This window comes from Streptomyces cinereoruber, from assembly GCF_009299385.1.
Taxonomy (GTDB): Bacteria; Actinomycetota; Actinomycetes; order Streptomycetales; family Streptomycetaceae; genus Streptomyces; species Streptomyces bikiniensis.
On record NZ_CP023693.1, the window covers coordinates 2788204 to 2844962 of the forward strand.

Sequence of the window (56759 nt, forward strand, 5' to 3'; positions counted from 1 at the left end):
GGGTACGGGGCGTAGCCGCGGGCCCGGCGGACGAACTGGAGCAGAGGCGCGTCGAGTTCGTCGTGGACGGAGAGCCGGACGACGGAGTCGTCCACGCGGATCTCGATGTCGCGGTCGTGGTAGAGGATGGTGTCCGCGATCTCGAAGAGCTGTTCCAGGGCCTCTTCGTTGCGGTACGCGATGGGGTAGCCGGAGATGTTGCCGCTGGTCATCACCAGGGCTTCCAGACCGGGTTCGTCCAGGAGCAGGTGGTGGTGGGGCGCCGACGGCAGCATGATCCCGAGGTTGGGGTTGCGGGGCGCGACCGACTCGGGCAGGGCGTCGGGCTGTTTGCGGGCGAGCAGGATGGGGCGGGCCGGGGAGCGCAGGACGTCGATCTCGTCCTCGGAGAGGACGGCGAGGCGCTGGGCGGTGGCCAGGTCGCGGACCATCACCGCGAAGGGCTTGGAGTCGCGGCGCTTGCGGCGGCGCAGCAGGGCGACGGCCTCGGGCTGGGTGGCGTCCACGGCGAGGTGGAAGCCGCCGACGCTCTTGACGGCGACGATCCCGCCGTCGGCGAGGACCTGGGCGGCGCCGCGCAGGGCGGTGTCGCCCTCGGTGGTGCGGCCCTCCCGGTCGGTGAGGAGGAGCCGGGGCCCGCAGTCGGGGCAGGCGTTGGGCTGGGCGTGGTAGCGCCGGTCGAGCGGGTCCTCGTACTCGGCCTTGCAGGCGGCGCACATGGTGAAGGAGGCCATGGTGGTGGCCGGCCGGTCGTAGGGCAGGTCCCGGATGATGGAGTAGCGCGGCCCGCAGTTGGTGCAGTTGATGAACGGGTAGCGGTGGCGCCGGTCGTTCGGGTCCCGCAGCTCGCCCTGGCAGTCGCCGCAGACGTGGGTGTCGGCGGGGAGCAGGGCGGTGCGGGCGCCGGAGTGTTCGCTGTGGACGATGGTGAAGGGGCCCGCGGGCACGCTGCCCGCGGGGAGCCCCCGGGTCACCACGACACCGTCGACGCGCGCGAGTTCGGGCGCGCGGTCCTTCAGGCCCGCGGCGAAGGCGGCCAGGGCGGCGTCCGGTCCGGACGCCTCCACGAGGACGCCCTCGGGGTCGTTGCGGACCCAGCCGGAGAGGCCCAGTTCGCGGGCCAGCTTGTAGACGAACGGCCGGTAGCCGACGCCCTGCACCACCCCGGTGACCCGCAGCCGCCACTCCTCGGTGCCCGGCGGGGAGGTCGCGGTGTCCGGCGGAGACGTCACGGTGCTCATGGTGATCCCCTCGCTTCCTGGTCGGGTCCTCAGCAGAGCCGGGGCAGTTCGGCCCCGAGGAGTTCTTCCAGCTGCGTCTCCCGGCCGTCGGCGTCCCGCAGCAGCACCAGGACCTCGGTGTCCTCGGAGATCTCGCCGATGGTCACGGCGTGCTCGCCGTACGGGAGGGAGCGCAGGGCCGCCAGGACGTCCGCCTCGGCGGCGGGGTCCACGAAGACGGCGAGGCAGCCCTCGTTGGCGCAGTGCAGCGGGTTGATGCCGAGCATGTCGGCCGCCATGGCGGTCTCGTGCTGGATCGGCAGGCTGGGGGTGTCGACCCGGATGGTGCGGCCGAGCTTCCCGGCGTACTCGTGGAGGACGGCGGTCAGTCCGCCGCGGGTGACGTCGCGCATGGAGCGGACGGCACCGGCCGGCACCCGGTCGAGGACCCCGTCGATGAGGTTGTTCAGCGGGGCGCAGTCGCTGTCCACGCGCTGCTCGAAGCCGAGGCCTTCGCGGATGGAGAGCAGGTGGACGGTGTGGTTGCCGATGGGGCCGCTGAGGATGACCTTGTCGCCGGGGCGCACGTCGGTCATGGAGAGCGGCTCGCGCTCGAAGACGCCGACGCCCGCGGTGTTGAGGTAGAGCTGGTCGGCCTCGCCCTTGCGGACCACCTTGGTGTCGCCGCCGACGATCTGCACGCCGGCCTCGCGGGCCGTCTCGCGGATCGACACGAGGACCTGCTTGAGGCGTTCGATCGGCAGGCCGGTCTCCAGGATCAGGCCCAGGGTGAGGTACTTGGGGCGGGATCCGGCCACGGCGAGGTCGTTGACCGTGCCGCAGACGGCGATCTTGCCGATGTCGCCGTTGCCGAAGAACGGCGGGTCGACGACGAAGGAGTCCGTCGTCATGGCGATGCGTCCGGTCTCGACCGGGAGGATCGCGCTGTCCTCCATGATGCCGACGTAGACGTCGCCGAGGGTGTCGGCGATGAGCTGGACCAGTTCCTGGCTCAGCTTCGCCCCGGTGCCGTGGTCGAGGAGGATCTCGTCACTGCTGCCGGCCGTGCTCGCGGTCATGGCTGCTCCTGGGTCGGGGAGGGTCGCGGTCACGGGGTCTTGATGTTCTTGCGGGGCAGGGCGCCCTCGGCGTCCAGGACGCTGATGACCTCGGCGGAGTCGGAGACGGTGGCGCAGTAGCCGTCCAGCCACTCCAGGGCGCGGTCCTTGTCCTCCTGGCGGGCGGAGACGACGCAGTCGGAGGGGACCCAGATGTTGTAGCCGCGGAAGAAGGCGTCGGCGGCGGTGGTCTGGACGCAGATCTGCGTCTGCATGCCGGTGATGAGGACGGTGTCGACGCCGAGGGCCTGGAGGCGCTCGTGCAGGTCCGTCTCGTAGAAGCCGGAGTCCTTGCTCTTCTCCATGACGACGTCCTCGGGGGCGAGGAAGTCCTCGATGACCTCGGCGCCGCGGGTGCCGCGCTGGACCGGGAGGTGCCCGTCGTAGCGCTCGGCGTTCGGGTCGTCGGGGTCGTTGACGAGCTGGAGGTGGAAGACGTGGTGGCCGCGGCGGCGGATCTCGTCCAGGAAGGCGGTGAAGTGCGGGGTGGCGGCGGCGACGGCCGCGACGCGCTCGGGGTTCTTCTCCACGAGCTCGTACTGGAGGTCGTTGGTGAGGACGGCGATCTTGGACATGGGTGTGCCCTTCGGTGAGGCCGTGCGGGTGTGTGGGCGCCGGGCGCGCGGAAGGGCGCGCCGGCGGGGTGCTCCGGACGTGCGGCGGCGCGCCGGGGGCCGGTCCGGGACGGCACGACGGGCCGTCCCGCGGCGCGCGCGGGTCCGGGAGCGGGGTGGAGACGTACGCGCCCGGGAACGCGGGGGCGTACGGGGAAAGGGGTGGTACGGGGAGAGGGGTCAGCCCGCGAGGGCGGCGCTCTCCTGCTGGGGCTCGTGCAGCCAGGTGCCGGTGGCCTCGAAGTGGGCCAGGACGTCGGCGATCCGCGCGTACAGGTAGTGGCCGGTGACGGCCTCGCGCCCGTCGAGGCGGGCGTAGTCGGGCAGCCGCCCGTACTCGCGGAAGCCGAGCCGCTCCCAGAGGCCGACGGGGCCGTCGCTGCGGACTTCGAGGGTGATGACCTCGCAGCCCATGGAGCGCGCCTTGTGCAGGGCCTCGGACCAGCCCTCCAGGAGGAACTGGCCCCGGCGGTCGGGGGCGATGACGCACCGTCGCATGTCGACGATGTGGCGGCGGGCCGGCAGCGGGGCCCGGGCGAGGGTCACCATGCCGACGATCCGGTCGTCCTCCTCGTCGCGGACCGCGAGGACGTCGATCGCTCCCTTGCGCAGGTCGGCGTCGAAGGCCCGCATCAGCGGCAGGCCCTTCTCCTGGCCGACGGGCTCGTAGAAGCCGAGGGTCTGCTCCTTGACCGCGACGGCGTCCATCAGCTCGATCATCTCGCGCATGTCCTTCTCGGACAGTTCGCGCGGCCATTCGTATCGCATGCGTCTTCCCGTGGGTGTGCCGGACGGTGGGCAGCCCGCAGGGACACCGGACACCGCCGCCCGCACCGCCCGGCGCCGCGGCGGGCGGCGCGGGGCGGGAGTGTGGGTACGCGGTGTCCGGTGCCGCCAGGGGGGTGTTCGGGTGCCGGAGGGGTCCGCGGCGCGTCCCGGGGCGTCGCCGCCTCCGGGGCCGCGGGCCCGGAACGTCAGACCGCGGCGGCCCGGGCCTGCAGGTTGGTCTGCACCGCTGCGGCGGGGGCGGCCTGCGTCAGCTGCGACGGGTCGGAGCCGAGGCCCAGGACCGTGGAGGCGTAGACCTCCACGAAGTACGAGACGAAGAGGGAGTTGATCTTCGTGAGGTGCTCCACGAAGCGCTCCTCGTCCTCCTCGGTCTTGATCACGCGCATGATCATGTTCCAGACCATGTCGACGTGGTCGTCGTCCTCGTCGAGCGCGAGGTGCGCGCGGGCGCCCTTGGTGTTGTTGGCGCCGACGTGCTGCTCCATGATGTCGAGCCAGTCGGGCTGGGTCTTGCCCGCGATGTACTCGAGGTAGAAGCCGCTGATCATCGAGGCGAGCGGGCCCTCGGTGGCGAGCGTGTAGTAGAAGTAGCCGTTCAGCAGCTCGGTGGCGAAGGTCGGACGGATCGCGTAGATCTCCTCGTCCGTCATGCCGACCTTGTGCAGGTCGCCGGCGAACATGCGGTCGTGGCGGCCCTCCTCGGCGCCGTACAGGCCCCATTCCTTGGAGAGCTGCGGGTCGCGGGTGGCCCAGTAGTTGGCGACCAGCGGGTCCACGGCGCGCTTGAGACCGATCCGGATCATGGTCTCCACGTTGTGGCGCTTGTAGAGGTCCATGTCGAAGCTGTTCGCGTCGAGCATGCCCTCCGCGCCCTTGCTCTTCTCGTAGAAGTCACGCTCGAACTTCAGGAGGAGCTCGTCCACGCGCTTGCGGAACTCGGGACGCTGGAGGCTGGAGTACGTGTTGTACGACTTGCTACGAGGCATGGTCATCCCCACCCGAGGTCGTTGATCACTTTGCTCTGGCCGGATCCGGCGAGGAATGCGCGCTCTTCCTGGGCACCGGTCCCCTGGACGAGAAGGAAGGACAGAGCCGCGGAAGCCGTGATGGCGAGAATGTTTCTCGCTGCACGTGCCATGGAAAACTCCTACCTTTCGGATGAGCGTTGAGGTCGTCAGCGCTTCGCCCATCCTCCGGCGGAAAGCCGTTTCTAGACCAGTCCCCTCTGGGATCATGTTGCTCCTGGCGGAAACATGACAGGGGGATACATTGAATGAAACCGGAAGAAGCGGTGCGATTAGCCCTCCACCGCTGCGTGAATCGGCGGATCGTTTGTACCGGTTCGCCTCGGAATCGCCCGGGTGCACGGTCGAGACCGCCGCGAAGGCGCTCGACATGGCGGCGCACGAGACCGAGGAAGCCGTCCGGGACCTGCGCGAACTGGGGCTCCTGAGCACCGGGAGCGCCGGCGGCGTCGGGCCGGAGCCACTGGTCCCGCATCCCGTGGACTTCGCCCGCGTGAAGGTCCTCAACCCGCTCCAGCGGGAGCTGAACCGCACCCAGGCGCTCGTCGACGAGCTCCGGAGCGGCCTGGACCAGCTGGAGTTGAGCACTCCGCGCGCGCAGCACGCCCACTGCTCGCTGGAGATCGTCCACGAGCTGTCCGACGTGCGCCGGCTGATCACCGGCTTCGCGGACGAGTGCTGCGACGAGGCGCTCTCCTCGCAGCCGGGCGGCGCCCGCGTGGAGGAGGTGCTCGCCGACAGTATGGACCGCACCACCAGGCTGCTCGGCCGGGGGGTCAGGATGCGGACGCTCTACCAGCACACCGCCCGCTTCAGCCCCGCGACCCTCTCGTACGTGGACCTGGTGACCCCCCTCGGGGCCCAGGTGCGGACCCTCGCGGGAGGTTTTCCGCGGTGCATCGTATTCGACCGGAAGGTCGGCATCCTGCCGCTCGTCGGCGACTCGAAAGGCGCCGTGATCGTACGGGACCCGCAGCTCGTCGCTTTCGTGGCGGAGGCCTTCGACCGGGTCTGGACGATCGCTTCCGACCTCTCGCCCGAGGAGCGCAGGTCCGACCGGGTCGCGGCCACGTCCGAAATCCAGCACGCCATCATCTCGCTTCTCACCCAAGGGGAATCCGACAAACGAATAGCCCAGGTCGTCGGAATTTCCCTGCGGAACTGCCAGCGGCACATCTCCCACATCATGAAAAGCATCGGTGCCCGTAACCGGCTGCACGCCGGCTACCTGCTCAGCAAGGAGCCGTTCAGCGGCCACTAGCCGGGCCGCCGGAGGGACTGCCGGACAGGTCGTCGGTCCGGCTGCCGGAGTGGGCGTCGGCCCGGCTGCCGGTCGGGACGTCGGCCCGGCTGCCGGTCGGGCCGCCGCCGGGCAGCCGGTCCCGGGGAGCCGTCTCCCGTTCCGCGGGCGTCGCCGCCGGCGGGGCGGGGGGCGGCGCGCCCCGCCACAGCGAGGTCAGCGCCACGCCGCCGACGAGCAGCGCCGCCGCGCACCAGCGCGCTCCGCTGATCCCCTCCCCCAGGAACAGGGCCGCCGCCGACATCCCGAAGACCGGGACGAGGAGCGAGAACGGCGCCACGGAGGAGGCCGGATAGCGGCGCAGCAGCCAGCCCCACGCGCCGAAGCCGAAGATGGTGACGGCCCAGGCGACGTAGGCGATGACGCCGAGGCCCGCCCAGTCGAGCCCGCGCAGCGCGGCGAGTCCCCGCTCGGGGCCCTCCACGAGGAGCGAGAGGACGAGCAGCGGCAGGACGGGCACGGTGCTGACCCAGACCATGAAGTTGAGCGCGTCGGGCGGGGAGGCCTTGCGGGTCAGGACGTTGGAGACGCCCCAGCAGACCGCCGCGCCGATCACCAGGAGGAAGCCCACCAGGGGGCCCGAGGTGCCCTCGTCGACCGCCGCGACCGCGATGCCCGCGAGGGCGATCGCCATGCCGGCCACCTTGACGCGGCCCGGCCGCTCCCCGAGGAGGGCGAAGGCGAACAGGGCCGTGAAGACCGCCTGGACCTGGAGGACCAGCGAGGAGAGCCCGGCCGGGGCCCCCAGGTCCATGCCGATGAAGAGCAGGCCGAACTTGGCCACGCCCAGGACGAGTCCGACGCCCACGATCCACTTCCAGGCCACCTTGGGGCGGCCGACGAGGAAGACGGCGGGCAGGGCGGCGGCGAGGAACCGGAGGGCCGAGAAGAGCAGCGGCGGGAAGTGGCCGAGGCCGATCTCGATGACGACGAAGTTGACTCCCCAGACGGCGGCGACCAGCGCTGCCAGGGCGATGTGTGCGGGGCGCATGGTCCGAGGATCCCCTCGGCGACCGTGTAGCACCAGCACGGATCGCTACATGGTTGGATGTAGCAGCGCTTCATCCGGCGCTTCGTCCCCGCTCCCCCGAGGCCTCCGAGGTGGTCACCGTGCTGGACATCGGCCGACTGCGGGCCCTGCACGCCGTCTCCGTCCACAAGACGGTGGGCGCCGCCGCCGAGGCCCTGGGCTACACCCCGTCCGCGGTCTCCCAGCAGATCACCAAGCTGGAGCGGGAGACCGGCACCACCCTGCTGGAACGGCAGGGCCGGGGCATCCGGCTCACCGACGAGGCCCACCAGCTGGCCGCCACCACGAGCCGGCTCCTCGCCCTGATGGAGGAGGCGGAGGTGCGCCTGGAAGAGCGGCGCGGGAAGCCCGCCGGACGGCTCGCGATCGGCTGCTTCCCGAGCGCGGCGCGCGGTCTGATGCCGCGGGCGCTCGCGGAGCTGACCCGGCGCCACCCCGATCTGGACGTCCGGCTCTCGGAGGTGGACACGCACCTGTCGGTGGACCTGGTGGCGCGGGGCGTGATCGACCTGGCGGTGGCGCACGACTGGGACATCGCACCGCTGCCGGCCCCGCCGGGGGTCGACCAGGCGGTGGTCGGCGACGACCTGTGCGACATCCTCGTCCCCCGGGAGCATCCGCTGGCGGCGCGGGAGTCGGTGCGACGGGAGGAGCTGGCGGGCGAGCGGTGGATCTCGCAGCCGCCGGGGTCGGTATGCCACGACTGGCTCGTCCGGACGCTGCGGGCGACCGGGTACGAGCCGCTGATCGTCCATCAGGCGGGCGAGAACCACACGCAGGTGGCCCTGGTGGCGGCCGGTCTGGGCATCGCCCTGGTCCCCCGCCTGGGGCGCGGGGCGCTGCCGCCGGAGGTGGCGCCGATCCGCCTGGACCCGATGCCGAAGCGGCGCCTGCACGCGATGTGGCGCACGGGCGCGGCCCGCCGCCCGGCGATCCGCGAAACGGTCCGCACCCTCCAGACCCTCTGGCCGTCCATAGCGACCCCGGCCTGACGGACCCGCCCCAGGCGACCGCGCCCCGCCCCCGCGCGGGCCCCGGCGGCGGTGACGCCCTGCGCGCGGCCGACGGGCGCCCGCGAACCACCCCCGGCCGAGACCGCCGCACAGGTCCCGCCGCCGGGCGCTCCCGTACGCCTCCACTCAGGCCCGCCGCCAGGCGATTCCCGCGCGGGTCCTTGACCTGGCAGTTACTTTCCGGCTATCCGTGTCCCCTTGGAAGTTTCCTTCAATCCCGCACGGCCGGAAGGAGCACCAGTGCACCACCGCGCCCCCGCACCCCCCTCCGCCACCGCCCCCGCTCCCGTCCCCTCCCGCCGCACCCTCCTCGCGGTCACCGCCGCCGCCGCGGTCGCCGCCGTCACCGGGGCGGGCACCCCCGTCCAGGCCGCGCCCGAGCGGTACGACGACCGGCGGCTCCGGCGGATCGTCGACCGCATGTCCCTGGAGGAGAAGGTCGGCCAGCTCTTCGTGATGCGGGTGTACGGGCACTCCGCGACCGCCCCGGACCAGGCCGACGTCGACGCCAACCTCGCCGAGATCGGGGTCCGCACGGCCGCCGAGCTGGTCGCGCGCTACCACGTCGGCGGGATCATCTACTTCACCTGGGCCCACAACACCCGCGACCCGCAGCAGATCGCCGACCTCTCCAACGGCATCCAGCAGGCGGCCCTCGCGCAGCCGACCCCCATCCCCGTGCTCATCTCCACCGACCAGGAGCACGGCATCGTCTGCCGGGTGGGCGAGCCCGCCACCCTGCTGCCCGGCGCGATGGCCCTCGGCGCCGGCCGCTCGCACGCCGACGCCCGCCGGGCCGCGGAGATCGCGGGCACCGAACTCGCCGCCCTCGGCATCCGCCAGAACTACGCCCCGGTCGCCGACGTCAACGTCAACCCGGCCAACCCGGTGATCGGCGTCCGCTCCTTCGGCTCCGACCCGCGCGCGGTCGCCGGCCTCGTCGCCGCCCAGGTGAAGGGGTACCAGCGGGCCGGGGTCGCGGCCACCTCCAAACACTTCCCCGGCCACGGCGACACCGCCGTGGACAGCCACTACGGCCTGCCGACCATCACCCACACCCGGGAGCAGTGGGAGGAGCTGGACGCCCCGCCGTTCCGGTCCGCGATCGCCGCCGGGATCGACTCGATCATGACCGCGCACATCGTGGTGCCCGCGCTCGACCCCAGCGAGGACCCGGCGACCCTCTCCCGGCCCATCCTCACCGGCATCCTGCGCGAACGGCTCGGCTACGACGGCGTGGTGGTCACCGACGCGCTCGGCATGGAGGGCGTGCGCACCAAGTACGGCGACGAGCGCGTCCCGGTCCTCGCCCTCAAGGCCGGCGTGGACCAGCTGCTCAACCCGCCGAAGCTCGACGTCGCCTGGAACGCCGTCCTGAACGCGGTCCGCACCGGCGAGCTGACCGAGGCCCGCCTCGACGAATCGATCCTGCGCATCCTGCGCCTCAAGGCGAAGCTGGGCCTGTTCCGGCGGGCGTACGTGACCCGGGCGGGCGTCGAGCGGGTGGTCGGCTCGAAGGCCCACCTGGCGCAGGCCGACCGGATCGCCGAGGCGACCACGACCCTGCTCCTCAACGAGGGCGGCCTCCTGCCGCTGCGCCCCTCCCGCCACCGCTCGGTCCTGGTCGTCGGCGCCGACCCGGCCTCCCCGTCCGGCACCACCGGGCCGCCCACCACCACCCTGGCGGCGGCCCTGCGGGAGCTGGGGTTCACCGCGACGGCGCTCCCCACCGGGACCGCGCCGACCACCACGAAGATCGACGAGGCGGTGGCCGCCGCGGCCGGCAAGGACGTCGTGGTCGTGGGCACGTACAACGTCACCGCGACCAGCACCCAGCGGACCCTGGTGGCGCGGCTCGCGGCGACCGGGGTGCCCGTCGTGACGGTCGCGATCCGCAACCCGTACGACGTCGCGCACCTGACGGGCCAGCGGGCGACCCTCGCCGCGTACTCCTGGACCGACGTCGAACTGCGCGCCGCCGTCCGGGTCCTGGCCGGGCGGGCGGAGCCCCGGGGCCGGCTCCCGGTGCCGGTGCAGAGCGCCGACGACCCGGACCGGGTGCTGTACCCGGTCGGGTACGGCCTCTCGTACCGCTGACGGAGGAAGACGGAAGAGGGGGCGCGCCCGCCCGGGCGCGCCCCCTCCCCGCGTCACCGGAGGCTACGGCCGCAGGCCGTGCTCCCGCGTCGCCCCCTCCTCGACCGCCCGGTCGAGGCGGGCGTCGAAGCGGGCCAGCGGCTGCGCCGCCTGCTCGGCCGGGGCGGGGACGCCGGCCCAGGCGAGGATGCGGGCGGTGGCCTTCGCGCGCTCGGCCTCGACCAGGCCGTCCACGTTCGCGCCGTGGTTGGCGCCCGGGGCCACGTACACGTAGCTGTCGCGCGCGCCCTTGCCCAGGCGGAACTTCTCGGATCCCCACGGGTCGTTGCCGCCGTAGACGAAGAGCATCTGGCGCGCGTTGTTGCGGACCCAGGAGTCCACGTCCTTCATGGCGCGCGGGTCGAACTTCATCGGGATCTCACGCGGCACGAAGTTGCGGGCGGGCTGGTAGCCGTAGCGGCTCAGGCCCTTGAGGTGCGGCTGCTTGATGAAGGGCGCGCCGAGCTGGGTGGCCGCCTGGTAGTAGTACGGCGTGTACGTCTCCAGGCCCTGGTCCGTGTAGGCGGCCCAGCCGGAGTAGGCGTCGATCGTGTCGTACACCTCGTCGTCGGTCGCCGTCCTCGCGACCGGGATCTGGTCGCAGACGTCCTGGCCGTAGTACTGCCAGAAGCCCCACACGAAGTCGAGGACGACGGCCTCGTAGGCCTTGTCGAGCGTGCCGACGGTGTTGAAGGTGGCGCCCTCGGCCTCGGCCCAGGCCTTGTACTTGGCCTGGAGGGGGCCGCGCCGGACGAGCGCCTCGCGCTGGAGGTCGTTCAGGCGGTCGCGGCACTCCTTGGTGCCGACGGTGGCGAAGAAGCGGTCGTAGGCCGAGTCCTCGTCGTTGACCACGTCGTTCGGGGCGACGTAGGCGACGACGCCGTCCATGTCGCGCGGGTAGAAGCGCTCGTAGTAGGTGGCGGTCATGCCGCCCTTGGAGGCTCCGGTGGAGAGCCACTTCTTGCCGTAGATCTTCTTCAGGGCGGTGAAGATCCGGTGCTGGTCGCTGGCGGCCTGCCAGATGTTCAGCTTCGACCAGTCGGCCGGCTGCGGCCGGGACGGGGTGAAGAAGCGGTACTCCATGGAGATCTGGTTGCCGTCGACGATCCGGGTCGGCTCGGCTCGGCTCGGCGTGGTGCTCAGGTTGTATCCGCTGGTGCGGAAGACGGTGGGGCGGTCCGTGTCCTTGTGGAGGACCGAGATCCGCTGCTGGAACGTGCCCTTCCACGGGCGCGCGTGGTCGATCGGCTGTTCGTAGTTCAGAACGAAGAAGCGGTAGCCGGCGTACGGCTTCTCCTCGATCAGGGTCATCCCGGGGATCGCCAGGATGCGGTCCTTGATGTCCTTGGCGGCCACCCGGTCGGCGGCCCTGCTCGGCGAGTCGGCGACGGACGCGGTGTCGGTGTCCGTGTCCGCGGCGGTGGCCACGCCGGTCGCTCCCACGGTGCCTATGAGCACCGAGAGCGACAGCAGCAGCCTGAGCGACGTGCGCATGCACCCTCCCCATGATTCACAACGGTGTCGCGAACCTAGCGGGGGCAACGTGTGGACCGCCAGACCCAGTTGGTCCTTACTGGGGAACTTTCCTGCGCATCAGCACAGGATCCGGACCGTCAGCACAGGATCCACCCCGTGGACGCCCCCCGGCCGGACACCGCGCCCGCCGCCCGGACGCAGCGGTTGAGGGCGTGGACGGTGAGGGGCCCGGCCTGGCGGTCGAAGCGGCCGGACTTGACGGCGGGGCGCCCGCCGCGCGGCTGGAGCGAGACGGACATGGCCCGGCGGGCCGCCGGGCCCCGGCCGACGGTGACGGCGCAGACGTACTGCCGGGTCCGGTAGAGGCGCAGTTCCCCGGTGGGGAAGGCGATCGTCCGGGTGGGCCGCCCCTGGCAGACGGAGGCGGCGTCGGCGGTGCCGGCCCCCGGGCCGCCGGGGAAGGGCAGCAGGAGCAGCGCGAGGGCGGTGAGCAGCGGTACGAGGACACGGGCGGTCGTCCGCCGCCCGCGCCGTGCGGTCGGCGTGTCGTCCGTGGCCATGCGGCCCCCTCCCGGGTGAAGCTCCGTACGGGCGTACGGATCTACGACGCGCCGGGGGGCCGAACGGTTGCCCCCGCCCCGGCTCAGGCCTCGACCCGCGCCGGCTCCGCCTCCCCCACGAAGGTGCTCCAGAGCTTCGCGTACCGCCCGCCCAGGGCGAGGAGTTCGTCGTGGGTGCCGTCCTCCGCGACCCGCCCGTGGTCCATGACGACCACCCGGTCGGCGCGGGCGGCCGTGGTCAGGCGGTGGGCGACGACGAGGGTGGTGCGGCGGCCCGCGATGCGGTCGGTGGCCTGGTTGACCTGGGCCTCGGTCGCGAGGTCCAGGGCGGCCGTGGCCTCGTCCAGGAGCAGGACGTCCGGGTCGACCAGCTCGGCGCGGGCCAGGGCGATGAGCTGGCGCTGCCCGGCGGAGAGGTTCCGGCCGCGCTCGGCCACCTCGTGGAGGTAGCCGCCGTCGAGCGTGGCGATCATCTCGTGGGCGCCGACCGCGCGGGCCGCCGCCTCCACCTCGGCGTCGGTCGCCTCGGGCCGCCCGTAGGCGATGGCGTCGCGGACCGTCCCGGCGAAGAGGTACGCCTCCTGGGGGACGACCCCGAGCCGGTGCCGGTACGCGGTGAGGTCGAGGTCCCGCAGGTCGGTGCCGTCGGCGGTGACCCGGCCGCCCGTGGGGTCGTAGAACCGCGCGACCAGCTTGACCAGGGTGGACTTCCCGGCGCCGGTCTCGCCGACGAAGGCGACGGTCTGCCCGGCGGGGATGCGCAGGTCGACCCCGGTCAGGGCCGCCTCTCCCCCGTCGCCGACGTCGTTGCCGTACTCAAAGGAGACGTCCTCGAAGGCGATCTCGCCGCGCAGCGAGGGCACGTCCCGGGGCGCGTCGGCGGCGGCCGTCGACGTGGGCTCCTGGAGGAGCTCCTGCATCCGCTTCAGGGAGACGGCGGCCTGCTGGTAGCCGTCGAAGACCTGCGAGAGCTGCTGCACGGGCGCGAAGAACAGGTCGATGTAGAGGAGGTAGGCGACGAGGGCGCCGGTGGTGAGCGTCCCGGCCTCGATGCGGTTCGCGCCGACGACCAGGACGGCCGCGGCGGCGGCCGAGGACAGCAGGGTGACGAACGGGAAGTAGATCGAGATGAGCCACTGGCCGCGGACGCGGGCCTCGCGGTAGGAGTCGCTGCGCTCCGCGAACCGCTCGGCGCCGTCCCGCTCGCGGCGGAAGGCCTGCACGATCCGCAGCCCGGCGACCGACTCCTGGAGGTCGGCGTTGACGACGCTGATCCGCTCGCGCGCCAGCTCGTACGCCTTCACGCTGGAGCGCCGGAAGAAGTACGTGGCGACGGCGAGGACCGGCAGGGTCGCGAAGACCACCAGGGCGAGCTGGAGGTCGAGCACGAGCAGCGCGACCATGATCCCGAAGAAGGTCACGACGGAGACGAAGGCGGTGACCAGGCCCGTCTGGAGGAAGGTGGACAGGGCGTCCACGTCCGTGGTCATCCGGGTCATGATCCGGCCGGTCAGCTCGCGCTCGTAGTAGTCCAGGCCGAGCCGCTGGAGCTGGGAGAAGATCTTCAGGCGCAGGGCGTAGAGGACCCGCTCGCCGGTGCGGCCGGTCATCCGGATCTCGGCGGTCTGCGCGACCCACTGCACGAGCACGGTCAGCAGGGCGAGCGCGGAGGCCGCCCAGACGGCGCCGATCGCGAGCCGGTTCACGCCCTCGTCGATGCCGTGCCGGATCAGGACGGGCAGCAGGAGGCCGGTGCCGGCGTCGAGGGCGACCAGGCCGAGGCTGATGAGCAGCGGCAGGCCGAAGCCCCGGAGCAGCCGGCGCAGGCCGTACGCGTCCTCGGGGGCCACGGCCCGCGCCTCGTCCACGTCGGGGACGTCGGTGGCGGGCGGCAGGGCCGCGACGGCGGCGAGCAGTTCGGGGGTGGCCCCGGGCACGGGGCTCTCCCGGCCCGCGTCCCCGTCCCGTACCCACAGGGCGGGGGTGATGCCGCGCTCGGCGTCGAACTCGGCGTCCAGCTCGTCCCGCAGCGTGTGGTCCTCGGCGGGTGCGGGCGGGGTGACGTGGCCGGGCGAGACGGCGCCCAGCTCCTCGGGGTCGGTGAGCAGGCGCCGGAAGAGCGGGGAGCGCTCCTCCAGCTCCTCCTGGGTGCCGATGTCGGCGAGGCGTCCGCCGTCGAGGACGGCGATGCGGTCGGCGAGGTTGAGGGTCGAGCGGCGGTGGGCGATGAGCAGGGTCGTACGGCCCGCCATGACCGACTTCAGGGCCTCGTGGATCTCGTGCTCGACGCGGGCGTCCACGGCGGAGGTGGCGTCGTCGAGGAGGAGCAGCCGGGGGTCGGCGAGGATCGCGCGGGCGAGCGCGACGCGCTGGCGCTGGCCGCCGGAGAGGGTCAGCCCGTGTTCGCCGACCTTGGTGGCGTACCCGTCGGGCAGCTCGGCGATGAACCGGTCGGCCTGGGCGGCGCGGGCGGCCGTCTCGATCTGCTCGTCGGTGGCGTCCGGGACGCCGTACGCGATGTTGGCGCGGACCGTGTCGGAGAAGAGGAAGGAGTCCTCGGGGACCAGGCCGACGGCGGCGCGCAGCGAGTCGAGGGTCAGCTCGCGCACGTCGTGGCCGCCGACGAGGACGGCGCCCCGGGAGACGTCGTAGAAGCGGGGCAGGAGGAGGGAGACGGTCGACTTGCCGGAGCCGGAGGCGCCGACGACGGCGACGGTCTCGCCGGGCCGGATCTCCAGCGAGAACCCGTCGAGGACGGGCCGCCCGTCCTCGTACGCGAAGGAGACGTCGTCGAACTCGACGGTGGCGGGCGCGTCGGCCGGCAGCTCCTTGGTGCCGTCCTTCACCACCGGCTCGGTGTCGATGAGGTCGAGGACGCGTTCGACGCCGGCGCGGGCCTGCTGGCCGACGGTGAGGACCATGGCGAGCATGCGGACCGGGCCGACGAGGGAGGCCAGGTAGGAGGAGAAGGCGACGAAGGTGCCGAGGGTGATCTGCCCCTGGTAGGCGAGCCAGCCGCCGAGGGCGAGGACGGCGACCTGGCCGAGGGCGGGCACGGCCTGGAGGGCGGGGGTGTACCGGGAGTTCAGCCGGACCGTCCGCAGCCGGCCGGCGAAGAGCCTGCGCCCGGCCTCGCGGATCTTGCCGGTCTCCTGGTCCTCCTGCCCGAAGCCCTTGACGACCCGGACGCCGGACACGGCCCCGTCCACGACCCCGGCGACCAGGGCGGCCTGCTGCTGGGCGTGCCAGGTGGCCGGGTGGAGGCGGGTGCGGCTGCGCCGGGCGATGTACCAGAGGGCGGGGGCGACGGCGAGGGCGACGAGGGTGAGCGGCGGGGAGAGCCAGGCCATGACGCCCAGCGAGATCAGGAAGAGCAGGACGTTCCCGATGGTCATCGGGAGCATGAAGAGCAGGCTCTGGATCAGCTGGAGGTCGGTGGTGGCCCGGCCGACGACCTGCCCGGTGGACAGCTCGTCCTGCCGTCGTCCGTCGAGCCGGGTGATCGTGCCGTACATGTCGGTGCGCAGGTCGTGCTGCACGTCGAGCGCCAGGCGCCCGCCGTAGTAGCGGCGGACGTAGGTGAGGGCGTAGACGAGGACGGCGGCCCCGATCAGGAGCCCGGTCCAGGTGGCGAGGTCCCGGGTCTTCGTCCCGATGACGTCGTCGATGATCACCTTGGTGAAGAGCGGCACGAGGGCGAGGACGCCCATGCCGACGAGGGACGACCCGAGCGCCAGGAGCGTGTTCGCCCGGTACCGCCAGGCGTACCCGGCGAGCCTGCGCGCCCACCCCTGCTGTTTCTCCCCGACCGCCACGTGTGACCTCCCGTACGTCCTGCTCTACCGGAAGCCCCAACGCGGCCGACGTGCGATTTCATCCCGCCGCAACAAAGACGGGACCGTGGTCCTAGGACCCTTCCCGGCGTCCGGCGGGCGTCAGCAGTAGCAGTTGCTCGCGTAGTACGCGAAGGCGAGGACGACCGTGGTGGTGACGACGGCGGCGCTCGCCAGGCGTCCCTTGCGGTGCCGCTCGGAGCCCCGGAACATCTCCCAGAGGCCGTACCCCGTGAAGAGGGCGAAGAGCCCGCCACCGGCGCCGGTCAGAGCCGGGCTCACGCTCCAGCCCCAGGCAGCCAGGAACACCAGGCCGACGAAGAGCCCACAGGCCAGGAACTGCAGCACCAGTTCGCCCGCGGTCTCGACAACGAACTCCTTCAGAAACTCCACGCCCCTTCCCGCCACGACTCCCCCTCGCGCACCCACCACGAACCGTCGGCGGGAAGGACCCGCGCGGGGCCGGAAGGGTTGCCCCCCGGGGCCGTCCTACAGGTGCGTCGGTTCGAACATCCGCAGCAGGGCCGGGAGGACCACCACCGAGGGGCCCGGGGTCGCGAGGGACTTCGCGAGGTCGGCGGTCAGGGTGTCGGGGGTGGTGAGGACGCCGGGGACGCCGAAGGACTCGGCGAGGGCGACGAAGTCCGGGCGGGTCAGCTCGGTGCCGGTGGCCTCGCCGTACGCGTCGGTCATGTACTCGCGCAGGATGCCGTAGCCCCCGTCGTCCACGATCAGCCACGTCACGTCGAGCCCGTACTGCCTCGCCGTCGCCAGCTCCGCGAGCGAGTACATCGCGCCGCCGTCGCCGGAGACCGCCAGGACCGGCCGGGAGGGGTCGGCGACGGCCGCGCCGAGGGCGGCGGGGAAGGCGTAGCCGAGGCCGCCGGCGCCCTGCGCGGAGTGCATGGTGTTCGGGTGCCGGGCGTCGAAGGCCGACCACGCCCAGTACGCGAGGATCGTCATGTCCCAGAAGCTCGGCGCCCGGGCCGGAAGCGCCTCGCGCACGGCGGCGACGACCCGCTGCTCCAGGCCGAGGTCCTGGGCGTCGATCCGGTCCCGGACCCGGCCGAGGACGGCCGCGACCCGCTCGGGGGCGGTCGGGTCGGTGCGCTCCCCGACCGTCTCCAGGATCGCCTGGAGCGCGAGCCGGGCGTCGGCGTGGATGCCGAGCGCCGGGTGGTTGGACTCCAGTTTCCCCGCGTCCGCCTCGATCTGGATCACCCGGCCGCGCGGGGCGAAGGTGTGGTAGTTCGAGGACAGCTCGCCGAGCCCGGAGCCGACGACGAGGAGGACGTCGGCGTCCTCCAGGAAGTCGGTGGTGTGCCGGTCCTCCAGCCAGGACTGGAGGGACAGCGGGTGCTTCCAGGGGAAGGCGCCCTTGCCGCCGAAGGTGGTGACCACGGGCGCGTCGATCCGCTCCGCCAGGGCCCGCAGCTTCCCCGACGCGTCGGAGCGGACGACCCCGCCGCCCGCGACGATCACCGGCCGCTCGGCGTGCGCGAGCAGATGCGCGGCCACCGCCGTCAGCTCGGGGCGCGGCACGACGTCCTCGGGGGTCGCGTCCATCGCGGTGACCACCGGCAGCGTCGTCTCCGCCGTGAGCACGTCCTGCGGGATCTCCACCCATACGGGCCCGTGCGGGGCGGTGAGCGCCGACTCCCAGGCGGCGGCGATCGCGGAGGGGATCTGGGACGGCGTACGGGCCGTGTGGACGGACTTCACGACGTCCCGGAAGGAGGCCTGCTGGTCGCGCAGCTCGTGCAGGTAGCCGCGCCGCCCGCCGCCGAGCCCGGCCGCCGGGACCTGGCTGGCGATCGCGACGACCGGCGCCGAGGCGGCGGCCGCCTCCTGGAGCGCGGCGAGCGACAGGAGCGCGCCGGGCCCGGTGGAGAGCAGCAGCGGGGCCGCCTCGCCGGTGATCCGGCCGTACGCGTCGGCGGCGAAGCCCGCGTTGTTCTCGGCCCGCAGACCGACGTACCGCAGCGGGGAGCGGCGCAGCGCGTCGAACGTGCCGAGGGCGTGCTGCCCGGGGAGCCCGAAGACGGTGGTCGCGCCGAGCCCGGACAGGGTCTCGACGACGAGGTCCCCGCCGGTCCGCCCCGGGGGCGGGTTCAGGGCCGCCTCGATCTGGGCGGGCGTGGGGCGCAGGACCAGGTCGTGGTCGTGGGTCATGGCGGGTCCCTCGGGGCGGTGGCGGGGTCGGTCGGGTACGGCTGACAGCCACAAGTGTCGCGCGGGGCGGGAGCGGGGGCGGCCCGTGCCCCGCCCGGGACGGGGCCGCACCCCGCCCCGCGCGTCCGCCGGCTACTTCGCCGCGCGGCCGGCCGCGATCTGGCGGGACATGATCGTCGTCAGCTCGTACGCCGTGTGGGAGGCGGCGACGGCGGTGATCTCGGCGTGGTCGTAGGCCGGGGCGACCTCGACCACGTCGGCGGAGACCAGGTTGCAGGAGGACAGGCCCCGCAGGATCTCCAGGAGCTCGCGGGAGGTCATGCCGCCCGCCTCGGGGGTGCCGGTGCCGGGCGCATGGGCCGGGTCGAGGCAGTCGATGTCGATGGAGATGTACAGCGGGCGGTCGCCGATGCGCTGGCGCAGCTGGTCGGCGACCTCGTCGGCGCCGCGCCGGTAGACGTCGGCCGAGGTGACGATGCCGAAGCCCATCTTCTCGTCGTCGGTGAGGTCCTGCTTGCCGTACAGCGGGCCGCGCGTGCCGACGTGCGACAGCGCCTCGGTGTCGAGGATGCCCTCCTCGACGGCCCGGCGGAACGGGGTGCCGTGGGTGTACTCGGCGCCGAAGTACGTGTCCCAGGTGTCGAGGTGCGCGTCGAAGTGGAGCAGGGCTACGGGGCCGTGCTTCTTGGCGACCGAGCGGAGCAGCGGGAGCGCGATGGTGTGGTCGCCGCCGAGGGTCATCATGCGGGCGCCGGTGCCGAGGAGTTCGTCGGCGGCGGCCTCGACGGTCTCGACGGCCTCGTTGATGTTGAACGGGTTGGCGGCGATGTCACCGGCGTCCGCGACCTGCGCGAGGGCGAACGGGGAGGCGTCCTGCGCCGGGTTGTAGGGGCGGAGCAGGCGGGAGGCCTCGCGGATGGCGTTGCCGCCGAAGCGGGCACCGGGCCGGTAGGAGACGCCGCTGTCGAAGGGGACGCCGACCACGGCGACGTCGGCGGTGCCGACCTCGTCGAGCCGCGGCAGCCGGGCGAACGTCGCGGGACCGGCGTACCGCGGGACGCGGGACGAGTCGATCGGGCCGCGGAAGGCGTTCTGGTCGCTGCTCATGGTCGGGTCCTCCTGCAAGGTGGGGTGGGGGCTCCGGCGCGCCGGACACCACGACGGTAGGCGGTGGAAAAGCGGCGCAGAAGTGTACGTTTCCTCCACTGTACGAGCGCGTGGTGTACGAAGGGTCCATGACGACGAGCCCCGCGCACCCCGCCTCCACTCCCCCGGCCCCGCCGGTCCCGCTGGCCGCGCTGCTGGCCCGCCGGGATCTGGGCCTGCGGCTGCTCGCCGGCCCCGGGGACGTGCCGCTGCACTGGGTGCACACCTCGGAGATGGCCGACCCGTACCCGTACCTGCTCGGCGGGGAACTCCTGATGACGGCGGGCGTGCAGCTCACCGATCCGGCGCGGTACGTGGAACGGGTGGTGGAGGCGGGGGCGGCGGCGCTCGCGTTCGGGGTGACGCCGGTGTACGACACGGTCCCGGCGGAGCTGGTCGAGGCCTGCGAACGCCGGGGCCTCCCGCTCCTCGAAGTACCGCCGCGGACCCCGTTCACGGCGGTGGCGCGGGCGGTGTGGCGGCTGATGGCGGAGGCCCGGCTGCGCGAGCTGCGCCGGGTGACGGAGGCCCAGCAGTCCCTGGCGACGGCGGCGGCCCGGCCGGCCCCGGTCCCGGCGGTCCTCGGCGCGCTCGCCGCCCGGCTCGGCGGCCGGGCGGTGCTCCTGGCCCCGGACGGCACGGAGTCGGCGGCGGCCGGCCGGGAGGTCCCGCCCGAGGCGTCCCGGGCGCTGCGGGAACTGGCGGGGGTCCTGGGCCCGCGCCCCGGCGCCCCGGCGTCGGCGAGCGGGGAGAGCGAGGGCCTGCGCCTGGCGGCGTACGCCCTGGGGAGCGGCGACGGCCCGACTCTGGGGGTGGCGACGGACCGGCGGGACCCCGGCGACCACACGATCACGGGCGTCGCGGTGGTCCTGCTCTCCCTCCTGACGGCCCCGCACCGGGGCGCGGACGCGGCGGTACGGGACGGGGCCCTGGTCCGGCTCCTCCTGGGCGCCTCCCCGGCCGAGGCGGCGGCGGACCTGGACCCGGGCCCGTGGACGGTGGTCCACGCGCGGGGCGGCGACGGCACCCCGTTCGCGGCGGCGGACCTGGCGGCGTCGCTGGGGACGGCGCTGGTGGCCTCCGGCACCGGGGCGGAGGCCCTTGGGGAGGCAGGAGCGGCCCGTGTCTCCGGGGCGGCCCCCGCCTCCGTACGACTCCTTCTGCCCGCTTCTTCCCCCGTCACCGCGCGCCCCGGCTGGCTCCTCGGCGTCTCCGCCCCGGCCGGGGCCGGGGACCTCTCCGCCGCCGACCGGCAGGCGGCCCGGGCCCTGCGCCGCGCGGAGGCGACCAGGAGGCCCCTGGTCCGCCACCGCCCGGGCGGCCTCGCGTCCCTGGTGGACCCGGACGAGGCCGCCGCCCACGCCCGGACCCTCCTCGCCCCCCTGAACGAACCCCTGAGGGAGACCCTGCGCGCCTGGCTCTCCCTCCACGGCAGTTGGGACCGGACGGCGGTGGCCCTGGACGTGCACCGCAACACCGTCCGCCAGCGCATCACCCGCTGCGCGACCCTCCTGGACCGGGACCTGGACGACCCGGACGTACGGACGGAGCTGTGGTTCGCGCTCCGGTGAGGGCTCACTGCCCGGGGTGCTCGGCGCGGACGGCCACCGTCGCGAGCCGCGCACCCCGGCTCCGCGCGACCCGGTGCACCTCGCGCAGGGACTCCGCCAGGCGGGCGACGACGTAACGGAGTTGCTCGGGGGTCGCCGAGCGATCGCCCAACAGATCCTCCACGTGCCCGAGCAGATCGACGGCCATGCCGAGCTGCACGCTCTCGACGTTGTCGGCGACGCGGGAGACGTACCCCTCGCCGTCACCGACGAGGTAGCAGGGCTTGCCCCCGTCACCGGTCCAGGGGAGCAGACGGGCGCCGTCCGTGGTGTGCGGGTCGGGCATCCGGGCGACACGGTGCAACACGTCTTCGACTCCTGCGCGGTCGGGGTCCACGCCCCGGGCCGTTCACGCCGGCCGCGGGGGACTTCGCTCCGTAGCGATTCCCTCACAGCGTGAGACCGCCGGGGCTACCCTGAACAGGGGGTTCGAGGTGACGGGCCTTTTGTCACGGAGGAGTCGACGATGAGCAACGTCTACGGGGAGTGGCTGAAGGCGCGACGCGGGGCCGCCGGCCTCACCCAGCAGGAGCTGGCCGACATCGCGATCATGACCCGTTCGCACATCGCCCACATCGAGGCGGGCCGCCGGATCCCGTCCCGGGAGGACGCGCGGAGACTGGACGCGGCGCTGGGCACGGGCGATGTCCTGCAGAGCTTCCTGCCGCAAGAGGACGACACGATCGCGGACTACTTCGAGCCCGCCCGCCAGCTCGAACAACAGGCGACCATGATCAGGGAGTTCGGGTGCACCTTCGTACCCGGCATCCTCCAGACGAGGAGATACGCGGCCGCGGTCCTGGGCACGACCTTCCCTCCCAGGAGCGACGAAGAACGTGACAGGCACGTCGTCACACGGATCGAGCGGTCCAAGATCCTGGCGGATCCGGTGACGCCCGTGGTGTGGGCGCTGCTGGACGAGATGGTGCTACGGCGTCCGGTCGGCGGCCGGGAGGTCATGGCCGAGCAGATCGCGCACATCGTCCGGTTGGCGGAGAGCAGGCGCGTACGCGTGCACATCCTCCCCCTGAGCCTCGGCGTCCATCCGCTCATGCAGGGCATGCTGACGTTGATGTGGTTCGAGGACCAGCCACCGGCCGCGTACAGCGAGGGCGTCTCGTTCGGCAAGCTGCACGACTCCCCGTCCGTGGTCCAACGCCTGCAAAGTGTTTACGATCTGGCGCTGGGCGACGCACTGCCCTCACAAGAGTCACTGACCCTCATGCGGGCGATCGCGAAGGAACACGAAGACCATGAGTAAGCCCACGATCCCCGACGCCTCCACGTTGAACGGCTGGCGCAAGTCGTCGTACAGCGGGAACGAGTCCGGAAGTTGCGTGGAAGTCCTGGACAACCACCCGGCAGGCGTCCCGGTCCGGGACTCCAAGTCCCCCCACGGCCCCGCCCTCCTCTTCCCCTCCGGCGCCTGGTCGTCGTTCGTGACGGCCGTGAAGGCAGACGGCTGACTGCCCGGTCACCCGCACCCGGCCAGGCCCGAGACCTCGACAGCGGATGGCTTAGCGCTGCCGCGCAAGGACGTACCGCTCGCCCGAATCCGGCTCGCCGATCCAGGTGAAGACCGTCGGGTGTTCCTCCGTACCGCCGATGTCCCAGCCGAAGGACAGGCCCTCGCAGTCCGCGATGCCGAGCTCGTACGGCCGATCGACGCCCTCGTTCTCGGCCAGCTGCCATTTCCCGGTGCAGTCGCGCGCACCGGACCGCTCGCCCGTGGCCCCGTGCTCGTTGACGCCCTTCGCCGTCACCGTGCCGTCCGCCTCGAAGCGGAGGCTTCCGCCGTCGCCGTCCGTCCAGGTGCCGACCATGTCGGCTTCAGTGAGCCGGGGCGGTTCGTAGATCTTGAGGATCCCGGAGCCGTACGCCGCGGCCCCGGCCGCAAGCGTCACCGCGAGCAGCCCCAGACCGCCCAGCGCCACGCTCCCGAGCACCCGCCATCGGGCCCCGGGCTTTCCGGGGTTCCCCGCCGCCCGGGCGTACAGGGTCGCGGGTGCCGACCCGATGATGAGGCCGAGGGCAAGGACGGGGTAAACGAGCAGGTCGCCGGGGCCGTCGAAGCCGGCCGGGAGGATGCAGGAGCCGATGAGCAGCGCGAGGGCGACGGCGACGACCGCCACAGTGGCCAGGGTGAGCCGCCAGCTGTCGCGCCGACCCGTACGGCGGGCCACCGCACGCCCGAGGAGGACGAGGGGAAGCACCGCCGTCGCCGAACCGACCAGCCCTGCGATCGTCGAAATGACTGCCAGCAGCACGAGCGCGAATACGGCGCCGAACAGCCATCCGAGGCCGCCTTCGCCTCCGTGGGACTCGAACTGCAAGCTGTACAGGATGCCGACCAGCGCGGCGATCACGGCCTCGGCCCCGATTGCCACAGCCCCGACGGTGAACACCGCGGCGTTCCCGCCGTCCGGAGGCCGCACGGGCATGAACCCCTGCGGCGGCACACCCGGATTCCCAGGAGCCCCCGGCGGTGTCGGCTCCCATGTCGGCGGCGTGGTCTGCGTCATGCGTCCCCCTGTGTCCAGGCACATCATGCACCCGGGCACACCGGCGTGATCAAAGGGGGGAGCGAAGCGCTCGCTTCCCGCGATCGAGCAGCGACCCCGAGCCTCGCACCCGGAACCGGCGGGCGGTCGCGGCATCCCTCAGAGCGGGCCAGAGCTCCGCCAACCACGGTTCCGTCCCCGTGGAAGGCGGCAGCCCCGGGGGCAAGGAGTCGTGGAGGCGGGCCGTCTCGGGCTCCGGATCCCGGCAGCGCACCAGGGTTTCCGGTACCTTCCCCTCCGGCGCGGCCGCCGAGACGCTCCGGAGGAACATGACGTTCGCCGCCACGGGCCAGTGAGGCTGATCGTCCGTTCCCGTCACGCCCGAGGAGCCGTCGTTCCCCGTGGCGAGCGCCCAGGGGTCGGGGGCCAGGAACCTCACCTCCCCCACGCCGGTGAAGGACGCCGCGGCCGGCCCTCCGGCCGTCAGCGCCTCGTACGCCGGCGTCTGACCGCCTCGGGCGCCGCCGCCCACTCCCCGTCGAAGTTCCCCGTGATCCGGCAACCTCTCACATCGCCGGATCCGGAGACCTCCGTGCGGGGAACATCAGGGCCAGAGCTTGTTCACGGCGGTGGTCGTGGTCTTCCGGAAGGCCTTCAGCGGGGCGTCCTTCAGGTCGCCCATCTGGCCCCAGCGGACGAGGGTGACGGTGCGTCCGTCGCGGCCGACGGAGAAGAGGTGGACGTCGGTGCTGCCGATCTGCGGGTCGGCGGTGTCCAGGCTGTACACCCAGGCGCCCTCCTCGACGGCGAGCTTGCCGTGGTAGGCGCTGACGGCGTCCAGACCCGGGTTCTGCTGCTCCAGGAGGGGCCCGCAGCCGGCGAGGGCCTTGCGGAGCGTGGCGACCAGCTTCACGGCGTCGGCCTCGGTGCGGGCGACGGTGGTGACCTGGACGCCGTTGGTGTCGAGCTCGGTGCTGAACTCGCGGTAGCGGGTGTTCTGCGCCGGGATCTTGTACGGGGCGCAGAGGACCCCGCCGTTCTCCGGGACGCCGGCGAAGACCTGGGTGGCGGTCCACGGCGTCGACGACGGCGGCATCTGGGAGGCGGCCAGGAAGGCGGGCTGGGCGGCGGCCTGCGCCGGGGCCGTGGCGAGGGCCGCGAGGCCCAGGGCGGCAGCGGCGGTCGCGGCGAACGCGGTGCGGAGCTTGTTCATGGTGGTGGATCCCCCGTGGGTCGTTCGGTCAGTGCTCCACCAGCGTCGGGGGCGGCGCCCGCCTCCCGCAACGGCGACGCGCCCTTCACCCGTCCCGGAACCATTCCACCCCCGCTGACGTGCAAGGACGTGAAGGGTGGGACGCACGGTCAAGGGGGATGGAATGCCGAAGGACACCGCCGTCGAGGAGTTCGCACGGCTCGTGCGCGCGCTGAAGGCGCGGGACGGGAGGAGTTACGAGGCGCTGGGCCGGCGCCTGAGCGTCAGCGCGTCCACCCTCCACCGCTACTGCTCCGGCGCGACCGTCCCGGAGGAGTACGCCGTGGTCGACCGCCTCGCCCTGCTGTGCGGGGCGGACGAGGAGGAGCGGCGGGCCCTGGAGACGGCCTGGACGGAGGCGGACCGCGCCCGCCGCCGGGCGGCTCCGCCCGTACCTACGCCCGCGCCTACGTCTGTACCGTCCGCGCCGGAGCCGAGCCCGGAGCCGAAACCTGAACCGGAACCGTCCGCGCCGGTGTCGAGCCCGGACCCCGAACCGACCGCGCCGGAACCGAGCCCCGCCCCCGAACCGGCCCCGGCCGCGCCGGAGGCGCCCCGCCCCCGCCGCACCCCCTCCCTCCCCGCCCCCCTCCTCGTCACCGCCGCCGTAGCCCTCGTCGTGCTCGCCCTCGCCGCCGCCCTGCTCGGCCACCCCTCCCGCACGCCTTCCGCCCCCACCACAGCACCCACCTCCTCCCCCTCCCCCGGAAAGGAACAGCCCCTCCCCTTCACCTGGACCATCGGCTCCCAGCTCTGGCAGGGCGACTGCGGGCACACCTACCTCGTGGACCGGGCCCCGCGCGCGGTCGCCCCGCCGCCGGTCACGGCCGACGCCAGGGCGTGGGCGGGGGCGCACGGGGCCGTGCACGGCGGGGAGACGCTGGTGCGGGTCACGGTCCAGGGCCGTTCGCCGTCCACCGCCGTCGTCCTCCACGCCCTGCACGTCCGCGTGGTCGGCCGGGCCGCGCCGCCGCCGTGGGACGCGTACCGGATGGGCGAAGGCTGCGGCGGCGCCGTCACCCCGCGCCACTTCGCCGTGGACCTCGACCGGCCGCGCCCGCTCGCCCGGCCCGTCGACGGGCACGACGCCTCCGGCGCCGAGTCCCGGACGATCCCGGCCGTGTCCTTCCCGTACAAGGTCACCGCCTCCGACCCCGAGGAGCTGCTCGTCTCCGCGCGGACGGCGGGCTGCGACTGCCGCTGGTACCTGGAGCTCGAATGGAGCAGCGGGGACCGGTCGGGGACGGTAAGGATCACGGATGGCGGGAAGCCCTTCCGTACGAGCGGGATCGCGGGGAGGCCGGCGTACGCGTACGACACCGTCGAAGGGCGCTGGATCACAGCCGCGGAGTCTGGACAGAGCGGGTGACCGGTGGGTAACTTCGTCCGGTAAAGGCTGAGCAAGCGCTTAGGCAGATGCCCGGGCGTCGGAGCGACCGGCCGGACCAGGACAGGAACCGAAGGAGGCGGCTCGTGCGCCGTACCGTATTCAACGAGGACCACGAGGCGTTCCGGGAGACCATCCGGGCCTTCATCGAGGCCGAGGTCGTCCCGGTCTACGACGAGTGGTTCGCGGCCGGCCAGGCGCCCCGCGACTTCTACTACAAGCTCGGCGAGCTGGGCATCTTCGGCATCAACGTGCCCGAGGAGTTCGGCGGCGCGGGCCTGGACACCCACAAGTTCGAGGCCGTCCTCTACGAGGAGACCTCGCGCGCGGGCGTCCAGTTCGGCGGCTCCGGCGTCCACGTCCTCCTGGCCCTGCCGTACATCAAGATGCTGGCCACCGAGGACCAGAAGAAGCGCTTCCTGCCGAAGTTCGTCTCCGGCGAGGAGATGTGGGCGCTCGCCATGACCGAACCGGGCACCGGCTCCGACGTCGCGGGCATGAAGACCACCGCCAAGCTCTCCGAGGACGGCACCCACTACGTCCTCAACGGCGCCAAGACCTTCATCACCGGCGGCGTCCACGCCGACCGCGTGATCGTCTGCGCCCGCACCTCCGCCCCGTCGGCCGAGGACCGCCGCTTCGGCATCTCGCTCTTCGCCGTGGACACCAAGTCCGAGGGCTACTCGATCGGCCGCAAGCTCGACAAGCTCGGCCTGAAGACCTCCGACACCGCCGAGCTGGCGTTCGTCGACGTCAAGGTCCCCGTCGAGGACCTGCTCGGCGAGGAGGGCAAGGGCTTCTACTACCTGGGCCACAACCTCGCCTCCGAGCGCTGGGGCATCGCCTTCGGCGCCTACGCGCAGGCCAAGGCCGCCGTCCGCTTCGCGCAGCAGTACGTGCAGGAGCGCACGGTCTTCGGGAAGCCGGTCGCGCACTTCCAGAACACCAAGTTCGAGCTGGCCGCCTGCCAGGCCGAGGTCGACGCCGCCGAGGCCGTCGCGGACCGCGCCCTGGAGGCCCTGGACGCGGGCGAGCTGACCCCGGCCGAGGCCGCGAGCGCCAAGCTGTTCTGCACCGAGGTCGCCCACCGCGTCATCGACCGCTGCCTCCAGCTGCACGGCGGCTACGGCTACATGAACGAGTACCCGATCGCCCGCCTGTACGCCGACAACCGCGTCAACCGCATCTACGGCGGCACCAGCGAGATCATGAAGTCGATCATCGCGAAGTCGATGGGCCTGTAAGTGCCCGAGGCGCACGACGCCCCGGGCATCCAGGCCGCCCCGGACACCCCCGGGGCCCTGGACGCCCTGCTCGATCTGCTCGACCTGGAGCGGATCGAGCGGGACATCTTCCGGGGGCAGTCCCGGTCCGCGCTCGTCCCCCGCGTCTTCGGCGGCCAGGTGGCCGCCCAGGCGCTGGTGGCGGCGGGCCGGACCGTGCCCGAGGATCGCCTCGCGCACTCCCTGCACGCGTACTTCCTGCGCCCCGGCGACCCCGGCGCGCCGATCGTGTACGCGGTCGACCGCATCCGGGACGGGCGCTCCTTCACCACCCGCCGGGTCGTCGCCGTCCAGCACGGGCAGCCGATCTTCCACCTCTCCGCCTCCTTCCAGGCGTACGAGGACGGGCTCGACCACCAGGCGGACATGCCGGCCGCGCCGGACCCGGAATCGCTGCCGACGGCCGCCGAGATGCTGCCCCGGCACCTGCCGGAGGACGTGGCCCGGCGCCTGGTCGAGGCGCGGGCGGCCGTGGACCTGCGGTACGTGGACACCCCGCCGTGGGGCTCGGTCGGGGAGCCGCGCGAACCGCGCTCACAGGTCTGGTTCCGCACCAACGGCAAACTGGCCGACGACCCGCTCCTGCACGTCTGCCTGGCGACGTACGTCTCCGACATGACGCTGCTCGACTCCGTCCTGCTCGCACACGGGCGGGGCGGCTGGGCCGTCGGGGACGTGGTGGGGGCCTCCCTCGACCACGCGATGTGGTTCCACCGGCCCTTCCGGGCCGACGAGTGGCTGCTGTACGACCAGGAGTCGCCGTCCGCGGCCGGCGGGCGCGGCCTCGGGCAGGCCAGGATCTGGACGCGGGACGGGAAGCTGGCCATCTCGGTCATCCAGGAGGGTGTCGTTCGCGTGCCGCGCCCGTGACCGGGCATACGTTCCGATCATGGGACGAGAGGTAAGAAGCGACACGGGCGACGGGAACGGCGAGAGCACCTTCACCGTGATCGTGGCGGCGGCGGCGAACCTCGGGATCGCCGCCGCCAAGGCCGTCGCGGGCCTGGTCAGCGGGTCGAGCGCGATGATGTCGGAGGCGGCCCACTCCCTCGCGGACACGGTCACCGAGATCATGCTGCTCACCGCGCTCCGGCGGAGCGGGAAGCCGGCCGACGAGGACCATCCGGTCGGGTACGCGGGCGAGCGGTACGTCTGGGCGATGCTGGCGGCCGTCGCGACCTTCGTCGGCGGCGCGGTCTTCTCCGTGTACGACGGGATCCACACCCTCACCCACGGCGAGGAACTGGGCGACCCGCTCGTCTCGTACGTCGTCCTCGCCGTCGCCTTCGTCCTGGAGGGCTTCTCGCTGCGGACCGGGCTCCGGCAGGTCCGGGCCGAGGCGAGGGAACGGAAGTCCCCCTTCTTCACCTATCTGCGGCGCACCCCCGACACCACCGTCAAGGCGGTCGTCCTGGAGGACTCGGCCGCCCTGGTCGGCCTGCTGCTCGCGGCGGGCGGCCTGCTGGGCGGGCAGCTGTCCGGCTCCGGCGTCTGGGACGGCGTCGCCTCGATCCTCATCGGCGCGCTGCTCGTGTACGTGGCCTGGGTGCTCGGCCGCTCCAACGCCGAACTGCTCGTCGGCCGCCCGCTGCCGAAGGAGATGCGGGACGCCGTGCGCGCGGAGCTGCTCGCCGTCCCGCAGGTCGAGGCGGTCCTCGACCTCACGACCCTCATCCAGGGGCCGGGCGAGGCCCTGGTCGCCGCGAAGATCGACTTCCGGGACGGGGTCCCGGCCGAGGAGGTCGAGCGGGCCTGCGAGGAGGCCGAGACCCGCCTCCGCGCGCGCGTGCCGGCGGTCCGCCGGGTGTACCTGGACCCGACGCCGGGCGGGGGGCGGCGGGGGCGGGAGAGGGACTGAACCGGCGGCTCAGCCCAGACCGGCCGCGTCGAGCAGGTACGCGGTCAGCGGCTCGTAGTAACGGGGGTCCAGGACGTGGTCGTCGAGCGGGACCGTGACCTGCATGGTGCCCTCGGCCTCGCCCAGGAAGAGGGCGGGGTCGTTGCAGTCGGCGTACCCGATGGAGTCGATGCCGCGCTGGCCCGCGCGCCCGGCCCAGCCGTGGTCGGCGACCACCAGGTCGGGGGCGGGCTCGCCCAGGACCTCCAGGCCGTCCAGGATCGCGTTCATCGGCTCCGGGGAGTGGGTGTGCCAGAGGCTGGCGCCCCGCTCGAAGACGGCGACGTCGGCGAACTGCACGACGTACCCCTCGTCGGCGATCAGGCCGCCGGGGATGCGGACGATGTCGCAGCCCCGGGCGCGCAGCGCGGCCGCGACGCGGCTGTGGACGTCGATCAGGGAGCCGGGGTGGCCGGTCGCGAAGAGGACCCGCTCCCGCCCCTCGGCGGCCTTGCGCAGCCGGGCGGCCATCCGGTCCAGGGCGTCCACGGTCAGCTCGGGGTCGATGGTGTCCTGGCCGGTCCGGTGGGCCGGGTCGTCGACGACGCCGCACCGCTCGGCCATCACGGCGAGCACGTCCTGCTCGTCGGCCCACCGGTCCCCGAGTTCGAGCCCGAGCCAGTAGTGCCGGTCGCCGTTGGCGAGTCTCCGGTAGTGGGAGAGGTTGTTGTCGCGCGGGGTGGCGACGTCTCCCGCGATCCGGGTGCGGACGAGGTGCTCGACGAGGGCGGGGCGGCTGAGTATCGGCATGCCCCACATTCTGTCCGAGCCCCGGGGCCACCGGGGGCCGGATTCCGCCTCCTGGACGCTCCGGGTCCCCCGGCGGCGGGCCGGCCGGCCGTCCGGCGGCCCGGAGGCCCCCGGACGGGTTCAGCCGGCCGCCAGCGCCCCGAAGGCCCCGTGGGCAAGGCGTCGCAGCAGGCGCTCCATGGGGCGGCGGCCGAGGGCGGCCAGGTGGGGGGTGGAGTTGAGGAGGCCGAAGACCGCGTGGACGGCGGTGCGGGCCTCGCTCTCGGGGGCGTCCGGGTACAGCTCGCGGACCGTCGCCACCCACAGTTCGACGTACTGCCGCTGGAGCTTGCGGACCCGCTTGCGGTCCTCGTCCTTGAGCCGGTCCAGCTCCCGGTCGTGGAGGATGATCAGCGGCCGGTCGTCGAGGGCGAAGTCGATGTGCCCGTCGATGAGGGCGCCGAGCAGGGCCCGGGGGTCGCCGCCCGCCTCCCCCGCCCGCAGCCGGCCGCCGTCGAGCAGCCGCTCGCTGATGCCGACGAGCAGTTCGGCGAGCATCGCGTCCTTGCCGGGGAAGTGCCGGTAGAGACCGGGGCCGCTGATGCCGACGGCGGCCCCTATCTCGTCCACGCCCACGCCGTGGAAACCGCGCTCGGCGAAGAGGCGGGCGGCCTCCTTGAGGATCTGCTCGCGGCGCGTGGGGGCGTCGATCCTGCCGCCGGCGGTGGTAGTCGTGGCCATGGCATCGATTCTAGACAACCCCGTTAGCGGTCGTTAACCTGTCCGCCATACGTTAACGCTCATTAACCGGACAAGGGAGATCGGTCGATGCAGCAGGCACCCGTGCTGTCGAGTGCGGCGGATCCCGCCTCGCCGGCCTGGCAGGCGAACGAGGCCGCCCACCACGAGCTGGCCGCCACCCTGCGCGCCAAGCTCGCGGCGGCCGCGCTGGGCGGGGGCGAGAAGGCCCGGGCGCGGCACACCGCGCGCGGCAAGCTGCTCCCCCGGGACCGGGTGGACACGCTCCTCGACCCGGGCTCGCCGTTCCTGGAACTGGCCCCGCTCGCGGCCGACGGCCTGTACGGCGGCCAGGCCCCGGCCGCCGGCGTCGTCGCGGGCATCGGGCGGGTCTCGGGCCGCGAGTGCGTGATCGTCGCGAACGACGCCACCGTCAAGGGCGGCACGTACTACCCGATGACGGTGAAGAAGCACCTGCGGGCCCAGGAGGTGGCCCTGGAGAACCGACTCCCCTGCCTCTACCTGGTCGACTCCGGCGGCGCCTTCCTGCCGATGCAGGACGAGGTCTTCCCCGACCGGGAGCACTTCGGCCGCATCTTCTACAACCAGGCCCGGATGTCCGGCGCCGGCATCCCGCAGATCGCGGCCGTCCTCGGCTCCTGCACGGCCGGCGGCGCGTACGTCCCCGCGATGAGCGACGAGGCCGTGATCGTGCGGAACCAGGGCACGATCTTCCTCGGCGGCCCGCCCCTGGTGAAGGCCGCGACCGGCGAGGTCGTCACCGCCGAGGAGCTGGGCGGCGGCGAGGTGCACTCCCGGATCTCCGGCGTCACCGACCACCTCGCCGAGGACGACGCCCACGCCCTGCGGATCGTCCGGAACATCGTCGCCACCCTCCCCGAGCGCGGCCCGCTCCCCTGGTCGGTCGAGCCCGCCGAGGAGCCGAAGGTCGATCCGTACGGGCTGTACGGGGCCGTGCCGGTCGACTCCCGCACCCCCTACGACGTGCGCGAGGTCATCGCCCGGGTCGTGGACGGCTCGCGCTTCCAGGAGTTCAAGGCCGAGTACGGGCAGACCCTCGTCACCGGCTTCGCCCGCATCCACGGGCACCCGGTCGGGATCGTCGCCAACAACGGCATCCTGTTCGCCGAGTCCGCCCAGAAGGGCGCGCACTTCATCGAGCTGTGCGACCAGCGCGGCATCCCGCTGGTGTTCCTGCAGAACATCACCGGCTTCATGGTCGGCAAGGCATACGAGCACGGCGGCATCGCCAAGCACGGCGCCAAGATGGTCACGGCCGTGGCCACCACCCGGGTCCCGAAGCTGACCGTCGTCGTCGGCGGCTCGTACGGCGCGGGCAACTACTCGATGTGCGGCCGGGCGTACTCCCCCCGCTTCCTGTGGATGTGGCCCAACGCCAAGATCTCCGTCATGGGCGGCGAGCAGGCCGCCTCCGTCCTCGCGACCGTCAAGCGCGACCAGCTCGGCGACGACTGGAGCGCGGAGGAGGAAGAGGCCTTCAAGGCCCCGATCCGCGAGCAGTACGAGACCCAGGGCAGCGCCTACTACGCGACCGCCCGGCTCTGGGACGACGGGGTCATCGACCCCCTGGAGACCCGGCAGGTTCTCGGCCTCGCCCTGACCGCCTGTGCCAACGCGCCCCTGGGAGACCCCCAGTTCGGCGTATTCCGGATGTGAGGGGTTCTCGGAGCATGTTCGACACCGTTCTTGTGGCCAACCGGGGCGAGATCGCGGTCCGGGTCATCCGCACCCTGCGGGAGCTCGGCGTCCGCTCGGTGGCCGTGTACAGCGACGCGGACGCCGACGCCCGGCACGTGCGGGAGGCGGACACGGCGGTGCGGATCGGTCCGCCGCCGGCCGCCGAGTCGTACCTGTCGGTCCCCGCCCTGCTCGACGCGGCCCGCCGCACCGGCGCGCAGGCCGTCCACCCCGGCTACGGCTTCCTCGCCGAGAACGCCGGCTTCGCGCGGGCCTGCGCCGAGGCGGGCCTCGTCTTCATCGGCCCGTCCGCCGAGGCGATCTCCCTGATGGGCGACAAGATCCGGGCCAAGGAGACCGTGAAGGCGGCGGGCGTGCCCGTGGTCCCGGGCGCCGCCGACCCCGAACTGGCCGAGGCCGCCCGCGAGCTGGGCGCGCCCGTGCTGCTCAAGCCCAGCGCGGGCGGCGGCGGCAAGGGCATGCGGCTCGTGCGGGACCTGGCGGTCCTGGACGAGGAGATCGCGGCGGCCCGGCGCGAGGCCCGCGCCTCCTTCGGCGACGACACGCTGCTCGTGGAGCGGTGGATCGACGGGCCCCGGCACATCGAGATCCAGGTCCTCGCCGACACCCACGGCAACGTGATCCACCTCGGGGAGCGCGAGTGCTCGCTCCAGCGCCGCCACCAGAAGATCATCGAGGAGGCCCCGTCCGTCCTCCTGACCCCGGAGCTCCGGGCCGCGATGGGCGCGGCGGCGGTCGAGGCGGCCCGGTCCTGCGGCTACGTGGGCGCGGGCACGGTCGAGTTCATCGTCCCGGGAGGCGACCCCGCCTCGTACTGCTTCATGGAGATGAACACCCGGCTCCAGGTCGAGCACCCGGTGACGGAGCTGGTCACCGGCATCGACCTGGTGGAGTGGCAGCTGCGGGTCGCCGCCGGTGAGCCGCTGCCCTTCGCGCAGGAGGACGTCCGGCTGGACGGCTGGGCCATCGAGGCCCGGATCTGCGCCGAAGACCCCTCTCGCGGCTTCCTGCCGTCGGGCGGCACGGTCCTGGCGCTGCACGAGCCGCAGGGCAACGGCGCGCGGACGGACTCGGGCCTGAGCGAGGGCACGGAGGTCGGCAGCCTGTACGACCCGATGCTGTCGAAGGTCATCGTGCACGCCCCGGACCGCCCCACGGCCCTGCGCCGGCTGCGCGCGGCCCTCGCGGACACGGTCACCCTGGGCGTCCCGACGAACGCGGGCTTCCTGCGGAGGCTGTTGGCCCACCCGGACGTGGCCTCCGGAGACCTCGACACCGGCCTGGTGGAGCGCGAGGCCGAGGGGCTCGTCCCCAAGGACGTACCGGCCGAGGTGTACGCGGCGGCGGCGGCCGTACGGCTCGCGGAGCTGGCCCCGGCACCCCGGGACGGCTGGACGGACCCCTTCTCGGTGCCGAACGGCTGGCGCCTGGGCGGCACTCCGAACCCGCCGGCCTTCCCCGTACGCGTACCGGGCCTCGAACCGGTGACGGTGGAGGCGCCGCCCGGCGCCCGGGTCGCGGACGCCTCGGTGACGGTCGTCGTGGACGGGGTCACCCACACGTTCCACCGGGCCGGCGCCTGGCTGGGCCGCGACGGCGACTCCTGGCACGTGCTGGACCACGACCCGGTGGAGGCGGCGCTCGGCGGGGCCGGGCGCGGCGGGGCGGACACGCTGGCCGCGCCGATGCCCGGGACCGTGACCGTGGTGAAGGTGTCCGTCGGGGACGAGGTGGAGGCCGGGCAGAGCCTGCTCGTCGTGGAGGCGATGAAGATGGAGCACGTCATCTCCGCCCCGCACGCCGGCACCGTCACCGAGCTGGACGTCACGCCCGGCACCGCCGTCGCGATGGACCAGGTCCTGGCCGTCGTCACCCCGCACGAGACCTCCGGGGAGGAAGCGTGACCACCGGACTGCCCATGACCGTCCCCGGCGCCGGGCTCCCCGCCCGGGTCCGGATCCACGAGGTGGGGGCCCGCGACGGCCTCCAGAACGAGAAGGGGGCCGTCCCGACCGAGGTGAAGGCGGAGTTCGTCCGCCGCCTCGCCGCCGCCGGGCTCGGCACCGTCGAGGCGACCAGCTTCGTGCACCCCAAGTGGGTGCCCCAGCTGGCCGACGCCGAGGACCTGTTCCCGCTGGTCCGCGACCTCCCGGTCCGCCTGCCGGTCCTGGTGCCGAACGAGCGCGGCCTCGACCGGGCCCTCGCGCTCGGCGCCCGGGAGATCGCCGTCTTCGCCTCGGCCACCGAGTCCTTCGCCAAGGCCAACCTGAACCGGACCGTGGACGAGTCCCTCGCGCTCTTCGCGCCGACCGTCGTCCGGGCCATAGAGGCCGGCCTGAAGGTGCGCGGCTACCTGTCGATGTGCTTCGGCGACCCGTGGGAGGGCCCGGTCCCGGTCGAGCAGGTCGTCCGGGTCGCCCGGGCGCTGGCCGACATGGGCTGCGACGAGCTGAGCCTCGGCGACACCATCGGCGTGGCGACCCCCGGCCACGTCGAGGCCCTGCTGACCGCGCTGAACGAGGCGGGCGTCCCCACCTCCCGCATCGCCGTGCACTTCCACGACACCTACGGACAGGCCCTGTCCAACACCCTGGCCGCGCTGCGGCACGGGGTGAGCACGGTCGACGCCTCCGCCGGCGGCCTCGGCGGCTGCCCGTACGCGAAGAGCGCGACCGGCAACCTCGCCACCGAGGACCTCGTGTGGATGCTCGACGGCCTCGGCATCGAGACCGGGGTCGATCTGGCCGCCCTCACCGCCACGAGCGTGTGGATGGCCGAACAACTGGGCCGGCCCAGCCCGTCCCGCACCGTCCGCGCCCTCTCCCACAAGGAGTGAAGGAACCCATGTCCCTCGACCACCGGCTCTCCGCCGAACACCAGGAACTCCGCCGCACCGTCGAGGCGTTCGCCCACGACGTGGTGGCCCCGAAGATCGGGGACTACTACGAGCGGCACGAGTTCCCGTACGAGATCGTCCGCGAGATGGGCCGCATGGGCCTGTTCGGGCTGCCGTTCCCCGAGGAGTACGGCGGCATGGGCGGCGACTACCTGGCCCTCGGGATCGCCCTGGAGGAGCTGGCCCGGGTCGACTCCTCGGTGGCCATCACCCTGGAGGCGGGCGTCTCGCTCGGCGCGATGCCGCTGCACCTGTTCGGCACCGAGGAGCAGAAGCGGGAGTGGCTGCCGAGGCTGTGCGCGGGCGAGGTCCTGGGCGCGTTCGGCCTGACCGAGCCCGGCGCCGGGTCGGACGCGGGCGGCACCCGCACGACGGCCGTCCGCGACGGCGACGAGTGGGTGATCAACGGCTCGAAGTGCTTCATCACCAACTCCGGCACGGACATCACCGGCCTGGTGACGGTCACGGCGGTCACCGGCCGCAAGCCGGACGGGCGCCCGCTGATCTCCTCGATCATCGTCCCCTCCGGCACCCCGGGCTTCACGGTCGCCGCCCCGTACTCGAAGGTCGGCTGGAACGCCTCGGACACCCGCGAGCTGTCCTTCGACGACGTCCGGGTGCCGGTCGGGAACCTGCTCGGCGAGGAGGGCCGGGGGTACGCGCAGTTCCTCCGCATCCTGGACGAGGGCCGGGTCGCCATCGCGGCGCTCGCGACGGGCCTCGCGCAGGGCTGTGTGGACGAGTCCGTGAAGTACGCGAAGGAACGTCACGCCTTCGGACGCCCGATCGGCGACAACCAGGCCATCCAGTTCAAGATCGCGGACATGGAGACCCGGGCGCACATGGCCCGGATCGGCTGGCGGGACGCGGCCTCGCGCCTGGTCCTGGGCGAGCCGTTCAAGAAGGAGGCGGCCATCGCGAAGCTGTACTCCTCCACGGTGGCCGTGGACAACGCCCGCGAGGCGACCCAGATCCACGGCGGCTACGGCTTCATGAACGAGTACCCGGTGGCCCGCATGTGGCGCGACTCGAAGATCCTGGAGATCGGCGAGGGCACGAGCGAGGTCCAGCGGATGCTGATCGCGCGGGAGTTGGGCCTGTCGGCCTGATCCCGCGCGGGAGAGCCCGTCGTCCCCGTGCGGGGGCGGCGGGCTCCGTCGTGTCCGGGCCCGGCCGCGGGGCACCCCGCCCGATCAGAGAATATGAGGTTAGGCTAACCTACATTCGCCGTCGATCGAGACGGCCCCGCCCGCCCGGGAGACCCCGTACCGAAAAGGTGCCCGCCCCATGACGCACGCCGAGACCGCCCCCTTCCGGTTCTTCTCGCTCCGGGTCGACCGGACGCGGCGCCTCGGCCCGTCCCTGGTCCGGGTCACCTTCACCGGGGAGGACCTGAAGGGCTTCGCCGCCGGCGGCCGCGACCAGTCGCTCTCCCTCTTCCTGCCGCACCCCGGCCAGGAGGCCCCCGTCCTGCCGCCCCTGGACGGGCAGGACATGTACGCGATCCTCGGCGCCTGGCGGGCTATGCCCCACGAGGAGCGGGCCGTGATGCGCTCGTACACCGTCCGCGAGCAGCGCACCGGGCCGGACGAGCTCGACGTCGACTTCGCGCTCCACGAGGACGGCGGGCCGGCCTGCCGCTGGGCCGCGGGCGCCGGGCCCGGCGACCGGGTGGTCGTCCTCGGACCCGCCGTGGCCGACAACACGGCCGTCCGCTTCCGGCCGCCCGAGGACGCCGACTCCGTCGTGATCTGGGCGGACGAGACGGCCCTCCCGGCGGCCTCGGCGATCCTGGAGTGGCTGCCGGCCGGGACCCGCGCCCGGGTCTTCCTGGAGGTCCCGTACCCCGGCGACCGGACCGAACTGCCCACCGCCGCCGACGCCGAGGTCACCTGGCTCGTACGGGAGGAGGGGGCGCCGTCCGCCGTGGACGCGGTGCGCGGCGCCGAACTGCCCGGAGCGTCCCCGTACGTCTGGATCGCGGGCGAATCGGGGTCGGTGAAGGCGCTGCGCCGCCACTTCGTGCGCGAGCGCGGGCTCGACCGGCGCCGGGTGACGTTCGTCGGGTACTGGCGCAGGGGCCTGTCCGAGGACGCCCTGCGCGAGGTGCCGGACGAGACGCGGGAGGACGCGGCGCGCGACGAGACGGCCCGCGACCAGGCGTAAGGCCGCCGCGATTCCCGCCCCTCCGCCCCGCCACGTAATCCATCTCACTCAAACCGGCCCCGCCCGGGGAGGTTTGAGGGTGCTCACCGCAAAAAAATTAGGTTAGGCTCACCTACATTCCGCCGATCGCGTTCCCCCGGCGATCCCCCACGTCCCCGGCGTTTCCTCCCGAAAGGGTCCCCGCATGCGCTCCCACCTGCTCAACGGCACCACGGCGGAGAGCTATCGTCGCTCCGTCACCGAAGGCGTCGAGCGGGTGGCGGACAAACTCGCCTCGGTGCGCGGGCCGTTCACCGGCACGACCCCCGCCGAGCTGGCCCCCGTCATCGACGCCGTCGACCTCGACCGGCCGCTCGGGGACGTCTCCGCCGCCCTCGAAGAGCTGGAGGACGTCTACCTCCGCGACGCCGTCTACTTCCACCACCCCCGCTACCTGGGCCACCTGAACTGCCCGGTCGTCATCCCCGCCGTCGTCGGCGAGGCCGTCCTCTCGGCGGTCAACTCCTCCCTGGACACCTGGGACCAGAGCGCCGGCGGCACCCTCATCGAGCGGAGGCTGATCGACTGGACCGCCGGCCGGGCCGGCTTCGGGCCCGCCGCCGACGGCGTGTTCACCAGCGGCGGTTCGCAGTCCAACCTCCAGGCGCTGCTCCTCGCCCGCCAGGAGGCCAAGACGGACGACCTGTCGAAGCTCCGGATCTTCTCCTCCGAGTGCAGCCACTTCAGCGTCCAGAAGTCGGCCGGCCTCCTCGGCCTCGGCGCCGGGGCCGTCGTCTCCGTCCCGGTCGACGCGGAGAAGCGGATGCGGGCCACCGCCCTCGCCGCCGAGCTGGCCGCCTGCCGCGCCGAGGGCCTGGTCCCGATGGCGATCGTGGCCACCGCCGGCACCACCGACTTCGGCTCCATCGACCCGCTGCCCGAGATCGCCGAGCTGGCCGACGAGTACGGCACCTGGATGCACGTCGACGCCGCCTACGGCTGCGGACTGCTCGCCTCCCCCACCCGCCGTCACCTGCTCGACGGCGTCGAGCGGGCCGACTCGGTCACCGTCGACTTCCACAAGTCCTTCTTCCAGCCGGTGAGTTCCTCCGCGCTCCTGGTCCGCGACGGCGCCACCCTGCGCCACGCGACGTACCACGCGGACTACCTCAACCCGCTCCGCACGGTCGCCGAGAAGATCCCGAACCAGGTCGACAAGTCCCTCCAGACCACCCGCCGCTTCGACGCGCTCAAGCTCTGGATGACCCTGCGGGTGATGGGCGCCGACGGCGTCGGCGGCCTCTTCGACGAGGTCTGCGACCTGGCCCGGCAGGGCCACGCGCTGCTCGCCGCCGACTCCCGCTACGAGGTCGTGGTCGAGCCGAGCCTCTCCACGCTCGTCTACCGCTACGTCCCCGCCGGCGACGCCGACCCCGAGGCCGTCGACCGGGCCAACCTGCACGCCCGCAAGGCCCTGTTCGCCTCCGGCGAGGCCGTCGTCGCCGGGACCAGGGTCGACGGCCGCCAGTACCTCAAGTTCACCCTGCTCAACCCCGAGACCACCGCCGCCGACATCGCGGCCGTCCTCGATCTGATAGCCGGCCACGCCGAGCAGTACCTGGGAGAGAACCTTGTCCACGCCTGAGACGGCCGCACACGAGACGACCGCGCGCGACGCGGCTCGGATCCACGACTTCATCGGCATCGGCCTCGGTCCGTTCAACCTCGGACTCGCCTGCCTGACCGAGCCGATCGAGGAGCTGGACGGCCTCTTCCTGGAGTCCAAGCCCGGCTTCGAGTGGCACTCCGGGATGTTCCTGGAGGGCGCCCACCTCCAGACCCCGTTCATGTCGGACCTGGTCACCCTCGCGGACCCGACCTCGCCGTACTCCTTCCTCAACTACCTGAAGGAGAAGGGCCGCCTGTACTCGTTCTACATCCGGGAGAACTTCTACCCGCTGCGGACCGAGTACAACGACTACTGCCGCTGGGCCGCCGACCGGCTCACCTCGGTCCGCTTCTCGACCACGGTCACCGCCGTCACCTTCGACGAGGCCGCCGAGGTGTACGAGGTGGCCACCGAGGGCGGCGCGACGTACCGCGCCCGCCGGATCGTGCTCGGCACCGGCACCCCGCCGCACGTCCCCGAGACCTGCCGGGACCTCGGCGGCGACCTGATCCACAACTCGCGCTACCTGCCGAACAAGGCGGAGCTCCAGAAGAAGAAGACCATCACCCTGGTCGGCAGCGGCCAGAGCGCCGCCGAGATCTACTACGACCTCCTGAGCGAGATCGACGTCCACGGCTACCGGCTCAACTGGGTGACCCGCTCCCCGCGCTTCTTCCCGCTGGAGTACACCAAGCTCACCCTGGAGATGACGTCCCCGGAGTACGTGGACTACTTCCACGCGCTGCCCGAGCGGACCCGCTACCGCCTGGAGACCGAGCAGAAGGGCCTCTTCAAGGGCATCGACGGCGAGCTGATCAACGCCATCTTCGACCTGCTCTACCAGAAGAACCTGAACGGCCCCGTGCCCACCCGGCTCCTCACCAACTCGGCGCTGCACACCGCCGCGTACGACGAGGAGAGCGGCACGTACGCGCTCGGCTTCCGCCAGGAGGAGCAGGAGAAGGACTTCGCCCTGGAGACCGACGGCCTGATCCTGGCCACCGGCTACAAGTACAGCGTCCCCGCCTTCCTGGAGCCGGTCCGCGACCGCCTCCGCTGGGACGGTCAGGGCCGCTTCGACGTGGCGCGCGACTACGCGATCGACACGACGGGCCGCGGCGTCTACCTCCAGAACGCCGGCGTCCACACCCACTCGATCACCTCGCCCGACCTGGGCATGGGCGCGTACCGCAACGCCCGCATCATCGCCGCGATGCTGGGCCGCGAGCACTACCCCGTCGAGAAGACCATCGCCTTCCAGGAGTTCTCCGTATGACCGTCCGCTTCCGCCCGCTCGACCCCGTCCAGGACGCGGAGCTGCTCCACGGCTGGGTCACCCACCCCAAGGCCGCCTTCTGGATGATGCAGGACGCGAGCCTGGAGGACGTGGTGCGCGAGTACTCGGCCTTCGCCGCGAACCCGCACCACGAGGCGTTCATCGGCCTGGTCGACGGGGTCCCCGCGATCCTCATGGAGCGCTACGACCCGGCCCACCTGGAGCTGGTCGGGCTCTACGAGCCGCAGCCGGGCGACGTCGGCATGCACTTCCTGGTCGCGCCCACCGACACCCCCGTGCACGGCTTCACCCGCAAGGTGATCACCGCCGTGATGGCGGAGCTGTTCGCCGACCCGGCGACCGCCCGCGTGGTGGTCGAGCCCGACGTCGCCAACAAGGCCGTGCACGCGCTCAACGCGGCCGTGGGCTTCGTGCCCGAGCGCGAGATCCAGAAGCCGGAGAAGAAGGCGCTGCTGAGCTTCTGCACCCGGGCGCAGTTCGAGGCCGCCGTGGGAGCCGCCGCATGAGCACCGTTCCGCAGACCACCGACCCCGTCGCCCACCTCACCCCCGGGCGCTGGGCCGACGCCAACCGGGCGCTGATCCGCAAGGGCCTGGCCGAGTTCGCCCACGAGCGGCTGCTCGACCCGCGCGCGCTGGGCGACGGCCGGTACGAGGTCCTGTCAGACGACGGCGCGACCGCGTACCGTTTCGCCGCCGACCGGTACGCCCTCGACCACTGGCAGGTCGACCCGGCGTCGATCACCCGCCACCGGGGTGACGACGAACTCCCCCTGGACGCACTGCTCTTCATCACCGAGCTGCGCGGCGCCCTGGGGCTGAGCGACGAGATCCTGCCGGTGTACCTGGAGGAGATCTCCTCCACCCTGGCGGGCACGGCCTACAAGGCGACCAAGCCGCAGGTCTCCTCCGCCGACCTGGCCCGCGCCGGCTTCCAGGCGATCGAGACCGGGATGACCGAGGGCCACCCCTGCTTCGTCGCCAACAACGGGCGGCTCGGCTTCGGCGTCGACGAGTTCCGCGCGTACGCCCCCGAGGCCGCGAGCGACATCCGCCTGATCTGGCTGGCCGCCCGCCGCGACCGGGCCGCCTTCACCGCCGGGGCGGGCATCGACTACGAGACCTTCGTCCGCGCCGAGCTGGGCGACGCGGCGGTGGACGGCTTCGCGGCGACCCTGGCCGCCCGCGGCCTGGACCTCGCCGACTACCTCCTGATGCCGGCGCACCCCTGGCAGTGGTGGAACAAGCTGTCCGTCACCTTCGCCGCCGAGGTGGCGCAGGAGCGCCTGGTGTATCTGGGCGAGGGCGACGACACGTATCTGGCGCAGCAGTCGATCCGTACGTTCTTCAACACCTCGGACCCGGCCAAGCACTACGTGAAGACGGCCCTGTCGGTCCTCAACATGGGCTTCATGCGGGGTCTTTCGGCCGCGTACATGGCGGCGACCCCGGCGATCAACGACTGGCTGCACGACCTGATCGAGAACGACTCCGTCTTCAAGTCGGCGCGCTTCTCGATCATCCGGGAGCGGGCGGCCGTCGGCTACCGGCACCTGGAGTACGAGGCCGCCACCGACCGTTACTCCCCCTACCGCAAGATGCTGGCCGCGCTCTGGCGCGAGTCGCCGGTGCCGTCCCTCGCGGAGGGCGAGCGCCTGGCGACGATGGCCTCGCTGCTGCACGTGGACCACGCGGGCGCGTCCTTCGCGGGCGCGCTGATCGCGGAGTCGGGCGAGGAGCCGACGGTCTGGCTCCGCCGGTACCTGGACGCCTACCTCCTCCCGGTCCTCCACAGCTTCTACGCGTACGACCTGGCGTTCATGCCGCACGGCGAGAACGTGATCCTGGTCCTGGACGAGCGCGGCGGGGTCGTGCGGGCGATCTTCAAGGACATCGCCGAGGAGATCGTCGTCATGGACCCGGACGCGGTCCTGCCGCCGGCGGTGGAGCGGGTCCGCGCGGAGGTCCCGGAGGACATGAAGCTCCTCTCGGTCTTCACCGACGTCTTCGACTGCTTCTTCCGCTTCATGGCGGCGACCCTCGCGGCGGAGGGCGTCCTCGGAGAGGACGACTTCTGGCGCACGGTCGCGGAGTGCGTACGCGGCTACCAGGAGGAGCACCCGGAGTTCGCGGCCCGCTTCGAGCGGTACGACATGTTCGCGGAGACCTTCGCCCTGTCGGCCCTCAACCGCCTCCAGCTCCGCAACAACAAGCAGATGGTCGACCTCTCGGACCCGTCGGCGGCCCTCCAGCTCGTCGGCGACCTGGCGAACCCGATCACCCGCTTCGCCTGACCCGAGAACCGTCCCGAGACCGGTGCGGGCCCCGACGGAGTACGGTCACTCCGCCGGGGCCCGCGCCTTTTTCTTCCCTGCCGACGGTCACGCCCCTCCGTAGGGGCAGGAGTCCCCGTCCTCGCGCGGGCAGGCGATGAGCGCGCGCGACACGTACTGCTGCGCCTTCGAGCAGTAGCCGAGGACCACGTCGTTCCCGGCCGTCAGCCGCAGCCTCTCCCGGACCCGCTGGAGCCGGTCCCAGACCGGGAAGTGCTCCTGGTCCACGGGAGGGTTCTGGGTCAGCTCCCCCTCGATCCAGGAAACGGCCTCCTCCACGCCGGTGTACGTGGCCGCCACCTGCGCGGCGGACCGCCGCAGCCAGTCCTTGATCTCGATCGGCGGGTGGTCGGCCGGTACTTCACCGCGTCTGATCATCGGCCAGGTGCCCGGCCTCCAGGAGCAGAAGCGCCCCGATCAGGTACTCGCGGGTCCACCGGATGGCCGCGTCGGATGCGGCCGGCAAGGAGGTCGGGGAAATCTCCGCCCGCAGCGCGAAGTCCACGAGGACCTTAGAGTTCCGGGGCCAAAACGGTCAGTCGCAGGAGGGCGGCCAGGGTTGTCACCGTCGGCACGACGAACCACCACCGTCGCAGCCACTGTGCCTTCACGAACAGCACGGTCAGCAGTGCCGCGACGACAGTCACCCCCAGCGCCGTGCCCGCAGCGAAGCCCGAGTGAGAGACCGTCTCCGTGTCCCAGGGCCCCGCCGGCTCGGCCGCGTAGGCAAGGAGAAGCAGATACGCCGTGCCGAAGTGCGCCACCAGGAGCACCACGGCGCACACGGCGGAGCCGATCCGGCCGGGGAGCCTCCCCGTAGCCGTGCGGCGCCCTGGTGCAGCAGGGCTCGTGACGTCGTTCACCGCATCGCCTCCCTGGCCTGATCCAGCCTGTTGCCGAAGCCACGACCGTATGCCTGGGCTGCGTCGGTCTCGTAATAGGGGCCCCGTTGTAGCGGGCGGCCAACTCCTGCATCTGCGCGCGAGTCATCTGTTCCGGTGGTACGTCGGCGAAGCTGCTCTCGGCCTTCAACTGGGCGAGGTACTCGGAGGCGATGAAGATGTTCGTGCCCGGATCCTTGATCGCGTTCACCACGGTGCTCCGCAGGAGATCCGTGAGATTGTGCGGATCGTAGCCGAGCACCTCGGCGGCACGCCGCACCTGGATGGCCATGGGCCCCATGGAGGTCCGGTCGGGATCCTCACTGCCCGGAATGATCTTGCGCCCCTCGTAGGCCAAGTCGTCCAGCAGACCGGGGTCGCCCTGGACCTCCTGCCAGGCGATCCCTGCGACCATCTCCGGCGGAAGCCCTGAATCCTCGGCGGCGGCCTTGATGAGCTCCTTGTTCGCGGAGATGTACGAGCGGCGCCCCTCGTCGTCCTTCGACGGGAGCCAGTAGTTGTTGCCCTGTCCTTCGGGGAGGCCGTCCACGCGCGTCTGGATGCGGTAGAGCGTTTCGGAGACGACCACGTCGCGGCCCATGATGGGGATCGTGTCGACCTTGGGCCCGGAGCCCGGCAACTGTGTATTCGGGTTGTCGCTCGCCTCGCGGGCCTCCTTCTGCAGGGGTCCGAGGTTCTTCAGGAACTCGGCCGCATCGGGCAGAGTCCCCTGGTAGTCGGGTATCGACTTGTACGCCGCCCTGAGGTCGGCAACGCACAGCTCCCGCGCGGCGGACTCGACGCGGAGCGCGTCACCGTAGTGGTCCTTGGTCTGGTTGTAGTAGCGCTCAGCGTCTTCCCGGATCGCGTCGACGTCCACGTTCGCTTCGGCGAGCCAGTCCAGCGCCCCGTGTTCGCGCGCAGATCCTCCCACTGTCGCAAGGGCTCTGCTGCCCGCGCGGTGGGAGTGACGGCCTGAGCCTCACGGGCCATCACCTCGGAGAGTCTGCCCTCGGTGTGTTGTCCGTTCTCGTAGTGCACCTTGGCGGTGGTGACCGCATCGGCGTACCTGTCCAGCGCAGAGCCGGCCTTGCGAAAGGCTTCCGAGAGCGCATCTGCCAGACTCTTGCTCTCACCGAGCCTCCTGACGTAGAGGTCGCGGGCCTCGCTCACCCACTCGACCTTTCCGGCCTTGCGGAAGGCGTCGTCGGTCGACTCGATGAGTGTATGGAGGCGCCGGAACTCGGCGGCATTGCGATCGATGAGCGTCGGGTTCGCGTCCTCGAGGAACTGGACATCGTCACGGTATGCCACAGCAAATCACCTGTTCTCCGGCGGCACGAAGCGGCCGCAGTCCAGCATGGCATTCATCTGGCCCTGTACGTCCCTGTCCACGGTCGTGTAATTGTTGCCGGCGGACTTCAGCTTCGTCGACAGGGATGCGAGCAGCGCGACCATGTCGCCGTACTGATCCTTGGCGAACCGAGCGAGCATGTCCACCTGCGCGGCAACATCCGCGTGCGCGCGGGGCATGCGGGCCTGGGTTGCGTTCTCGCCGTCCATGCGGCCCTCGTAGAGGAGTCCGGCGATCTCCATGAGCAGGTGTGAACTGCCATCAAGTGACGCTGCGTTGACTGAGTAACCGTCCCCCGGGCCTGTCAGGCTCCCTGGGCGGTCGCCGCCTGTCGGGGCCTGGTTGAGTTGCATCTGCGCAGCAGCTTGCCGTCGGGCAAGCGCAGCCTCCTTGAGGCCGGCCCACTCCTCTTCGAATGACATCGCTCTCGCCCCCGTGAGTCTGACCATGTGCTCAAATGCGTACGCGAGTGCACACCCGGTCAGGATGTCACATCGGTTTCGGGGCGGCATGGGCAATATCGCACCCTCCAACCGTGTTTCCCGATAAGACATTTGACACTGAATGCCGACCTGACGGGTCGCGGTCCGTCGCAGGCCGAGCAATGGCGAGCGACCGTCTTCCTGCGGGGCCGGCAAGACGTTGGATGCGGTACGGGCCGCGGTACTCCCGCCAGCCCCACGCCGAGCGCCCGGTCAGCCCCTCGACCAGCCGGTGGGCTACGAAGCTGATTCCGAAACGATCAGTTACAGGTGTGCGGGTGGGAGGAAGAAGCGGCCAAGGCTCACACGCGAAGTGCGGGCCCCGGCTCCAGGTCAGGTGTTCGCGTCGGCCCTGGCGATCCAGCCACGGGCGAAGGCGGTGATCTTCTCCGCGCTCATCCGCAGCTCCCGGCCGGCCCCTCGGGCTCGCTGTCACCGAGCGCGTATCCGCCGCCGTGCAGTTCGGCGAGCGTGATGCGGCTCTCCGCGTTGCCGTCGTTGCGCGTTCCGCCCCCGGACGGTCTTGCCGGACATCACCGGGGGCGGGACGTGACCGCTGCCTCTGGAACGAGGGAGCGGAGTCTCGTGGGGGTTCACCCGGGAGGGCGGAGAACCTCAACCGGACCCGTTTACGCAGGTCAGCACCGCTCTTCCGGCGGGGCGCCCCTCTTCAGGGTCATCTTCGGCGGGTCGTGCGGGTGGTTGCGGTTCTCCACCGCGCAGTCCACGGCGGCGGACTCGTCACGCTGCGGCCCCCGGCGCGTGCAGTGGTCGAACCACTGGACCAGATACGCGCACGGGGTGCAGTCGGGGACCGGCTCGGGCCGGGGCCGGAGCCCGCGGTCGGCGGAGAGGACGAGCACGGGGGTGGTGAGGACCCGGATGCGCGCCCACTCCTCCCCGGTCGGCGCCCGCAGGTCCCCGGGCAAGGCGGCCCACTCGGCCCCGCCACCCGGAGGCCGTACGTACACGCTCCCGCTCTGCGTACGGGGGACCTGACCGAGCCGGACCGTCTCCCCACCGGCGTCGGCGACGAAGACGCCGGCGACGGGGAGGGACGAGGGGTTGTTGCACACGGGCACGACCACTCCTCTCTGTAGCGAATCCACTACCAGGAGTGTCTGGCGTGAACCAGAGTCGGCTTCTCTTCAACTAGTCCGATACGAAGGGCAAGTCATGGTCGACCGCAAGGAGTTAAGGCCGTAATCCAGCCCTCAGGCGGCTTACGGAGCGCATCTGCGCAGGATGCGGGAGGAGCGAAGCTGGACCCAGGAGGACCTAGCCGAACCCATGGGCTGCTCCAGTCAGCACATCTCCGCACTCGAAACTGGTCGCAAATCGCCAACCCTGCCGTTCTCGCGCAGAGCCGATCAGGTCTTCGGCCTCACCGGAACCAAAGAGTCGTTCGAGCGCGAGTGGCGCGACATGCGGCACTGGAGCGGACCCAGCCGCCCATGATCTTCGTGGTGATGGACGAGAGCTGCATCCGTCGCCCCGTTGGCGGCCCCAAGGTGATGGATGCGCAACTGGAACGGCTCGCCGAGTTCGCGGACAGCCCCAACGCCCTGCTCCAGATCGCCCCGTACGCCATAGGAGAGCGCCGCACGTTCGACCTGCCGGTCAACCTGCTCACTCTCGCCGACCGATCCATGGTGGGCTACACCGAGTCGCAGGCCCAGGGGCACTTCGACCGGCAAATGACGTCCGTAGTGCCCATGTTGACGGCCCACCATCAGCTTCAGGCCGCGTCGCTCTCCCAGGCGGAATCCGTGGCCGCGATCCAAGAAGCGCGAAAGGGCACCTCGTGACGACCGACACCCCCCGCTGGTTCACGTCCTCCTACAGCAACAACGGCGGCAACTGCGTCGAGGTCGCCACCAACCTCGTCCCCACCCGCGGCACTGTCCCCGTCCGGGACTCCAAGCAGCCCGCCGGGCCCGTTCTCGACCTCCCCGCCCCCGCCTTCGCCACCTTCGTGGCCTGCGTCCGGGACGGCGGGTTCGGCGCCCGCTGAGGGGCCCGTCCGTGCGGCGGCGAAGCCGAAGAGGGCGACCCTCACGCCAGGAGGACCTCGACGGAGATCGTCGCCGCCAGCACGACGTAGACCACGCACGCGCCGTAATTGAGCGCGACCGTCGCCTTCGACGAGCCGGTGAGGCGTGTGCGGAAGAAGCCCGACAGCATCCCGATGCCCCCGTAGAGGACCACCTCCATCAGGACGTTGATCGCGCCGAGGAGGGCCATCTGCGCCCCGGGGGCCTCCGCGTCGCCCAGGAACTGCGGAAGGACCGCGAGGTAGAAGAGGATGATCTTCGGGTTCGTCAGGCTGATCAGCAGGCCGCGCAGGTACCACCGGCCCGCCCCGACGTCGCCGTGTCCGCCGAGCGCGCGGCGCGCGCTCCTCAGGGTCGCGCACGCCAGCCACAGCAGGTACGCCGCGCCCACGATCCTCACCGCGTCGAGCACCGACGGGTGCGAGCGGGCGATCTCCCCCAGCCCGGCGACGACGGCGGTGGCGTAGAAGCTCATGCCCGTCCCGATGCCGAGGATCGCCTTCAGCGCGGCCCGGCGGCCGCCCTCCAGGCCCACCGCGAGCATGTAGGCCATGTCGGGCCCGGGTGGGCCGAGAAAGAGCAGGATCACCGCGATGTAGCCCGGCAGTACCGATAAGTCCACCATGGTCCAGCGCCTCCGGCCTCGTCGTGATCGCCGTCCGTCTCCCCGTTCCCGTCCGGTCGATTCGGCCTCCGCGCACACGAAGGAACGCCCGGCCGGGCGGGTCCCGGCCGGGCGTTCCCCTTCAACGGATCGTTACGGCGCCGGCCAGGGCACCTCCGGCGAGCGGTACCAGTCGATGCCCAGGGCCTCGAAGCGCGGGGCCTGTTCGGCGAGGCGGACCTTGTACGTGTCCCAGTCGTGGGTCGCGGCCGGGGACCAGCCAAGTTCGGCGACGCCCGGAAGGCGCGGGAAGGCCATGACGTCGAGGTCGTCGGTGGTGGCGAGGGTCTCGGTCCAGAGGGGGGCCTCGACGCCCCGGACGGCGCTCGCGGGGGCGCCGGGGAGGTAGGCCGCCGGGTCCCAGTCGTACGACCTGCGGACCTCGACGTATCCGGCCCAGGCGAGGCCGAGCTTCGTCTCCTTCGTGTACTTCATGTCGAGGTAGGTGCGGTCGGCGGGCGAGAGGATCAGGCCGGTGCCGCTGCGCGCGGCGGCGGCGACCCGCTCCTTCTCCTCGGCGGGGGTGCGGTCGAGGCCCCAGTACTGGACGAGGGCGCCGGGCGCGGGGGCGGTGCCGGTGAGCTGGTGCCAGCCGATGACCTTCTTGCCGTACTTGGCGACGACCGGCTGGACCTTGTCCATGAAGGCCACGTAGTCGGCGTGGCTGGTGGAGTGGGCCTCGTCGCCGCCGATGTGGAGGTAGCGGCCGGGGGTGAGGGCGGCGATCTCGCGGATCACGTCGTCCACGAAGTCGTACGTGACCGGCTTGGGCACGCACAGGGAGCTGAAGCCGACCTTGGTGCCGGTGTAGAGGGGCGGGGCGACGCCGTCGCAGTTGAGCTCGGGGTAGGAGGCGAGGGCCGCGTTGGTGTGGCCCGGCACGTCGATCTCCGGGATCACCTCCTGGTGACGGGAGGCGGCGTACCGGACGATCTCCTTGTACTCCTCCTTGGTGTAGAAGCCGCCGGGCCCGCCGCCGACCTCGGTGGAGCCGCCGTACGTGGTGAGCCGGGGCCAGGAGTCGACGGCGATGCGCCAGCCCTGGTCGTCGGAGAGGTGCAGGTGGAGGGTGTTCACCTTGTAGAGGGCGAGCTGGTCGATGTACCGCTTCACCTCGTCCACGGTGAAGAAGTGGCGGGCGACGTCGAGCATGGCGCCCCGGTGGGCGTAGCGCGGGGTGTCGGTGATGGTGCCGCCCGCGACCTTCCAGGGGCCGTTCTGGACGCTCCTGCGCTCGACGGCGGAGGGGAGCTGCTGGCGCAGGGTCTGGACGCCGCGGAAGAGTCCGGCGGGGCGGTGGGCCGTCAGGGTGATGCCGTCCGGTCCGGAGCGGAGCCGGTAGCCCTCGTCCCCGAGGGCGGTGTCGCCGGGGCCGAGGCGGAGCCGGATGCCGCCGCGGGCCGCCTGCTCGTCCACGACGGGCAGCGGGAAGCCGGTGGCGGGCCGGAGCAGCTCGGCGAGGTAGGCGCCGACCTCCCCGGCCTCGCGGGAGCCGGCGCTCACCCCGATGCGGGTGGCGGAGGTGAGGGTGTAGGGCTCGCCCCCGGGGGCGACGGAGGCGGGTACGGGGACGATGCGGCCGAGCGGGCGGACCTCGGGCTCGGCGGCCCGGGGGGCGGGCGCCTTGTCGTCGGCCTCGGCGGCGGCCTCGCCGCAGCCGACACCGGCGGCCGCGACCAGGAGCAGGGATCCGATCAGGCGCGGAATCCTTCGGCGCTGTCTCACGGGCGGGCTCCCCTTCGGGTGGTCGACGCGTCTGCCATGTCTATATCCGAACCATGCCATTGCGTACCGCCGCGCTCACCGGCGCGCCCACCGGCGGCCAAGGTCTAGGCCAATCGTCCGAATCGGAGGGGGAATCGGTGATCCCTGCCCGATTTCGGGCAGGATTCTTGCGCGAGGAGGGGGGAAGCCCTCAATATTCACGGGTGCTCGAACGCCGCCCGTCGCACGACGACCTCATCGACCACCTGGTCCGCAGCACCGCGCTCCAGCGCGGTGAGGCCGCCCGGGTGGTGCTCGACGTGCTGGCGTACTTCGACGAGACGACCGAGGAGTTCGTCCGCCGCCGCCACCGCGAGCTGCAGGCCGGCGGGGCCGTGAACGCCGAGATCTTCGAACGGATCGCGGCGGAGCTGCCACACCGGGCCGTCGCACCGCAGGAGCTCTCGCTCCGGCAGCTGCGCCGGATCGTGTACGGCTGAGCCTCCCCGGCTCCCGAAGGACGGCCCGGACGGCCGAGTACATCCACTGACCTGGAGGGGTTTCACCTTTATGTGCGGAATTGTCGGTTACATCGGTAAGCGCGACGTGGCACCGCTGCTGCTCGAGGGCCTGCAGCGCCTGGAGTACCGCGGATACGACTCCGCCGGCATGGTCGTCACCAGCCCGAAGGCCTCCGGCCTGAAGATGGTCAAGGCCAAGGGCCGCGTCCGCGACCTGGAGGCCCGCGTCCCCAAGCGGTTCACCGGCACCACCGGCATCGCCCACACCCGCTGGGCCACCCACGGCGCGCCGAGCGACGTCAACTCGCACCCGCACCTGGACCCCGAGAACAAGGTCGCCGTCGTCCACAACGGCATCGTGGACAACGCCGCCGAGCTGCGCGCCAAGCTGGAGGCCGACGGCGTCGTCTTCGCCTCCGAGACGGACACCGAGGTCATCACCCACCTCGTCGCCCGCTCCCAGGCCGAGACCCTGGAGGAGAAGGTCCGCGAGGCCCTGAAGGTCATCGAGGGCACCTACGGCATCGCCGTGATGCACGCCGACTTCAACGACCGCATCGTCGTCGCCCGCAACGGCTCCCCGGTCATCCTCGGCATCGGCGAGAAGGAGATGCTCGTCGCCTCCGACGTCGCCGCCCTGATCGCCCACACCCGCCAGGTCGTCACCCTCGACGACGGCGAGATGGCCACCCTCAAGGCCGACGACTTCCGCACCTACACGACCTCCGGCGCCACCACCACCGCCACCCCGGAGACCGTCGAGTGGGAGGCCGCCTCCTACGACATGGGCGGCCACGACACCTTCATGCACAAGGAGATCTCCGAGCAGCCCGACGCGGTCGACCGCGTCCTGCGCGGCCGGATCGACGACCGCTTCTCCACCGTGCACCTGGGCGGCCTGAACCTGGACCCGCGCGAGGCCCGCACCATCCGCCGCATCAAGATCCTCGGCTGCGGCACCTCGTACCACGCCGGTCTCATCGGCGCCGGGCTCATCGAGTCCCTGGCCCGCATCCCCGCCGACGCCGAGCCGGCCTCGGAGTTCCGCTACCGCAACCCGGTCGTGGACCCCGACACCCTCTACATCGCCGTCTCCCAGTCCGGCGAGACCTACGACGTGCTCGCCGCCGTCCAGGAGCTCAAGCGGAAGGGCGCCCGCGTCCTCGGCGTCGTCAACGTGGTCGGCTCCGCCATCGCCCGCGAGGCCGACGGCGGCGTGTACGTCCACGCCGGCCCCGAGGTCTGCGTCGTCTCCACCAAGTGCTTCACCAACACGGTGACCGCCTTCGCACTGCTCGCCCTGCACCTCGGCCGCATCCGCGACCTGTCCGTCACCGACGGCAAGCGGATCATCGAGGGCCTGCGCAAGCTGCCCGCCCAGATCGAGGAGATCCTCAAGGGCGAGGACGAGATCAAGCGCCTCGCCGAGGTGTACGCGGGCGCCCAGTCGATGATGTTCATCGGGCGCGTGCGCGGCTACCCGGTCGCCCTGGAGGCCTCCCTCAAGCTCAAGGAGATCTCCTACATCCACGCCGAGGCCTACCCCGCCTCCGAGCTGAAGCACGGCCCGCTCGCCCTCATCGAGCCGGCCCTGCCGACGGTCGCGATCGTCCCCGACGACGACCTCCTTGAGAAGAACCGCGCCGCCCTGGAGGAGATCAAGGCCCGCAGCGGCCGCATCCTCGCGGTCGCGCACCAGCCGCAGGAGAAGGCCGACCACACCATCGTGGTCCCGAAGAACGAGGACGAGCTGGACCCGATCCTCATGGGCATCCCGCTCCAGCTCTTCGCGTACCACACCGCCCTCGCCATGGGCCGCGACATCGACAAGCCGCGCAACCTGGCCAAGTCCGTCACGGTCGAGTAGCGGCGGGCCCGGGCCTGTCCCCCGGACCCGTCGCCGCCGGGCCTGTCCCCCGGCGCCCGACCTGACACGCGTCGGTCCCCGTGCACACACCTCCCGTGCACGGGGACCGACGCACTTTCCGGCCTAGCTCGTGGCCGGGGCGCTCTCGCCCGAGGCCCGGCGCCGCAGCGCCGTCGGCCAGCCCGCGACGGCGGCCGTGGCCCCGTACCAGGCGAGCAGTCCGGCGACGGCGGCGATCCAGCCGCCCGCCTTCCCGAGGCCGCCGTTGTCGGCCAGGGCGCCTGTGCCGAGCAGCAGCAGCGCGACGAACAGCAGCCCGTACACGCCCTGCCCGAAGAGGCCGCCGCCCGAGGCCGCCAGGGTCAGCGTGAGCGCGAGGAGCGCCCACAGGAGCAGGAAGACGCCCACGGCGTCGGCCGAGGCGCCGCCGCCGACGGCAGTCCCCCAGGTGAACCAGAAGGCGCCGAGCGCCGTGTACGCCGTGCCCTCCCGGGTGCCGCCCGCGCGCAGCGCGAGCAGGCCGACGAGGAAGAGCGTCACCCCGCCGACCCAGGTGGCGAGGCCCGCGGCGTCCGTCGCCGCGACGTTGTCGATGACACCGGTGCCGCCCAGGCCGAAGGCCAGGAGGGTCAGTCCGAGTGCGAGGTGGCCGAGCGTGGAGCTGGTGTTTCCCGCGGCGACGTCGTTGTCCACGGCGGGCTCCCTTCAGATGCGCAGTCGTGCTGCGTGAGCTGCTGTGTTCCGTGGCCTTTATCTACCCTTCACAAGCACACAATTCACCTGAGGAAGGCCGAAATTATGGCCGGATGACGGCAGTTGAGGGAGTGACGGGAGAAGTACGGGAACGGGACAGCGGCTACGGGATGACGACCACGGGCCGCTGGGCGCGGCGCGCGAGGCGGCCGGCCACCGAGCCGAAGATCCGCCCGACGATCCCGTGCGTGGAGCCGACCACGATCGCGTCGGCCGAGTACTCCCGGCCGACCTCCTCCAGCTCGTGGCAGATGTCGCCGCCGCGCTCGACCAGGATCCACGGCACCTCGGCGAGGTGCTCGGCGCAGGCCAGCTCCAGGCCGAGGACCTCGGTGCGGTGGTCGGGCACGTCCACGAAGACGGGGGGCTCGCAGCCGGCCCACACCGTGGTGGGCAGCCGGTTGGCCACGTGCACGATGATCAGGCCGGAGCCGGAGCGGCGGGCCATGCCGATGGCGTACGCGAGGGCGCGCTCACTGGACGTGGAGCCGTCGAAGCCGACGACCACCCCGTGCCGGAAGGCCGGGTCGCAGGCATGACGGGGCTGTTCGACCGCGAGGGGGTCGACCGTGGAGTCGGCGACGCGCTTGCGGTCCGCGGGTTCGGGGAATTCGTGACCGGCCATCGGTGTCTCGGCGAAGAGGGTCCTCGTGGGAAGGGACGGGAGAAGGAGGAGAAGAACGACGGGAGGCGGCGGAGCTGTGTCCGGGAATCATCTTCCCAAGCCCATACCCCCAAGGGTACGGCGGCACTCCTCTCCTGCCCAGGGCCCACCGCGTCGAGCCCGGCGGGCACACCGCTCGCGCGCGGCGTTCCAGGGAGCATGCACGAGCGGTTCGGGATCTGGCAATGCCGGTTGTGTCCTACAGGCGTCCACCCGGGGGCCGCGCCGGACACCCGTACGGGGCCGAACGGACGTCGCCGAGAGTGACCGGAACGTTCCGTTCCTCGTTGCCACAGGTCCACCCCACCGCCGCAGGGAGAGCGCCCGTGCCCGTACCGCCGACCGCCGCCGCCCGTTCCTCCGTCACCCCCACCCCGACGCTCGCCGCGCCCCCGACGCGCCCCGCGCCCCGCGCCCACCGCCGTACGGACGCCCCTCCCGCGGACACCGGGGCGGGCGCGGGGGCGGGAGGGAGGAGGGGCGCGGGGGAGCAGGCCGCCGGCGACGTCGTCCGCTGGGCGGTCTTCTGCTGCGCCCTGGTCCCGGTGGTGCTCGTCGTCTACGGCACCTCGCTCGCCGGGGCGGCCGGGGCCGCGCTCGGCCTCGTCTCGGTGACGGCGGCCTGCCGGCTGCTGCTGCGGCGCTCGGAGCGGGGTCTCCGCGCGGAGACCCCGCACGGAGGGCACCGGCGCTAACCGGGAAGGGGCTTCCCGGACGCTCCGGACCCCCTTCGAGTTGACAGGCTCGCACACCCGAGCCCATACGTTTTCAGCCAACTTACGGCGACCGGCGCGTCCTTGGCGTAACGATTGGCCAACCTCGGCGCCGACACCCCCGGAACCCCCGTCCCAGGGGGTCACACCCCCCGCGTACCGGGGCGTTCACCACCCCGGCGCGCCCCTCGGGGGCCTCCGCGCGCGCCTCCCCGCGATCGATCGCTTCACGCCAAGTTGCCTTGTCGACAATCCACCGGATGGAGAACTTGTCACGCCGGCGCCACGGGACGCAGTAGATTCGATCATGGGTACCGAAGACTGGGGTCTCGTGCAAAACCGAGGGGAAACGTGCAGGAGCGACACGACCAGGGAGACGCGAACACCGAGGGGGGCTTAGCGTCATGAGCCAGGACTCCACCGCAGCGGAGGCCGGACGGAAACTGTCCGGGCGCCGCCGTCGCGAAGTCGTCGCGGTGCTGCTGTTCAGCGGCGGCCCCATCTTCGAGAGCTCCATCCCGCTCTCCGTGTTCGGCATCGACCGGCAGGACGCCGGAGTGCCACGTTACCGGCTGCTCGTCTGCGCCGGCGAGGAAGGACCGCTGCGGACCACCGGCGGGCTCGAACTCACCGCGCCGTACGGCCTGGAGGCCATCGGCCGGGCGGGCACCGTCGTCGTCCCGGCCTGGCGGTCGATCACCTCGCCGCCGCCGCCGGAGGCGCTCGACGCGCTGCGCCGCGCACACGAGGAGGGGGCCAGGATCGTCGGGCTGTGCACCGGGGCGTTCGTCCTGGCCGCGGCCGGACTGCTCGACGGCCGCCCGGCGACCACGCACTGGATGTACGCGCCGACGCTCGCCAAGCGCTATCCGTCGGTCCACGTGGACCCGCGGGAGCTCTTCGTGGACGACGGGGACGTGCTGACCTCCGCCGGCACCGCGGCCGGAATCGATCTGTGTCTGCACATCGTGCGGACCGACCACGGCACGGAGGCCGCGGGCGCCCTGGCGCGCCGCCTGGTCGTCCCGCCGCGGCGCAGCGGCGGTCAGGAGCGCTACCTCGACAGGTCTTTACCCGAGGAGATCGGCGCCGACCCGCTGGCCGAGGTCGTCGCCTGGGCGCTCGAACACCTCCACGAGCAGTTCGACGTGGAGACCCTCGCGGCGCGCGCGTACATGTCACGGCGGACGTTCGACCGCCGGTTCCGCTCCCTCACGGGCTCGGCGCCGCTCCAGTGGCTGATCACCCAGCGGGTGCTCCAGGCGCAGCGACTGCTCGAAACCTCCGACTACTCGGTCGACGAGGTGGCGGGCCGGTGCGGCTTCCGCTCCCCGGTGGCGCTGCGCGGCCACTTCCGGCGCCAGCTCGGCTCCTCACCGGCGGCCTACCGGGCGGCGTACCGCGCCCGGCGCCCGCAGGGCGAGGTCGGTACGACGGTGCTCGACCCGGTCGTGCCCGCCCAGATCGCGGCCGGCGTACGGCGGCCGGGCCCGGCGCTGGAGCCGGGGAAGCCGCAGTCCGACGCGTACGCGTCCGGACGGCCCTCCCTGCCGGGCCAGCGCAGCGCGCCGTAACCGAGAGACCCGCGCGGCCACAAGCCGCGCACCGCAGGAACGACGGGCGCCCGGGGACACCTCCCCCGGGCGCCCGTCGGGCTTCCGGGCCGGATCCGATGCGCCGGAGCGGTCTGACAGCGGAGCCATCGAGGCGTTTCGGCAACGCGGCGAGGTGCCGTGCCGGGCGCCGCGGCCCCGGCCATGATCCGCCGGACAGGCCCTAAGGTGGACGCATGAACGATCGCATGGTGTGGATCGACTGCGAGATGACCGGGCTCTCGCTGACGGACGACGCACTCATCGAGGTGGCCGCGCTGGTCACCGACTCGGAACTGAACGTGCTCGGCGACGGCGTGGACATCGTGATCCGCCCGCCGGACGCGGCCCTGGAGACCATGCCGGAGATCGTGCGCCAGATGCACACGGCCTCGGGGCTGCTCGACGCGCTGCCGGGCGGCACCACGCTCGCCGACGCCGAGGCCCAGGTCCTCGCCTACATCCGCGAGCACGTCAAGGAGCCCGGCAAGGCGCCGCTGTGCGGGAACTCGGTCTCCACCGACCGCGGCTTCCTCGCACGCGACATGCCCGCCCTGGAGGGCCACCTGCACTACCGGATCGTCGATGTCTCCTCGGTCAAG

At 72.4% G+C, this 56759-nt stretch carries 51 protein-coding genes and 1 pseudogene (2 of these 52 only partly in view); 27 read left to right on the forward strand and 25 right to left on the reverse strand.

Annotated features, from left to right (window positions below; genetic code table 11):
• From hypF to CP977_RS34035, 5 genes are all read right to left on the reverse strand, one after another.
• A protein-coding gene (hypF, locus tag CP977_RS12310) for a carbamoyltransferase HypF (protein WP_062755491.1) crosses the window boundary here: on the reverse strand, positions 1–1241 show its 5' portion. Its footprint begins 1159 nt before the window's first position; 1241 of the gene's 2400 nt are visible here — the first part of the coding sequence; its start codon is at positions 1239–1241; its stop codon lies beyond the left edge, outside the window.
• Between the two features lie 29 nt (positions 1242–1270).
• Positions 1271–2299, reverse strand: a complete 1029-nt coding sequence (gene hypE / locus CP977_RS12315) for a hydrogenase expression/formation protein HypE (protein ID WP_062755489.1) — start codon at positions 2297–2299, stop codon at positions 1271–1273.
• Between the two features lie 29 nt (positions 2300–2328).
• On the reverse strand, positions 2329–2913 hold the full coding sequence (locus tag CP977_RS12320) for a cysteine hydrolase family protein (protein WP_062755486.1): 585 nt from the start codon (positions 2911–2913) through the stop codon (positions 2329–2331).
• A 219-nt stretch (positions 2914–3132) separates the two neighbouring features.
• Entirely contained in the window at positions 3133–3720 is a 588-nt protein-coding gene (locus tag CP977_RS34030) for a GNAT family N-acetyltransferase (RefSeq protein ID WP_062755484.1), read from the reverse strand.
• A 206-nt stretch (positions 3721–3926) separates the two neighbouring features.
• Positions 3927–4727: a hypothetical protein gene (locus tag CP977_RS34035; protein WP_063915211.1), complete on the reverse strand. Its 801-nt coding sequence runs from the start codon at positions 4725–4727 to the stop codon at positions 3927–3929.
• Between the two features lie 409 nt (positions 4728–5136).
• Between CP977_RS34035 and CP977_RS12330 the strand changes: the two genes are divergently transcribed.
• Positions 5137–6027, forward strand: coding sequence for a LuxR C-terminal-related transcriptional regulator (locus CP977_RS12330; protein ID WP_152370092.1), 891 nt, complete (start codon positions 5137–5139; stop codon positions 6025–6027).
• On the opposite strand, the gene CP977_RS12335 is transcribed toward CP977_RS12330, so the two are convergent.
• Positions 6014–7057 carry an EamA family transporter gene (locus tag CP977_RS12335; RefSeq protein WP_152370093.1) on the reverse strand — a complete coding sequence of 348 codons (1044 nt, stop codon included), beginning with the start codon at positions 7055–7057 and terminating at the stop codon, positions 6014–6016. The two genes, CP977_RS12330 and CP977_RS12335, sit on opposite strands and share 14 nt — an antisense overlap.
• A 119-nt stretch (positions 7058–7176) precedes the next feature.
• Between CP977_RS12335 and CP977_RS12340 the strand changes: the two genes are divergently transcribed.
• Together CP977_RS12340 and CP977_RS12345 are read left to right on the forward strand one after the other, a co-directional pair.
• Positions 7177–8088: a LysR family transcriptional regulator gene (locus CP977_RS12340; RefSeq protein ID WP_062757078.1), complete on the forward strand. Its 912-nt coding sequence runs from the start codon at positions 7177–7179 to the stop codon at positions 8086–8088.
• A 261-nt stretch (positions 8089–8349) separates the two neighbouring features.
• Positions 8350–10206 (forward strand): glycoside hydrolase family 3 protein, encoded by a 1857-nt coding sequence (locus tag CP977_RS12345; protein ID WP_152370094.1) that lies wholly within the window; start codon positions 8350–8352, stop codon positions 10204–10206.
• A 63-nt stretch (positions 10207–10269) separates the two neighbouring features.
• Here the strand turns inward: CP977_RS12345 and CP977_RS12350 are convergent, their stop codons facing one another.
• The 6 genes from CP977_RS12350 to speB form a co-directional block, all read right to left on the reverse strand.
• Entirely contained in the window at positions 10270–11739 is a 1470-nt protein-coding gene (locus CP977_RS12350; RefSeq protein ID WP_062755476.1) for an alpha/beta hydrolase family protein, read from the reverse strand.
• 119 nt (positions 11740–11858) lie between these two features.
• Positions 11859–12281, reverse strand: coding sequence for a hypothetical protein (locus tag CP977_RS12355; protein WP_152370095.1), 423 nt, complete (start codon positions 12279–12281; stop codon positions 11859–11861).
• Between the two features lie 83 nt (positions 12282–12364).
• Positions 12365–16096, reverse strand: coding sequence for an ABC transporter ATP-binding protein (locus CP977_RS12360; protein WP_109185996.1), 3732 nt, complete (start codon positions 16094–16096; stop codon positions 12365–12367).
• A 120-nt stretch (positions 16097–16216) separates the two neighbouring features.
• Positions 16217–16507 (reverse strand): hypothetical protein, encoded by a 291-nt coding sequence (locus CP977_RS12365; protein ID WP_062755471.1) that lies wholly within the window; start codon positions 16505–16507, stop codon positions 16217–16219.
• Between the two features lie 96 nt (positions 16508–16603).
• The gene (locus tag CP977_RS12370; protein WP_062755469.1) at positions 16604–18286 is read right to left on the reverse strand and encodes a thiamine pyrophosphate-binding protein; all 1683 of its coding nucleotides are present in this window, start codon (positions 18284–18286) and stop codon (positions 16604–16606) included.
• 132 nt (positions 18287–18418) lie between these two features.
• Positions 18419–19393 (reverse strand): agmatinase, encoded by a 975-nt coding sequence (gene speB / locus CP977_RS12375; protein WP_062755466.1) that lies wholly within the window; start codon positions 19391–19393, stop codon positions 18419–18421.
• A 128-nt stretch (positions 19394–19521) separates the two neighbouring features.
• Between speB and CP977_RS12380 the strand changes: the two genes are divergently transcribed.
• Complete coding sequence (locus tag CP977_RS12380) at positions 19522–21003, forward strand: PucR family transcriptional regulator (RefSeq protein WP_152370096.1); 1482 nt, start codon at positions 19522–19524, stop codon at positions 21001–21003.
• A gap of 4 nt (positions 21004–21007) precedes the next feature.
• On the opposite strand, the gene CP977_RS12385 is transcribed toward CP977_RS12380, so the two are convergent.
• Entirely contained in the window at positions 21008–21328 is a 321-nt protein-coding gene (locus tag CP977_RS12385; protein ID WP_062755462.1) for a hypothetical protein, read from the reverse strand.
• 180 nt (positions 21329–21508) lie between these two features.
• Between CP977_RS12385 and CP977_RS12390 the strand changes: the two genes are divergently transcribed.
• Positions 21509–22303 carry a helix-turn-helix domain-containing protein gene (locus CP977_RS12390; protein ID WP_062755460.1) on the forward strand — a complete coding sequence of 265 codons (795 nt, stop codon included), beginning with the start codon at positions 21509–21511 and terminating at the stop codon, positions 22301–22303.
• Positions 22296–22508, forward strand: a complete 213-nt coding sequence (locus CP977_RS12395) for a DUF397 domain-containing protein (protein ID WP_062755458.1) — start codon at positions 22296–22298, stop codon at positions 22506–22508. The genes CP977_RS12390 and CP977_RS12395 overlap by 8 nt, the downstream gene beginning before the upstream one ends.
• 51 nt (positions 22509–22559) lie before the next feature.
• On the opposite strand, the gene CP977_RS12400 is transcribed toward CP977_RS12395, so the two are convergent.
• Positions 22560–23429 (reverse strand): hypothetical protein, encoded by an 870-nt coding sequence (locus tag CP977_RS12400; RefSeq protein WP_152370097.1) that lies wholly within the window; start codon positions 23427–23429, stop codon positions 22560–22562.
• A 718-nt stretch (positions 23430–24147) separates the two neighbouring features.
• Entirely contained in the window at positions 24148–24756 is a 609-nt protein-coding gene (locus tag CP977_RS12405; RefSeq protein ID WP_062755453.1) for a hypothetical protein, read from the reverse strand.
• 163 nt (positions 24757–24919) lie between these two features.
• Between CP977_RS12405 and CP977_RS12410 the strand changes: the two genes are divergently transcribed.
• The 4 genes from CP977_RS12410 to CP977_RS12425 all read left to right on the forward strand — a co-directional run bounded on the left by CP977_RS12410 (position 24920) and on the right by CP977_RS12425 (position 29323).
• Entirely contained in the window at positions 24920–26164 is a 1245-nt protein-coding gene (locus CP977_RS12410; protein WP_152370098.1) for a helix-turn-helix domain-containing protein, read from the forward strand.
• Between the two features lie 104 nt (positions 26165–26268).
• Complete coding sequence (locus CP977_RS12415) at positions 26269–27426, forward strand: acyl-CoA dehydrogenase family protein (RefSeq protein ID WP_062755449.1); 1158 nt, start codon at positions 26269–26271, stop codon at positions 27424–27426.
• Entirely contained in the window at positions 27427–28335 is a 909-nt protein-coding gene (tesB, locus tag CP977_RS12420) for an acyl-CoA thioesterase II (protein WP_229991630.1), read from the forward strand.
• A 19-nt stretch (positions 28336–28354) separates the two neighbouring features.
• A complete protein-coding gene (locus CP977_RS12425) occupies positions 28355–29323 on the forward strand; it encodes a cation diffusion facilitator family transporter (RefSeq protein WP_109186141.1) in 969 nt (322 codons plus the stop codon).
• Positions 29324–29332: 9 nt separating this feature from the next.
• Here CP977_RS12425 and CP977_RS12430 read toward each other — a convergent pair whose 3' ends face one another.
• Both CP977_RS12430 and CP977_RS12435 read right to left on the reverse strand, forming a co-directional pair.
• A complete protein-coding gene (locus CP977_RS12430; RefSeq protein ID WP_062757076.1) occupies positions 29333–30112 on the reverse strand; it encodes a phosphatase in 780 nt (259 codons plus the stop codon).
• Positions 30113–30232: 120 nt separating this feature from the next.
• Positions 30233–30832 carry an SACE_7040 family transcriptional regulator gene (locus CP977_RS12435; RefSeq protein ID WP_062755445.1) on the reverse strand — a complete coding sequence of 200 codons (600 nt, stop codon included), beginning with the start codon at positions 30830–30832 and terminating at the stop codon, positions 30233–30235.
• An 87-nt stretch (positions 30833–30919) separates the two neighbouring features.
• Between CP977_RS12435 and CP977_RS12440 the strand changes: the two genes are divergently transcribed.
• From CP977_RS12440 to CP977_RS12480, 9 genes are all read left to right on the forward strand, one after another.
• Complete coding sequence (locus CP977_RS12440) at positions 30920–32527, forward strand: carboxyl transferase domain-containing protein (RefSeq protein ID WP_062755443.1); 1608 nt, start codon at positions 30920–30922, stop codon at positions 32525–32527.
• Positions 32528–32541: 14 nt separating this feature from the next.
• Entirely contained in the window at positions 32542–34473 is a 1932-nt protein-coding gene (locus CP977_RS12445; RefSeq protein ID WP_062755441.1) for an ATP-binding protein, read from the forward strand.
• A 14-nt stretch (positions 34474–34487) separates the two neighbouring features.
• The gene (locus CP977_RS12450; protein WP_152371557.1) at positions 34488–35405 is read left to right on the forward strand and encodes a hydroxymethylglutaryl-CoA lyase; all 918 of its coding nucleotides are present in this window, start codon (positions 34488–34490) and stop codon (positions 35403–35405) included.
• 8 nt (positions 35406–35413) lie between these two features.
• A complete protein-coding gene (locus tag CP977_RS12455; RefSeq protein WP_030210338.1) occupies positions 35414–36574 on the forward strand; it encodes an acyl-CoA dehydrogenase family protein in 1161 nt (386 codons plus the stop codon).
• Positions 36575–36752: 178 nt separating this feature from the next.
• On the forward strand, positions 36753–37631 hold the full coding sequence (locus tag CP977_RS12460; protein ID WP_062755439.1) for a siderophore-interacting protein: 879 nt from the start codon (positions 36753–36755) through the stop codon (positions 37629–37631).
• Between the two features lie 184 nt (positions 37632–37815).
• On the forward strand, positions 37816–39255 hold the full coding sequence (locus tag CP977_RS12465; protein ID WP_062755437.1) for a pyridoxal phosphate-dependent decarboxylase family protein: 1440 nt from the start codon (positions 37816–37818) through the stop codon (positions 39253–39255).
• Entirely contained in the window at positions 39242–40555 is a 1314-nt protein-coding gene (locus tag CP977_RS12470) for a lysine N(6)-hydroxylase/L-ornithine N(5)-oxygenase family protein (RefSeq protein ID WP_079131196.1), read from the forward strand. Before CP977_RS12465 ends, CP977_RS12470 begins: the two co-directional genes overlap by 14 nt.
• The gene (locus tag CP977_RS12475; RefSeq protein WP_062755435.1) at positions 40552–41082 is read left to right on the forward strand and encodes a GNAT family N-acetyltransferase; all 531 of its coding nucleotides are present in this window, start codon (positions 40552–40554) and stop codon (positions 41080–41082) included. The genes CP977_RS12470 and CP977_RS12475 overlap by 4 nt, the downstream gene beginning before the upstream one ends.
• Positions 41079–42869 carry an IucA/IucC family protein gene (locus CP977_RS12480; protein ID WP_152370099.1) on the forward strand — a complete coding sequence of 597 codons (1791 nt, stop codon included), beginning with the start codon at positions 41079–41081 and terminating at the stop codon, positions 42867–42869. The genes CP977_RS12475 and CP977_RS12480 overlap by 4 nt, the downstream gene beginning before the upstream one ends.
• An 87-nt stretch (positions 42870–42956) precedes the next feature.
• On the opposite strand, the gene CP977_RS12485 is transcribed toward CP977_RS12480, so the two are convergent.
• The 4 genes from CP977_RS12485 to CP977_RS12505 all read right to left on the reverse strand — a co-directional run bounded on the left by CP977_RS12485 (position 42957) and on the right by CP977_RS12505 (position 46707).
• Positions 42957–43286, reverse strand: a complete 330-nt coding sequence (locus CP977_RS12485) for a hypothetical protein (protein WP_152370100.1) — start codon at positions 43284–43286, stop codon at positions 42957–42959.
• Positions 43287–43325: 39 nt separating this feature from the next.
• Complete coding sequence (locus CP977_RS12495) at positions 43326–44669, reverse strand: lysozyme family protein (protein ID WP_208420711.1); 1344 nt, start codon at positions 44667–44669, stop codon at positions 43326–43328.
• A 440-nt stretch (positions 44670–45109) separates the two neighbouring features.
• Positions 45110–45565, reverse strand: a complete 456-nt coding sequence (locus CP977_RS34805) for a hypothetical protein (protein ID WP_244412630.1) — start codon at positions 45563–45565, stop codon at positions 45110–45112.
• Positions 45566–46263: 698 nt separating this feature from the next.
• Positions 46264–46707: a hypothetical protein gene (locus CP977_RS12505; protein WP_152370103.1), complete on the reverse strand. Its 444-nt coding sequence runs from the start codon at positions 46705–46707 to the stop codon at positions 46264–46266.
• A gap of 163 nt (positions 46708–46870) precedes the next feature.
• Here CP977_RS12505 and CP977_RS34810 point away from each other — a divergent pair.
• From CP977_RS34810 to CP977_RS12515, 3 genes and pseudogenes are all read left to right on the forward strand, one after another.
• A pseudogene (locus tag CP977_RS34810) lies at positions 46871–46960 on the forward strand (helix-turn-helix transcriptional regulator); the annotation flags it as partial.
• Between the two features lie 2 nt (positions 46961–46962).
• Entirely contained in the window at positions 46963–47433 is a 471-nt protein-coding gene (locus tag CP977_RS12510; RefSeq protein WP_229991640.1) for a DUF5753 domain-containing protein, read from the forward strand.
• On the forward strand, positions 47430–47639 hold the full coding sequence (locus tag CP977_RS12515) for a DUF397 domain-containing protein (protein WP_152370104.1): 210 nt from the start codon (positions 47430–47432) through the stop codon (positions 47637–47639). The genes CP977_RS12510 and CP977_RS12515 overlap by 4 nt, the downstream gene beginning before the upstream one ends.
• Before the next feature lie 41 nt (positions 47640–47680).
• On the opposite strand, the gene CP977_RS12520 is transcribed toward CP977_RS12515, so the two are convergent.
• Together CP977_RS12520 and CP977_RS12525 are read right to left on the reverse strand one after the other, a co-directional pair.
• Entirely contained in the window at positions 47681–48304 is a 624-nt protein-coding gene (locus CP977_RS12520) for a LysE family translocator (protein ID WP_152370105.1), read from the reverse strand.
• A 132-nt stretch (positions 48305–48436) separates the two neighbouring features.
• Positions 48437–50068: a beta-N-acetylhexosaminidase gene (locus CP977_RS12525; protein WP_229991629.1), complete on the reverse strand. Its 1632-nt coding sequence runs from the start codon at positions 50066–50068 to the stop codon at positions 48437–48439.
• A gap of 203 nt (positions 50069–50271) precedes the next feature.
• On the opposite strand from CP977_RS12525, the gene CP977_RS12530 reads away from it, so the two are divergent.
• Both CP977_RS12530 and glmS read left to right on the forward strand, forming a co-directional pair.
• The gene (locus CP977_RS12530; protein WP_062755427.1) at positions 50272–50547 is read left to right on the forward strand and encodes a hypothetical protein; all 276 of its coding nucleotides are present in this window, start codon (positions 50272–50274) and stop codon (positions 50545–50547) included.
• Positions 50548–50617: 70 nt separating this feature from the next.
• On the forward strand, positions 50618–52435 hold the full coding sequence (gene glmS, locus CP977_RS12535; protein ID WP_062755425.1) for a glutamine--fructose-6-phosphate transaminase (isomerizing): 1818 nt from the start codon (positions 50618–50620) through the stop codon (positions 52433–52435).
• 123 nt (positions 52436–52558) lie between these two features.
• Here the strand turns inward: glmS and CP977_RS12540 are convergent, their stop codons facing one another.
• Positions 52559–53128: a GPR1/FUN34/YaaH family transporter gene (locus CP977_RS12540; protein ID WP_062755422.1), complete on the reverse strand. Its 570-nt coding sequence runs from the start codon at positions 53126–53128 to the stop codon at positions 52559–52561.
• Between the two features lie 163 nt (positions 53129–53291).
• Positions 53292–53813 carry a universal stress protein gene (locus CP977_RS12545; protein ID WP_030210300.1) on the reverse strand — a complete coding sequence of 174 codons (522 nt, stop codon included), beginning with the start codon at positions 53811–53813 and terminating at the stop codon, positions 53292–53294.
• 365 nt (positions 53814–54178) lie between these two features.
• On the opposite strand from CP977_RS12545, the gene CP977_RS35500 reads away from it, so the two are divergent.
• From CP977_RS35500 to orn, 3 genes are all read left to right on the forward strand, one after another.
• A complete protein-coding gene (locus CP977_RS35500) occupies positions 54179–54547 on the forward strand; it encodes a hypothetical protein (protein ID WP_104860523.1) in 369 nt (122 codons plus the stop codon).
• 422 nt (positions 54548–54969) lie between these two features.
• Positions 54970–56139 (forward strand): helix-turn-helix domain-containing protein, encoded by a 1170-nt coding sequence (locus CP977_RS12555; RefSeq protein ID WP_062755420.1) that lies wholly within the window; start codon positions 54970–54972, stop codon positions 56137–56139.
• A 215-nt stretch (positions 56140–56354) separates the two neighbouring features.
• Positions 56355–56759, forward strand: the 5' portion of a protein-coding gene (gene orn / locus CP977_RS12560; RefSeq protein ID WP_062755416.1) for an oligoribonuclease. The gene runs 198 nt beyond the window's last position; 405 of the gene's 603 nt are visible here — the first part of the coding sequence; its start codon is at positions 56355–56357; its stop codon lies off the right edge, out of view.

Excerpts from the sequence above, each read along its gene's own strand:
- CP977_RS12465 (WP_062755437.1), top strand. The coding sequence starts at position 37,816 with ATGCGCTCCCACCTGCTCAACGGCACCACGGCGGAGAGCTATCGTCGC.
- CP977_RS34805 (WP_244412630.1), bottom strand. The coding sequence starts at position 45,565 with ATGTCATTCGAAGAGGAGTGGGCCGGCCTCAAGGAGGCTGCGCTTGCC.
- CP977_RS12405 (WP_062755453.1), bottom strand. The coding sequence starts at position 24,756 with ATGAACAAGCTCCGCACCGCGTTCGCCGCGACCGCCGCTGCCGCCCTG.
- CP977_RS12475 (WP_062755435.1), top strand. The coding sequence starts at position 40,552 with ATGACCGTCCGCTTCCGCCCGCTCGACCCCGTCCAGGACGCGGAGCTG.
- hypE (WP_062755489.1), bottom strand. The coding sequence starts at position 2,299 with ATGACCGCGAGCACGGCCGGCAGCAGTGACGAGATCCTCCTCGACCAC.
- CP977_RS12390 (WP_062755460.1), top strand. The coding sequence starts at position 21,509 with ATGAGCAACGTCTACGGGGAGTGGCTGAAGGCGCGACGCGGGGCCGCC.
- CP977_RS12520 (WP_152370105.1), bottom strand. The coding sequence starts at position 48,304 with ATGGTGGACTTATCGGTACTGCCGGGCTACATCGCGGTGATCCTGCTC.
- CP977_RS12555 (WP_062755420.1), top strand. The coding sequence starts at position 54,970 with ATGAGCCAGGACTCCACCGCAGCGGAGGCCGGACGGAAACTGTCCGGG.
- CP977_RS12335 (WP_152370093.1), bottom strand. The coding sequence starts at position 7,057 with ATGCGCCCCGCACACATCGCCCTGGCAGCGCTGGTCGCCGCCGTCTGG.
- glmS (WP_062755425.1), top strand. The coding sequence starts at position 50,618 with ATGTGCGGAATTGTCGGTTACATCGGTAAGCGCGACGTGGCACCGCTG.
- CP977_RS12410 (WP_152370098.1), top strand. The coding sequence starts at position 24,920 with ATGCCGAAGGACACCGCCGTCGAGGAGTTCGCACGGCTCGTGCGCGCG.
- CP977_RS12445 (WP_062755441.1), top strand. The coding sequence starts at position 32,542 with ATGTTCGACACCGTTCTTGTGGCCAACCGGGGCGAGATCGCGGTCCGG.
- CP977_RS12370 (WP_062755469.1), bottom strand. The coding sequence starts at position 18,286 with ATGACCCACGACCACGACCTGGTCCTGCGCCCCACGCCCGCCCAGATC.
- CP977_RS12480 (WP_152370099.1), top strand. The coding sequence starts at position 41,079 with ATGAGCACCGTTCCGCAGACCACCGACCCCGTCGCCCACCTCACCCCC.
- CP977_RS34035 (WP_063915211.1), bottom strand. The coding sequence starts at position 4,727 with ATGCCTCGTAGCAAGTCGTACAACACGTACTCCAGCCTCCAGCGTCCC.
- CP977_RS12330 (WP_152370092.1), top strand. The coding sequence starts at position 5,137 with ATGGCGGCGCACGAGACCGAGGAAGCCGTCCGGGACCTGCGCGAACTG.
- CP977_RS12455 (WP_030210338.1), top strand. The coding sequence starts at position 35,414 with ATGTCCCTCGACCACCGGCTCTCCGCCGAACACCAGGAACTCCGCCGC.
- CP977_RS12460 (WP_062755439.1), top strand. The coding sequence starts at position 36,753 with ATGACGCACGCCGAGACCGCCCCCTTCCGGTTCTTCTCGCTCCGGGTC.
- CP977_RS12395 (WP_062755458.1), top strand. The coding sequence starts at position 22,296 with ATGAGTAAGCCCACGATCCCCGACGCCTCCACGTTGAACGGCTGGCGC.
- CP977_RS12450 (WP_152371557.1), top strand. The coding sequence starts at position 34,488 with ATGACCGTCCCCGGCGCCGGGCTCCCCGCCCGGGTCCGGATCCACGAG.
- CP977_RS12430 (WP_062757076.1), bottom strand. The coding sequence starts at position 30,112 with ATGCCGATACTCAGCCGCCCCGCCCTCGTCGAGCACCTCGTCCGCACC.
- CP977_RS12320 (WP_062755486.1), bottom strand. The coding sequence starts at position 2,913 with ATGTCCAAGATCGCCGTCCTCACCAACGACCTCCAGTACGAGCTCGTG.
- CP977_RS12385 (WP_062755462.1), bottom strand. The coding sequence starts at position 21,328 with ATGCCCGACCCGCACACCACGGACGGCGCCCGTCTGCTCCCCTGGACC.
- CP977_RS34030 (WP_062755484.1), bottom strand. The coding sequence starts at position 3,720 with ATGCGATACGAATGGCCGCGCGAACTGTCCGAGAAGGACATGCGCGAG.
- CP977_RS12435 (WP_062755445.1), bottom strand. The coding sequence starts at position 30,832 with ATGGCCACGACTACCACCGCCGGCGGCAGGATCGACGCCCCCACGCGC.
- speB (WP_062755466.1), bottom strand. The coding sequence starts at position 19,393 with ATGAGCAGCGACCAGAACGCCTTCCGCGGCCCGATCGACTCGTCCCGC.
- CP977_RS12440 (WP_062755443.1), top strand. The coding sequence starts at position 30,920 with ATGCAGCAGGCACCCGTGCTGTCGAGTGCGGCGGATCCCGCCTCGCCG.
- CP977_RS12425 (WP_109186141.1), top strand. The coding sequence starts at position 28,355 with ATGGGACGAGAGGTAAGAAGCGACACGGGCGACGGGAACGGCGAGAGC.
- CP977_RS12355 (WP_152370095.1), bottom strand. The coding sequence starts at position 12,281 with ATGGCCACGGACGACACGCCGACCGCACGGCGCGGGCGGCGGACGACC.
- CP977_RS12545 (WP_030210300.1), bottom strand. The coding sequence starts at position 53,813 with ATGGCCGGTCACGAATTCCCCGAACCCGCGGACCGCAAGCGCGTCGCC.
- CP977_RS12485 (WP_152370100.1), bottom strand. The coding sequence starts at position 43,286 with ATGATCAGACGCGGTGAAGTACCGGCCGACCACCCGCCGATCGAGATC.
- CP977_RS12350 (WP_062755476.1), bottom strand. The coding sequence starts at position 11,739 with ATGCGCACGTCGCTCAGGCTGCTGCTGTCGCTCTCGGTGCTCATAGGC.
- CP977_RS12380 (WP_152370096.1), top strand. The coding sequence starts at position 19,522 with ATGACGACGAGCCCCGCGCACCCCGCCTCCACTCCCCCGGCCCCGCCG.